Genomic DNA, 56,522 nt, shown 5'->3' with positions numbered 1-56,522 from the left:
ATGAAGTAGCCCAGTTGCAGGAAACCGTGCAACGCCTGTGCTCGGAGTTGGGCGTGTCACCACCTGGACAGACATAATCGAACGATCGTGCTAAAAAGCGAAACGTCTATTTGGAGATTTTTTAATGGATCTGGCATTTACCCCTGAAGAACAGCAATTCCGCGAGGACATCCGCACTTGGGTGGCCTCCAATTTGCCCGCCGACATTGCACACAAGGTGCACAACGCGCTGCAACTAACCCGCGACGATATGCAGGGTTGGGCAAAAATTTTGGGCAAAAAAGGTTGGCTCGGCTATGCCTGGCCCAAGCAGTTTGGTGGCCCCGGATGGAACTCGATTCAAAAGCACCTTTTTGAAGAGGAATGCGCACTCGCCGGTGCTCCGCGTATCGTTCCGTTTGGCCCCGTGATGGTGGCCCCCGTGATCATGGCGTTCGGCAATGCCGAGCAACAACAGCGCTTCTTGCCAGGCATCGGCAGCGGTGAAGTGTGGTGGAGCCAGGGTTACAGCGAACCGGGATCCGGCTCCGACCTCGCGTCAGTCAAAACACGCGCAGAGCGCCAGGGCAACAAATACATCGTTAACGGCCAGAAAACCTGGACCACGCTGGGGCAGTATGGCGAATGGATTTTCTGCCTGGTACGCACCAGCTCCGAAGGCAAGCCACAAACCGGCATCAGCTTCCTGCTGATCGACATGAAGTCTCCCGGCGTCACCGTGCGCCCCATCGTGTTGCTGGATGGCGAGGCCGAAGTCAATGAAGTGTTCTTTGACAACGTCGAAGTACCCGCTGAAAACCTGATCGGCGAAGAAAACAAGGGCTGGACCTACGCCAAGCACCTGCTCGCCCATGAGCGCACCGGCATTGCCGACGTAAACCGGTCCAAGCGCGAACTGGAACGCCTCAAGCGCATCGCCAAGGCGGAAGGCGTTTACAACGACACCCGTTTCCGTGACGAGATTGCCAAGCTGGAAGTGGATGTGGTGGCACTGGAAATGCTGGTGCTGCGGGTGTTGGCCGCCGAAAAATCGGGCAAGCAGTCACTCGACATCGCGGGCCTGCTCAAGATCCGTGGCAGTGAAATCCAGCAACGCTACAGCGAGCTGATGATGCTGGCCGCCGGGCCCTTTGCCCTGCCGCTGATTCGCGAAGCAATGGAAGCCGGCTGGCAGGGAGACGCCGTCGGCGCAGTGCACTGCGCACCCCTGGCATCCACTTACTTCAACATGCGCAAAACCACCATCTACGGTGGCAGCAACGAAGTGCAACGCAACATCGTGTCCCAGGTTGTACTGGGCTAACAGGAATAAATATCATGGATTTTGACTTCTCTGACGATCAGGTACAACTCGGCGACGCCGTACGCAAATGGGTCGACAAAGGCTACACCTTTGACCGCCGCCGTGGCATCGAAAAATCGGGTGGGTTTTCGCGCGACGCCTGGAATGAAGTAGCCGAGCTCGGCCTGTGCGGCCTGTATGTGCCCGAAGCCGATGGTGGCCTGGGCATGGGCCCGGTTGAAGGCATGGTGGTAATGGAAGAGCTGGGGCGCGGCATTGTGCTCGAACCCCTCGCCCAATCGCTCATCGCCGGCGGCGTTCTGGCGGGCTATGCAGACGCTGCGGTCAAAGCAGCCTGGCTACCCAAGATTGCCAGCGGTGAAGCGCTGGTGGTGCTGGCGTACCAGGAACGCGCTGCCCGCTACAAGCTGGATGTTTGTGAAGCAAAAGCCACGCAAGCCCCCGGTGGCTATGTACTCAATGCTACAAAAAGTGTAGTGCCCGTGGGTGACCAGGCCGATGCCTTCATCGTGCCGGCCAAAATCAACAGCCAGCTCGCCTTGTTCCTGGTTGAACGCCAATCCTCCGGTGTGACCACCCGTGGCTACGGTACGCAAGACGGCAGCCGTGCTGCGGAAGTCAGCTTCAAGAATGCACCCGCCACCCTGATCACCTCAGATGGTCAAACCGCACTGGAACATGCGGTGGACATCGGCATTGCAGCCACCTGCGCCGAAGCCGTTGGCGTGATGGACAAGACTCTGGCCATCACCACCGAATACATGAACACGCGCAAGCAATTCGGCGTCGTCATCAGCAGCTTCCAGGCCCTGCGCCACCGTGCTGCCGACATGAAGATGCAACTGGAACTGGCGCGCTCCATGAGCTATTACGCCAGCCTGAAGCTCAACGCACCGGCACCTGAGCGTCGTGCGGCGCTGGCCCGAGCCAAGTACCAGCTGGGCCAGTCCATGCGCTTTGTGAGCCAGCAAGCGGTGCAACTGCACGGTGGCATTGGTGTGACCGAGGAATACATCGTCAGCCATTACTTCAAAAAGCTGACACAGATGGAAATGACGTTTGGCGACACGTTGCACCACCTGGGTGAAGTGTCGGCGCGCATGCAGGATACGGCAGGCGTCTTCGCCTGAGGTCAGTTCCAGCCGATGACGTCCAGACCTTTGTCCCGCAGGCAGCGCTGAACAAAGTGGCGGTAAGTCTGACTGGGCCTGTCATGGAAGGCGCCGGCGGTCGCGCCGGCAGCGCCACCTACTGCTGCGCCGGCAGCACCTGAGCCGACCACATGCTCCATGCTGCGTCCGCGCACTGCAGCACCGACTGCCGCGGCAACCCCGCCCACGGTGGCACCCTTGGCAGCGCCTTGAGCGACTGCGTTGTCTTTCTCGTCGGGCGTCAAACCAGCCGCTAGGGCTTTGGCGGTGCAGGCGTTCACCTCATCGCTGGCACGAAGCTCGCCCATCGCGTTAAACGCACTGTTTGGGTAAAGCACAGGCCTGGCGCGCGGGCTATTAGGACCCGTTGTGGCACAAGCCGACAACAAGACACCCGCAAGAAGCGCGACGATGGTGACTAAACTGGTTTTCTGTTCCATACCCTATTCCCCCTGCGCATCAGGTGGCGTGTCGCTGCGCCAGTTGACCCAACACCAGACGGGCCGTCGACAGATTGGTGGCGCACGGAACATCATGCACATCACACGCACGGACCAGGGCATTGATGTCCGGCTCATGGGGTTGTGGCGTCATGGGGTCCCGCAAAAAAATCACGGCATCCAGTTCGCCCTGCGCCAGCCGAGCGCCAATTTGGAGGTCACCACCCAATGGGCCGCTCAACATGCGCTCAATAGGCAAGCCCACGTCCGCCGCAAGCCGGGCGCCGGTGGTTCCGGTGGCACACAAATCACATCGACTCAGGAAGGGTTCAAATTCCCGAGCCAGCAATATCATGGTGTGCTTTTTGTGGTCATGGGCGATCAGCGCAATGCGAATTGGCATAGTTACAAGTCGATGAGTTTTTAGAATTGTAAGAAAAAGCGTTGCCGCAATGACCGCTCATGCCGCCAGTTCCATTTCCTGCCCAGCCATGATTTGATCCAACGCGCGCGCCACGATCGGGTCCTGATCGAGCACCCGCAACTGGCCCAGACGCAGCATGGCGGCGACCTCACGCTCGGACCGCACAAAGGCATCAAAACCGTCGCGGTTTGTAAATAACAAACGCGTCCGCATGGGGCTGACCCAACTCAGTTTGCATCGCGCCTGTGTGCCCGCATCCACCGTGACGTCGAACCACATGCCGCGCGAGAACGACTGGGCTTGACCGTCAAACTCATCTTCCGATGTGAATTGCCGTGCGGCCAGCCGATCATCGAGCTTTTGCATAGCGACCTGACCCTCGCGCACTTCAAGCTCGGCCATGCCTGTGTCGACCGCAGCGGACTGCGTCATGCGAATGGCAAGCGTGTGCGTAGTAATCAGGCGGCGCGTGAACACCGCGCGCGCGTTGCCATCCCACTCAATCGCGTCCAGCCCCAGGTTCAGTTGCCGCACCAGGTCAGGCAGGATGGAAACCAGCTCGCGCCGCTGATCAGCGGTGGTCTTGGGACGGGTGGACCAGATCAATTGATCCATGGTCTTGAGTGCTTGCTGGCAGGCCGCTGCAGAAGGACTCTCACCCAGCAGCGATCGCGCAACCACATCGCGCCACGGCAGGGTCAAAAAGGGAACGAGAAACGGCGCCAATAGCTGATCTGAAGGAAGTGCACGAATGCGTTCATGAATCAGCTCATCCGCTTGCGAAAGCGCCTGCTCACGGCTTTCGCTCCTGAATTCCTGCTGGGCAGCTGGCTCGACCCGGGCTTGTGCTTGCTGCTCGGACTCGAACAGGAACTCCGTGAAGTCCCGCAGCAAATTGACGAACAGCTCCAGGTCATCCTCGAACTCGGTCAACACACGCTGAACCGTCGTCTCGATGCGCACATAAAGCGGATCGCTCTCGCCTTTCTCCGGGGCCCATGCCACAGAGGCGCCAGCCAGCGTATCGACCAGTCTTCGGGCCGGGTGCTGGTCAGAGAAGAAGAAATCGCGATCGATCATGGCCGCCTTGAGGACCGGAATCTGCAGGCGCCCGATGATCACTTTCATCTGGATTGGGATCGCCTGATCCGCGAAAACAAAATCAAACACTTCCGCCAGAGCATCCACCGTGCCCCGATCAAGTTCAGGTGCCCTGCGGACCTCGTCACTGTCACGCATCTGGCGAAGCACGTTTTGGTCTGCGGGGTCCTGCCCCTCAACCCAACGGGCCGACGCGGCATCACTGGCGCCCGCCTGCAAATCACCCAGGTAGCCCATGAAGACAGGGTCCGCTTGCTCAAACACCGGATGAGCCACACCGGCCCCGACTGGATTGCTGGATGCATGAGTTTCATCCATCCGTGCACCCAGGCCCAATCGATTCAAAAACTGGCGCGCCTGGGCCGCCACACTGCGCCCCGCAGGTGCCAGTGCGGCCCATGCTGAACGCGGCGCCGAGTCCACCGGCATGAACCCTGAGCGCACCGACTCACCCGCCCCCAGGGACCCTCGCATGCTGTCGCCCAATGGGGCGAAATTGCTGGTGCTGCGCTTGATGAGCAACTCGCGCTTCGCAGGGACTCCCGCTTTCTTGAGTGCGTCGTTCAACTCTTCATAGAGCGGCGCCATATCCAGCCAGCACGCAGGTTCCAGAGACTGCAGCAGGTCATCCGTGGCCTTCGGATCAAGACCGCATTTGTCCCATGCAGTCAAGAAGGCGCGCAACAGGACCAATGGCTGAAACGGGTTGTCTTGCGCAGAACTGCTTTCGCGGCCAAACAGGACGCCAAGTCGCTGGGTCAGCGGCTCCAGCACAGCCTCGTAACGGGTGTTAAACCGTTGCGCGACCCGGTCCAGCAACAAAATCCGCTCGACCTCGTCAATGTCAATCAGGCTCAAGCTCATGCCATCCAGTGCATCATCCGACTTGGTCCGGCTTGTTGAAGGCGTGTGGTGTGCCGGCAAGCTCACCGCGAGTTCGGCGACGAGACCATCCGCCAGCGCTTTGTGAAGCGTGCGGTTGAACTCACTGCCATAACGCCCCAACAGGACGTAAGCCGATCGCAGATTCTGACCCTGACCCAATGAGGGTTTGGCATCGAGCAGTTCGAGCAGGTGTGAGCGCACCTGGGTGAGGCTTTTTGCCTCATGCTCTGCAAAATAAGCCAGGGTCCTTGCAATGAGTGTGCGCGCAATGCGCGTGGTCAAGCCATGCTGCGCGAGGCTCGTGTGCCCACCCGTCGTAAACGATTGCTCGCGAATCACCATACAGCCTGTTGGATAGTCCTTGCACCCCCGTGCGGGCGCGTCAAAAAATGAAAAACCTCAGCCCTGATTGTGGTTCATTTCGTCCGGTTGCAAGGCCCTGCACCTCCCCTCGGCCGTGCCAAACTGGCACCCGGAAGGCAACAAAAATGTAAAGAACTGTAAACAGCTCGCTAGGCGTGAACCAGCCCTCAAGTCAACAGACGGGAAGACCTCGGAACGTGGGCCATCAGAAATTCCATCTGGTCAGCCAGTATGCGGCGATTGCGCAAAATGAAGTCTTCCCACAGGCTGGGAACATAGGGTGCGTAAAGCAGCGGCATGTTGGCTTTTTCGGGCGTGCGCGGGCCCTTGCGGTGGTTGCAGGGCCGGCACGCAGTGACCACGTTCATCCAGGTATCCACACCGTGGTTGGCAAATGGAATGATGTGTTCGCGTGTCAGGTCTTCTTCATGAAAATGATCGCCACAGTAGGCACACACATTGCGATCACGGGCAAACAGTTTGCTGTTCGTCAGGCCGGGGCGCAGATTGAAGGGGTTGATATTGGGAACCCCCCGAGTGCCAATAATGCTATTGATCCGGATGATGGATTGCAGACCTGTCACCGCGTTGTGCCCGCCATGGAACACCGCAACCTCGCCGCCAGACTCCCAGCGCACTTCGTCGGACGCGTAGTGAATAACCGCTTGTTCCAGCGATATCCATGATTGCGGCAGCCCTTGGGCCGACAGTTTCAAGACTTTCAAAACACGCCTCCTGTAACGGTTACTTCAACCACCCACCTGGAATGCACATCTCTGCAGCCGTGCGCCGATAAGGACGTGGCGCGCTGCTGCGTCACAATATACCCTGTTTCTGTGACAAATTAGCTTTGGGCGCTGGTACGCCCTGCGCAGCCTGCTATCAAAAAGATAACAAATCCATGAAGGTTTTTCGCGGCTTCAAACATCCCGGCATTGCGCCTGCCTGCGCCTTGACCATCGGCAATTTCGATGGCGTGCACCGGGGGCATCAGGCCATGCTCGCTCTCCTGCGCAGCGAAGCGCAACAGCGCGGCGTACCCAGTTGCGTGCTGACGTTTGAGCCGCATCCGCGCGACTACTTTGCCGCGCTCCACAAGAAGCCGGACCTGGCCCCGGCACGCGTAGGCACCCTGCGTGACAAGCTGGGCGATCTGGCCAGTTGCGGTGTGGACCAAACCGTGGTGCTGCCCTTCGATGCCCGGCTGGCGTCCCAGTCACCTCAAACCTTTATTGAAACGGTGCTGCTGCGTGGCATGGGCGCCCGCTATGTACTGGTGGGAGACGATTTTCGTTTTGGCGCCCAACGCGCCGGTGACTATGCGCTTCTGGACACAGCAGGCGATGCACAGGGCTTTGACGTGGCACGCATGAACAGCTACGAGGTACACGGCCTGCGGGTCTCCAGCTCCGCCGTGCGTGATGCGCTGGGCCAGGGCCGCATGCAGGACGCCGCCCGTTTGCTGGGCCGGCCCTACTGCATCTCGGGCCACGTCGTGCATGGCCGCAAGCTGGGCCGCACACTGGGCTTCAAGACACTGAACCTGCGTTTTGCACACTGGAAACCCGCCGCCAGCGGCATCTTTGCGGTACTGGTGCATGGCTTGGCGGGCGAACCGCTCAAAGGCGTGGCCAACCTGGGTGTGCGCCCGTCGATAGACCCCACTGATGTGAATGGCGGACGGGTCCTGCTCGAAACCCACTGCCTTGACTGGCCCGCTGACCTGGGGCCTGAAGGGGCCTACGGTAAAATCATCCGGGTGGAACTGCTGCACAAACTACACGACGAGCTGAAATACGACGGTCTGGAATCCCTCACACAGGGCATTCACAAGGACTGTGATGACGCGCGTGCCTGGTTCGCCACCCGAATTTGACCGGGCCGACCGTCATGGTCGCTGACGCACCTTGCCCCGCGTCTTGTTCCGTTTGTCCCTCCGCCTGCCACTTCCGGGTAGCAGGCATGGTCCTCCCAGATTTCCGAGATTGATGCTCCCCATGACTGAAAAAGTTGATTACCGTGGCACCCTGAACCTGCCTGACACCCCCTTCCCCATGCGCGGCGATCTGCCCAAGCGCGAGCCGGGCTGGGTCAAGGCCTGGGAAGACAAGGGCATCTACAAAAAACTGCGCGATGCCCGCGTGAATGCGCCCAAATTCGTGTTGCACGATGGCCCCCCCTATGCCAACGGAAAGATCCACATTGGCCACGCTGCCAACAAAATCCTCAAGGACATGATCGTCAAGACGCGTCAGCTCAAGGGCATGGACGCACAGTACATCCCTGGCTGGGATTGCCACGGCCTGCCGATCGAGAACGCGATTGAAAAGCTCTATGGCCGCAACCTGCAACGCGACGAGATGCAGGCCAAAAGCCGCGCCTTTGCCACCGAGCAAATCGACCAGCAGCGCACCGACTTCAAACGCCTGGGCGTACTCGGTGCGTGGGATCGCCCCTACCGCACCATGGATTTCATCAACGAGTCGCTGGAAATCCGCGCCTTCAAGCGCGTGGTGGAGCGTGGCTTTGTCTATCGGGGGTTGAAGCCGGTGTACTGGTGCTTTGACTGCGGCTCCAGCCTGGCCGAGTTTGAAATCGAATACGCTGACAAGAAGTCGCAAACACTGGATGTGGGCTTTCTGTGCTCCGAGCCCGACAAGCTCGCCAGCGCATTTGGCATGTCCGCCTTGCCCCATGGACCCGACGGCAAACCGCAGCGCGCGTTGGCTGTCATCTGGACCACTACCGCGTGGACCATCCCTGCCAACCAGGCACTCAACCTGAACCCGGCACTGACCTACGCACTGGTTGACACGCCCCGCGGCTTGCTGGTGCTGGCGGAGAGCCTGGTCGAAAAGTGTCTGGAACGCTTTGCACTGGAGGGCAAAACAATTGCCACCGCGCTGGGTGAAAAGCTGGGCGGCATCCACTTCCGCCACCCCTTGGCCCATGTGGATGCGGGTTACGACCGCCTGAGCCCGATCTATCTGGCCGACTATGCGACGGCGGACGACGGTACCGGCATCGTGCACTCGGCACCCGCTTACGGTGTCGAGGATTTCAACAGTTGCGTCGCCCACGGCATGGCCTATGACGACATCCTGAACCCGGTGCAGGGCGACGGCCGTTACGCGCCCGAGTTGCCCCTGTTCGGCGGCCTGAACATCTGGAAAGCCTGCCCGCTGATCATCGACAAATTAAGCGAGTCCGACCGCCTTTTTGCCACCAGTACCATCACCCACAGCTACCCGCACTGCTGGCGCCATAAGACGCCGGTGATCTACCGGGCTGCGGCTCAGTGGTTTGTGCGCATGGACGAGGGTGAGGGTGTATTCACCGTGGACAAGGCCCCCAAAAGCCTGCGCCAACTGGCCTTGCACGCCATTGAACAGACCGATTTCTTCCCCGAAAACGGTCGTGGCCGTCTGCGCGACATGATCGCCAACCGGCCTGACTGGTGCATCAGCCGCCAGCGCAGCTGGGGGGTGCCGGTACCCTTCTTCCTGCACAAGGACTCGGGCGAGTTGCACCCGCGTACGCTGGAGATCATGGACATCGCCGCTGACATGGTGCTCGAAGGGGGCATCGAGGCCTGGAGCAAGGCCACAACCGAATCCATTTTGGCCAAAGTGGGCTGCGGTGAGGACGCGGAGCAGTACACCAAGAGCACCGACATTCTGGAGGTCTGGTTTGACTCCGGCACCACGCACACCACGGTGCTCAAGGGCTCCCACGCGGGTGCGGCGCATGAAGAAATCGATCCGCGCACCGGCAAGCCCGGCCCCGAGGCCGACCTGTACCTCGAAGGCCACGACCAGCACCGCGGCTGGTTCCACAGTTCGCTGCTGACGGCCTGCGCCATGTACGACCGCGCGCCCTACCGGGCCCTGCTGACCCACGGCTTCACCGTAGACGGCAAAGGCCGCAAGATGAGCAAGAGCGACGGCAACGTCGTGGCGCCGCAAGAGGTGAGCGACAAGATGGGTGCCGAAATCATCCGCCTGTGGTGTGCCTCCACCGACTATTCGGGCGATCTGGGCATTGACGACAAGATCCTTGCCCGCGTGGTGGACACCTATCGCCGGGTACGCAACACCTTGAAGTTTCTGCTGGCCAACGTGAGCGACTTCAACCCGGCCGTGGACGCCGTACCCATCGACCAGATGCTGGAGATTGACCGCTACGCCCTGAGCCGTGCCGCCCAGTTGCAGGCCGATATTCTGGCGCACTACGAGGTGTTTGAATTCCACCCCGTGGTGTCCAAACTGCAGATTTACTGCAGTGAAGACCTGGGTTCTTTCTATCTTGATGTGCTCAAGGACCGGCTTTACACCACAGCCCCGCAGTCGCTGGCCCGCCGGTCGGCGCAAACTGCGCTGTGGCAGATCACCCAGGCGATGCTGCGCTGGATGGCCCCGTTCCTCAGCTTCACCGCCGAGGAAGCCTGGGCGGTGTTGGCGGCAGAGGGCAAAACCCCGGCAGCCACATCGGAGTCGATTTTTCTGGACACTTTCTGCGCACTGGCCGAGCCCGACGCCGCACTGCTGGCCAAGTGGGGCCGCATCCGCGAGATTCGCGAAGCCGTGAACAAGGATATCGAAACCCTGCGTGCGGCGGGCCAGGTCGGCTCGTCCCTGCAGGCGCAGGTGGCTTTGACCGTGGGGCCACAGGACCACGCCCTGCTGGCCAGTCTGGGCGATGACCTGAAGTTTGTGTTTATCACGTCCGCTATTGAATTGATAGCTGGTGATGCACTGTCTACGGGGGCTAGCGCCTCAAACGGCGTTAAATGCGAGCGCTGCTGGCATTACCGCGATGACATCGGCGTGGACGCCGCACATCCCACCCTGTGCGGCCGATGCACCACCAACCTCTATGGCGCGGGCGAAATCCGCCGCGTGGCCTGATGGCGCGCGCAATCAAATCAGGCGGCGCCAAGTCTGGCGGCGGCATGCTGTACTGGCTGGGCCTGGCCTTCATCCTGCTGCTGGCAGACCAGTTCACCAAAATTCTGATTCTGGGCTACTACCACCTGGGTGACAGCACCACGGTCACGAGCTTTTTCAACATTGTGCGGGTGCACAACAGCGGGGCTGCGTTCTCGTTTCTGGCCGGAGCTTCCGGCTGGCAGCGCTGGTTCTTCACCGTCTTGGGGGTCGTGGCGGCGGCGGTCATCCTGTGGATGCTCAAGTCCCATCCGGGCCAGCGCCTGTTCAGCTTTGCCATGGCCTGCATTCTGGGCGGTGCCATTGGCAACGTCATCGACCGCATGGCACACGGCTATGTAATCGATTTTCTGGACTTTCACTGGCGTGGCATGCACTTCCCCGCCTTCAATGTGGCCGACAGCGCCATCACCATCGGTGCGGTGTGCCTGATACTGGACGAATTACTCCGCGTAAAGCGCAGCTAACGAGGAAGCCAGCGGCCTGGGTGGACAAAATGGCGAGGTAAAGGAGGAGGCCGCAGGCCGGGGGACACGAGCAATTTTGTCCGCCCAGGCCGCTAGCGTCAGAAGCGCATGCCTACAGCGATCAGCAGTTCGTTGTAGGTGAAAAATTGCGAGGCCTTGTCACCCCGCGCGCTGGTCAGCACATCAGGAAGGTTGACGTAGCCGTACTTGTAGGCGGTGCGAAAGAACACATCCTTGTAGACATCGACTTCCAGACCGGCACCCACACCGGCGGAATAGCCCGCCAGGTGGAACTGGTCGTTGCGCACCTGGCCAATCATGTGCATGGTGACATTGGTTTTGGGAAGCACCACGCCCAAACCAGCCAGCACAAATATTTTGGCATGGTGGTTGTCACCAAACCACTCCACCGGACGCTGCTTCTCAACTTCCAGGCTCACGACGTTCAGTCCGTCGGTGTGCTCGTAGTTCAGCCAGTTGTCCGCAATGACCTGCTGGCCCGACTGAGTTGCTCCATTGATCTGACCGGAGATCGGCACGGACTGGTCCTGTGCCACCACGTATTTCATGTGGTCCAGATTCAGGGCAATGGCCGTGTTCGAGTCCCACTGGTACGCAATGCGCACATTGGTTTGCGGGATGGTGATTTCTGCCGGGTTCAGGTAGTACTTGGCAATGCCCTGAATGCCGGCCTCGGACTGCATGTCATTGGCTGCCACATCCTTGAGCATGAAGTCGTGGTCGGAACCCGTAAAGTGGATATCACTGTGGGAGTAGCTTGCGCGATTCCAGCCCCAATACACCGACCAGCGCTTGGAGTTTTCCGCATCTTTCTGGGCCGCAGCCTTGGCAGGAACTGCGGGTGCATCAGACTGGATTGATGCACCCTGGGCCAACGAACCGGTGGGAGTGGATGGGGCAGCAATGGCCGATAAGGCCAGGAGACCGACTGCGCAACCAACGATCGTGCGAGTCAAGCGAGAAATACTTGTATTCATAGGGGATTGATTTTATCAACACCCTAGAAACCCTATCAGTACAAACCCTAAAGCGTCAGAATAGAGCAGCCCGTGGTCAGGCGTGCCTCCAGATCGCGGTGGGCCTGCTGCACGTTCTCCAGCGGATAGCGCTGGTCAATGCGGATCTTGACCTTGCCGCTGAGCACCACCTCGAACAGCTCATCGGCCATGGCCTGGGTGCCTTCGCGCGTAGCGATGTGGGTGAACAGCGTTTGGCGTGTCACATAGATGGAGCCCTTGGGTCCGAGAATGCCCGGCGAGAACGGCGCCACCGGGCCTGAGGCATTACCGAAGCTGGCCATCAAGCCGAAGGGAGCCAGGCAATCCAGAGACTTGTCCCAGGTATCTTTGCCCACCGAGTCATACACCACCTTGACACCCTTGCCACCCGTGATTTCTTTCACCCGGGCCAGGAAGTCTTCCTTGGCGTAGTTGATCACATGGCTGGCACCGTGCTCCAGCGCCAGCGCACACTTGGCATCCGAACCGGCCGTGCCAATCAGCTGCAGCCCCAGGGCACGGGCCCACTGGCACGCGATCAACCCCACGCCGCCGGCCGCCGCATGAAACAAGACAAAGTCACCAGGATTGAGGCCACCCTGCGGCAGCGTTCTCTTGAGCAGGTATTGCGCCGTCAGTCCCTTGAGCATCATGGCGGCACCGGTCTCAAACGCGATCGCATCGGGCAGCTTGCACACACACTTGGCTGGCATCACGCGCACTTCGCAATAGCTGCCTGGGGGCTGACTGGCATAGGCGGCACGGTCGCCGACCTGCAGATGGGTTACACCCGCACCCACCGCCTCCACCACGCCCGCCGCTTCCATGCCGAGCTGAACCGGCAGGCTCATCGGATACAGCCCGCTGCGTTGGTACACATCAATAAAATTCAAACCCACTGCGTGGTGGCGTATGCGAATTTCACCCGGTCCAGTGTCTCCTACGGTAACCTGCACCAGCTTGAGTTGCTCGGGGCCTCCGTGCTGATCGATGTGAATGGCTCTTGACTGAATCTGGGTCATCTGTGTCTCCGTTGTTGTTGTCATTGGAAGTGCGCATTTCGCGCACAACAGTTGCCATCGTGCCATGAAATAGGCCTTGGCGTGCTTGCGCGGCCATTGGCCTTGGTACAGTCAACGCATGACCCAACGCCTCACACCCACAGCCATCGTGCTGCTCATCATCCCGCCTCTGATGTGGTCTGGCAATGCGGTGATCGGGCGCGTCGTCAGTCCGCTCATCTCACCCATGACGCTGAACCTGCTGCGCTGGACGCTGGCCTTTTTGCTGCTGCTTCCACTGGCCGGCCATGTGCTCAAACCGGGCAGCGTGCTGTGGAAGCAATGGCGACGTTTTGCATTGCTGGGCCTGTTCAGCATTGGCGGGTACAACGCATTGCTGTACCTGGCACTCAATACGTCTACACCCATCAACGTCACGCTGGTCGGGGCCAGCACACCGGTGTGGATGTTACTGATCGGTCGCCTCTTCTTCAGGCAAGCCATTTCCGGGCGGCAACTGTTGGGCGCCGTGCTGTCGATAGGCGGCGTGTTGCTCGTACTGTGCCGTGGTCAATGGGCGTTGCTGCAGAACCTGCATCTGGTCACGGGTGACCTGTATGTACTGATAGCCAGTATGGGCTGGGCTTATTACAGCTGGATGCTGGCGCACCCGACGCAGGAGTCAGCGTCGATACGCGCCGATTGGGCGGCATTTTTGCTGGCGCAGATTGTTTTTGGTCTGGTGTGGTCCGCCGCGTTTACCGGCGCAGAGTGGACGCTGACCCGTGCACACATCGATTGGGGCTGGCCGCTGATCGGCGCATTACTTTTCATCGCCGTGGGCCCTGCGGTGATTGCGTACCGGGCCTGGGGTGCCGGAGTTTCCCGCGCCGGGCCTGCCGTGGCGGGCTTCTTCATCAACCTCACGCCCTTGTTCACCGCATTGCTGTCATCGGCCTTTCTGGGCGAAACGCCGCAGCTCTTTCATGCGCTGGCGTTTGTGCTGATTGTCTCTGGCATCGTGCTGTCATCACGCCGCTAGCAGCGCTTCCATCACGGCCACCGGCGCAGGCCGGGCGAACAGGTAACCTTGGTAAAGCTCGCATCCATGCTGGGCCAGTAGCTCTTTCTGCGCAGTGGTTTCCACCCCTTCTGCAATGACCTCCAGCCCCAGATTACGGGCCATGCCGATGATGGTTTGCACAATGACGCTGTCGGTGTGCCGCACCCCCAGATTACGCACAAAGGACTGGTCAATCTTGAGCTGATTCAATGGCAATCGCGTCAGGTAGGCCAAGGAGGAATAGCCGGTTCCGAAATCATCGACCGAGAACTGCACGCCGCGGGTTTTGAGCTGCTCCATCTTGGCAACGCAATCGTCCACGTTATCCAGCACCAAGGATTCGGTCAGCTCCAGCTTGAGCAACCGGGGTCTGATGCCCGTGGCCAGGATCACGTCGGTGACCTGCGCGACGAAGTCAGGCTGGCGAAACTGACGGGCACTCACGTTGACAGACAACTGCAATTCACTGAATCGTTCATCGCCCTGCCAGGCAGCCAACTGCTGACAGGCGGTCCGCAGCACCCACAGGCCCATGGGAATGATCAGTTCTCGCTCTTCCGCCACCGCAATAAATTCTGCGGGCGAAACCAGCCCCCGCTGCGGATGGCGCCACCGCAACAACACTTCAGCGCCGACGATGCGACCCGCAAGCGTGAACTGAGGCTGGTAATGCAGCTCGAATTGACCAAGCGCCAGCGCGGTCTGCAAATCGGCCTCCAGCTGGACGACGTGGCTGATGTCTGCCTGCATTTTCGGATCAAAGAAACACAGGGCATTGCCGCGCTGGGCCTTCACCTGGTACATCGCAATGTCGGCCTGCGTCAGCAACTCTGCCGCGCTCAGCATCGTCTGGTCAACTAGCGTGGCGCCCAGGCTGCAGGTGCTGCGATACGGCTTTGCGTTCAGAGTGTAGGGTTGATTCAAGCTGCGCAATATCTTCTCGCCTATGTGCTGGGCCAATGCAGCGGCGTGCTGGCGCTCGCCGGACAGGTCTTTCAACATGACGACAAACTCATCCCCACCCAGGCGCGCCACCGTGTCGGCATCCCGAACGCAGGTTGTGAGGCGCTCAGCCACCTGTTTCAGGAGCTGATCCCCCACCTCGTGGCCCAGGGTGTCGTTGATGGTCTTGAATTTATCCAGATCCAGAAACAGCAGTGCACCCACACGGCCAGAACGCGCACCCGAAACCATGGCTTGATTGACACGATCCAGAAGCAGGCGGCGATTGGGCAAACCCGTCAGTGGATCGTAAAAGGCCAGACTTTCAATTTCAGCGCTGGCACGGCGGATAGCGGTCACGTCGTGAAAAGTAATCACGCGCCCACCATCGGGTGTGACGCGCTCCGTTATCTGCATGTGGTATCCATCGGGCAACACTTGCTCATGGGCTTTGCCTGCATCCAGCGGCGCCAGCAGCCGACTGTCGACCCAGTGCTGGTGTTCTTCTTCAGTGGCGCCTTGCAGAAGGTGCCTGCCCGTAACCTCCAGAACACGGCGATAGGGCACCATGGGCACCAGCGTCTGTACCAGCCAGGGGAATATCTCCTCAAGCTGGCGATTCCATTGGACCACCCTCTGCTCCGCATCAAGAAGCAGGAATCCGCTGACCATTGATTCCAGCGCCTGATCAAGCGCAGTTTTGGACCGTTGCAGGTCAGCCCGCGCAGTGTTGATACGGTTCAAATAGGTCACGAAAAAACTGCCCGCCAGCAGCACCAAAACCGCAAACACCAGGGTTGCACCCGACACGGCATTGCGTGTGCTGCGCCACCCCTTCAACGCAGATTCACGGGGAATGCTGGCGGAGATCCAGAGATCCTGAAACAAAATAGGCCGACTCACCACCAGGGCGGGAACCTTGCTCAAACGGGCTGTGGCGTTCCACTCTTCATTGGCAGACGCCAGATCGGCCAATGCCGGCGTCAGCATTCCGCCTTCGTGTGACGCACCGGTGGGCATGCCCAACAGCAACTGACCCTTGCCGCGCTCCAGCGTGACTTGCAGTCCGGGAATATCAACGCCCTGCATGACCAGGGAAGTGATCATGTCAACAGGTACCTCTGCAATGGCAAGTAGTTTGGCACCGTCGGCCATCCGGATGTAACGCGCGAAATAGACCACCCGATCGGAACTGGACAAACTGCTGCCTGGTGCGCTGACAATCAGCGTAGACACTGGCTGTGCCAGTGCCTCCTCCATAAATCCCGCGGGCAACACCACATTGGACCGGACATTGGCCGGGTCAGAAGATGCAATCACATGGCCCTGAGAATCCAGCAAGGCGACCAAGCTGACCATTAAATTCAGCCGCTCTGCACTGCGCAGCATTTTGCTGGCTGCATCCACATCAATCCAGTCGATCATGGAACCTGCCAGGGTCAGCGAATCATCTGTTCCAGCGAGCAACACGTCAATCGCCAGCAACGACCGGTTGAGTGCGGACTCGGCACCCGACACAAAGCGCGTCGCCTGGACCCCACTCTCTGCCAGGGCGCTCAACCGGGCATCCCACACCGTATAAGACGCTGCCGCGATGATCGCCGCCAGGAAAGTGCTGACCAGGCCCCAGACCACCCACTTGATGCGAACGCCAGGGGCAAGCTTCATTGGGCGGGCGAAATTGCAATATGGCGGGCCGGGCCGATGGTTTGGCTCCAGACCTCCGCACAGGAGGCGCCACAGCGCTGCAGCCACTTCGGCAATACGGTTGACAGGAATAGTTCCTGGCGCCGACGTTCATCCGAAGGCGGTACCGGGACGATCGCCATCCGGCCCTTGGTCCCGAGTTGGCAATTGGGATATCCACTGTTACAAGCAATTCCCTGCTCCGTGTCGTGGGCGGACTCAGCCCAGATGGACGCTTCCAGCTTGGGCAACTCCCGGCGCAAAAGCGCCCGCAAGTCAGGTGGTACCGCTTCCCATGCGGCCCGATTGGCACCGAAAATGGACAGTCCCCAGGATATGGGCATCGGGTACAGGTGACTGGTCATGGCAGGAAGATCCAGTGTGTTGCCGGACATGGTGCCGGTAATGGCGCACTCAATGTTGCCCTCCCGCAGGCTCGACACGATTTGCGCAAACGGAATATTGATGGGAACACCGCCGAGAGCGCCAACAAAGTCCGCCTGCCCGACAGAGGACACGCGAATGCGACGCCCCGACAGGTCGGCCAGACCGGTGAGCGGTTTTTTGCAAAAAATGACCTGCGCGGGATAGGTGTAGATGGCCAGTACTTCGATTCCGTGCTGGTCTCGCAGGGCCTTCTCCAGATAGGGTCGAAAGGCGGTCAGACTGGTTTTCAAACTCGCCATGTCCGGGTTAAGGCCCGCCAGGTCGGGTGCGGTGTACTGCGGGTACTTGGCCGAGAGGGAACTCATCAGTGTGGTGCCAAAAGGCACCACACCCATCTGCAACAGCCGCAGCATCTCGGGGCCGGGAATACCGGCGCGGTCAAAGGCCACAATATCGGCGCTGAACCGCCCGCCACTGATACGCGCCAGTTCCTTGGACCAGAACGGCTCCTCCCAACGCGTAAATTGGGTCGGTGTTGCAAGCCCACCGACCACCCGCAATTTGTACGGTACTGGCCCGGTTGCCGGCACCGGCACTTGCGCCATCACCGCGCTGGCGTACAGGGCCCAGACCGTGACCGCAAGTGCCGCAAGGCGATAGCGCCGATTTTTCGCCATATGCATGGTGTTCGGGTTGGGGGACCCGTTAATAGGTGCCCGGATAGGCACCGCCATCGGCCAGCACGTTCTGGCCGGTGATATAGCCGGCGTGCACGCTGCACAAAAAGGCGCAGATGGCGCCAAACTCCTGCGGCGTGCCGAAGCGCTTGGCCGGAATGCCCTGGCGACGGGCATCGCGCAGCGCCTCAACCGATTGACCGGTCTTTTGGGAAGTCGTCTGCATCATCGTTTTGATACGGTCGGTGTCAAAAACCCCGGGCAGCAGGTTGTTGATCGTTACGCCCTGGGCCGCGAGCCCACTGCGGGCTAAGCCAGCCACAAAGCCAGTCAGGCCGCTGCGCGCGCCATTGGACAGGCCCAGCACATCAATCGGGGCCTTCACTGAACTGGAGGTGATGTTGACAATGCGCCCAAAGCCACGCGCCGCCATGCCGTCTACCGTGGCCTTGATCAGTTCGATGGGGGTGAGCATGTTCGCATCCACCGCCTTGATCCAGGCTTCGCGATCCCAATCGCGGAAATCTCCAGGAGGGGGGCCGCCTGCGTTGGTGACCACGATGTCAAAGTCGCGGCGCATGGCGAACACCGCTGAGCGCCCTGCCTCGGTGGTGATATCTTGCGCACAAAAAAGGACGCTAGCCCCGATGGAACCTGCGTAGTCCGCTATTAATTGAGTAGCAGAATTCTCCAGCGACTCAGCACCCCGGGCAACGATGAGCACATTGACGCCCTCTTGCACCAGCGCCTGGGCACAGCCCAGGCCCAAACCCCGGCTGGCGCCGCACACCAAAGCCCACTTACCGCGAAGTCCCAAATCCATGTTCTTGCCTCTGTACTGTTGTTGCCGTATCAAACTGTCACAGCGGATGATACGGACTCGCGGTTTTAGCCTGGCCGGTCGCCTGCCTCAGGAACCAGAAACGTCCAGAAAGGACTCTTTGCCCGGAAAGTTCGCCACCATCCACTGGCGGTCCAGCGCAAGCGCAAGAATGACATCCTGCGGCAGTTCATCCACTGCCGCTTGCGGAGCGTGGGGGCTGTCGGCCAGCAGTGCGGCAAGATGAACTGCCGCACCCAGGCCATCAAATGGCGTGGCCACCATGGGATTGCCAGCGCTTTGCAGAGCCTCCACGATGGCCTCCGGAAAATTCCACCGGCGTGCCAGGACCGCGGTAACCTGCCCTTCATCAAAGCCCAGCAGGTGCTGCTCGCGCTCCCAGCGCACATGCGCCCGGTGGGGCAGTGCCTCGATTTCAGCCAACAACTCTGGCGACCGCTGGCCAATCAGCAACTCCCCCAGCCGCAGCATCATGCCAATCAGCCACGCTTGCTGGCCATTCAGCGCCGCACGCTTCGCCAACCATTGGGCGTAGGCGGCGCAGGCCATGCTGGACTTCCAGAACCCGACGCGACTCAATCCCTCGACCACCGGGAAGCTGCCCCGAAAACTGGTGGACAGCGCCAGCGCCCTGACCTGCGACATCCCGAGCACTGCGATCGCCCGATCCAGTGACTCCACTTGGCGGCTGAGACCGAAAGATGCACTGTTGGCCTGACGCAAGAGATTGGCAGTCAGGGCCGGGTCCTGGGCGATGATTTTCTGCACTTCACCAGCGGTAGCGCCTTCTTCGTTCAGCGTGCGAACCAGCGCACGGGCGACCTCGGACATGACGGGAAGGCGTGCAGACTCAAAAAACGCGGCAAGGGTAGGCATCGGTAGATTTTATTTCAGACTCTTGCCCGGCTGCACACAAACACACCAGCAATCACCAGTGCGGTGCCCGCCACCAGCCACGCGGTGAACGGCTCGCCCAGCAACACCACTCCCATGATCATGGTAGACATGGGCCCCACCATGCCGACCTGGGCCGCCAACCCGGAGCCTATGCGCTCAATGGCCATCATCACCATCATTACCGGCACCACGGTGCACAGGGTGGCATTGAGCACCGAGAGCCAGACCACCTCGGGTGCCACCGCCAGCACGGAGTCCAGCGGACGCAGAATCACATACTGCGCAATGCACAGCACGCAGGCCACCGAGGTCGCCAGCCCCACCAGACGCATAGAGCCCAGGCGCTGCACCAGCTCGCCGCTGTAAAACAGGTACAGCGCGTAGCTCACGGCGCTCAGGAACACCAGCACCGCACCCAGCGCCACATGGGCGCCCTGCAGCGTGACCTCATGGCCAAACACCAGCAGTACACCGGCATAGCTGATCGCCATGCCCACGGCCTGGCGCCGCCCGATACGCCGCCTGAACAGCGCCCACCCCAGCATCAGCACCAGCGTGGGGTTGAGATACAGAATCAGCCGCTCCAGCGACGCAGTGATGTACTGCAGCCCGGCAAAGTCCAGAAAGCTCGCCAGGTAATAGCCGGTGACGCCCAGCCAGAGAATGCCCAGCATGTCTTTGCGCGTCAGCGGTGGCGGCTTGCGGCCATTGCGGGTTCGGCTGGCCCACCAGGTCATGCCCAGAAAAAACGGCAGCGCAAACAGCATGCGCAACATGATGAGCGTGACCGCATCCACGCCATGGCGATACGCCAGCTTGACGATGATGGCCTTGCCGCTGAACGCAATGGCACCCAAGGTGGCCAGCAGCAGTCCTGGTGCTATTGATTTGGTAGCTGCTTGCGCAGGTTTTACGGGGGCTAGAGCCACTTTTTACTTAAACTTCCGGTGCAGACATCCCACCCATCAGGAGGTGAGTGTACGGATGTGCGATGACACAATAACCAGCTGAGCCCCATCCATGCGCGCAATGAACTTGCGGCTGACCGAAGCAATGAGTTTCACCGAACCCGACATACCGAGGCGCGCTGACTGCTCAGCCACAAAACCCATTTTGGCCAGCTTGAGCGCCCGCAGGAAGTAGTAGTCCATGCCACTCTCAATGAGCTCTTCCACCAGATCAGCCAGCCGGTCGCGGTGCGCTTCGGGGTTAGAGGCTCCCTCCAGCGCACCCAGTGTTGCGTCGGTTTTGACACGCAGCGCCTCCGAATGGTAGAAGCGCATGAAGGGCTCCGCGGCAACCTTGGCGGGCGACTTGACCGCTGTCTTGGCCGCAGTCTTGGCCGTGGTCTTGGGAGCGGGTTTTGTTGCAGTTTTCGCTGCGGTTTTCGCGGATGAAGCCATTATTTTTCCTCCTGTTTTATGCGTTTGGAAACGCGCTGCACCGCAGTCAAGCCCAGCAACACCAGGGCGCCCGCCACCACGCCCACCAGAGCATTGAGCAACAGGGGCAGCACCGCCTGCACCACGCCGGATGAACCGGCCCTCTCCAGCAGCGCCTGCACCCCGTGGTGCAAAGGCCCCAGCCCGTGCACCAGGATGCCACCGCCCACCAGAAACATGGCGGCCGTACCGACCACCGCCAGGATTCTCATCAACCACGGAGCGGAGTGCACCAAGGCGGTTCCCACAGCTTGCAGCATCCGGGTCCAGAGCCCCGCACCCGGGCGCCGGCTCAGATACAGCCCGGCGTCGTCCAGCTTCACGATACCCGCCACAAAGCCATACACCCCGAACGTCATCACCACCGCAATGCCGCTGAGCACCACCAGCTGGGTGGTCCACGGGCTGTTTTGCACCGTGCCCAGCGTGATGGCAATGATTTCAGCCGACAAAATGAAATCGGTACGAATGGCCCCTTTCACCTTGTCGCGCTCCAGAGCCAACAGGTCCACCGACGGGTCAGCAACCGCCTGCAGCAGGGCCTCTGCATGGGCCTGGTCCTGGTCCTTGCTGTGAAAGAACTTGTGGGCCAGTTTCTCAAAGCCCTCCAGGCAGAGGTAGGCGCCGCCCACCATCAGCAAGGGCGTCACCGCCCAGGGAATGACGATGCTGATCACCAGGGCCGAAGGAACCAGAATGAGCTTGTTCAGCAGCGAGCCCTTGCACACCGCCCACACCACCGGCAGCTCCCGGTCTGCGGTGACACCCGCCACCTGCTGGGCGTTGAGCGCAAGATCGTCTCCCAGCACACCCGCCGTTTTTTGGGCGGCCACTTTGGAGAGAACGGCAACATCGTCCAGAATGGTGGCGATGTCATCTAAAAGGGCGAGTAAGCTGCTTGGCATAAGGTACTAATTTAACAGCCATGCGTATCGACCCTCCGCAAACCTCCCCTGCCCCCACCATGCTGGACGTTGAAGCATCAGGTTTTGGTCGCAATAGTTACCCCATTGAAGTGGGGTTTGTGCTCCCCAATGGCCACGCTTATTGCACCCTGATACGCCCCGAAGCGCACTGGACGCACTGGGATGCACAGGCCGAAGCGACCCACCGCATTCCACGCGCCATTGTTCTGGAGCGCGGCCTCCCGGTGCAGGAAGTGGCCCGCGCGATGAACCTCCAGCTCGGCGGCCAGACGGTGTACTCGGACGGCTGGATCAATGATTACAGCTGGCTGGGGGCCCTTTTTGATGCGGCAGACATGACACCCAGATTCAAGCTGGAGAACCTGCGCGCCTTGCTAAGCGACAGTGAAGCCAACCAGTGGCATGGCATCAAGGCGCAAATTGGCAGTGAGCGTGGCGCGCAACGCCACCGCGCCAGTTCCGACGCCCGTCTGCTGCAACTCACCCTGCAGCGACTGCGGAGTACGATGGTTACCCATCAAAAACCTGATTGAGGAGACCCGCCATGACCATGACCGTTGATGTTGAACTGGGCTATGAGTTTGATGTGAAGGCGCCGGCCAAAGAGGTATTCGAGGTGCTGGCCGATGTGCCCACATCGGCCAGCTTCTACCCGCATGTCGAACAGCTGGTAGATCTGGGCGGCGGAGCCTATCGCTGGGAAATGGAAAAAATCGGCATTGCACAGATCCATCTGCAAACCATCTATGCATCCAAATATGTGTCCAACAAGGCCAAAGGCACTGTCGTCTGGACACCCGTCAAAGGCGAAGGCAACGCGCTGGTGTCAGGCAGCTGGAAGATCACCAGCAACAAAAAGTCCACCAACGTGGTTCTCACGGTGAAAGGTGAACTTACCGTTCCACTGCCTGCCCTGACGAAAATGGTCGTTTCGCCCCTGGTGGAGGCCGAGTTCGAAAGGCTGACCGAGCATTACATCGACAACCTCATCCAGCGCTTTGGTGGCGAGGCTTAAACCACCACTGAGCTGAAATCAGCGTCGAGCACCACCCGGTAGCGGGCTTTGCCTGCGCGCAGGTGGTCCAGCGCATCATTGACCCGGCTCATGGGAAAGTGCTCCACCTGCGGTGCAATACCGTGGCGGGCAGAAAACGCCAGCATTTTGGCCAGTACGGTCGGCGATGGAGTGGGCGAGGCCGAAATACTGCGCTGCCAGGACAGCAAGCCGCCCGTGCGCACCTTCATGGCCTCGGTTACCACGCCCACCATGTGCAACCGGCCCTTGGGAGCCAGTGTGGCCAGCAAGGCATCCCACTCCAGGCTGGCACCGGCTGTCACCAGCAGAAAGTCCAGACTGCCAGCAATGGCCTTGAGCGCATTCACATCCACGCTGGACACCGTGTGGTGCGCGCCCAGCAGCAAGGCCTCTTCGCGTTTGGACGGCGTGGAGGTAAACGCGGTGACCTCGCAGCCCCAGGCCCGGGCAAATTTCACCGCCAGATGCCCCAAACCTCCGATACCGACCACGCCGACCCGGTCGGTGGGCTGGATGCCATGAATCACAAACGGCAAAAAGGCGGTGCCGCCACCACACATCAGCGGCCCGGCGCTCGCCGGGTCCAGGCCCTCTGGCAGGGGCAGACTCCAGCTCCAGTGCGCGCGCACCTTGTCGGCAAAGCCGCCGTGCCGCCCCACGATGGTGGGTTGACGCCGGGCACACAGGTTTTGCTCCCCGCCCATGCAAAAGTTGCAGTGGCAGCAACTGTTGCTGTGCCAGCCCACCCCCACGCGCTGGCCCACGCTGCGACCCTTGGTCTGCGCGCCTACTGCAACAATGGTTCCGATCACCTCATGACCGGGCACCAGCGGATACGCGGCCGGGAACCACTCGCTGTCAACCATGGCCAGGTCGGAGTGGCACACACCGCAGTGTTCCACGGCAATTTCCACGTCCTCTGGGTGCAGGGCACCGGGGTCAAAATCCAGTCGCTCCAAAGCACTGCCCGCCTGTGTAGCTGCCCATCCACGGAAGAGAGTCATGTTGTCCATCCTCAAATAGCGGCGAGGTTACGCCCTTTGGCGCCCCATCGGGGGCGCGGTTGTAACGCCTGCGACTGCGTCAACCCGGCGCATAATCACCGCGGCATTGGACTTGGCCAATGCGCACCTCCCCATTCGCCAGAAAACAAGAGCTATTCACTATGCATCGCGTCGCCATCAGCAGCACCGGCCTATTCACGCCGCCCGAAGTCATTACCAACGAAGAACTGGTAGCCGCATTCAACCAGTACGCAGCGCTGGAAAACGCCCAGTACGCGACCGAGATCGCTGCGGGCACCCATACTGCCCTGACCGACTCCAATGTGGAGTTCATTGAAAAAGCGTCTGGCATCAAGCGCCGCTATGTCATGAACAAGTCCGGCGTGCTGGACCCCCGGCGCATGCGCCCCTCGTTCAAACCGCGCCCGGATACCGAAATTTCCATGATGGCCGAAATCGGCGTCAAAGCCTGCCAGGACGCTCTGGCCGCCGCCGGCAAAACCGCCGCCGATGTAGATGCAGTGATGTGCGCCAGTGCCAACATGCAGCGCGCCTATCCCGCCATGGGCGTGGAGATTCAAACTGCGCTGGGCGTGCAGGGTTATGCGTTTGACATGAACGTGGCCTGCTCATCCGCCACGTTTGCGTTGGAAATGGCGGTAAACGCCGTGCGCACGGGTTCCGCCCGCGCGGTATTGGTAGTTAACCCCGAAATCACGTCCGCTCACCTCGCCTGGAAAGACCGCGACTGCCACTTCATCTTTGGCGACGTATGCACCGCCATCCTGATCGAGCGGCTGGACCTCGCCCCGGCCGGTGCCTTCGAGATCCTGGGCACCCGCCTGCTCAGCACGTTTTCCAACAACATCCGCAACAACGCCGGCTTCATGTCCCGTGCCGAAGACCGCAACCCGGAAGACCGTGATCAACTCTTTCAGCAAGAGGGCCGCAAAGTGTTCAAAGAGGTGTGCCCCATGGCGGCTGAGCATATTTCCGGCCATCTGGCGTCACTGGACCTGGCTCCCGCCGACGTGCGCCGTTTCTGGCTGCACCAGGCCAATCTGTCGATGAACCAGTTTATTGGTCGCAAGCTGCTGGGGCGCGATGCCACGCGGGAAGAAGCACCGGTGATTCTGGATGAGTTCGCCAACACTGCCTCCGCCGGCTCCATCATTGCGTTTCACCGCCACAAGGCCGACTTCCAGCCGGGCGAAGTGGGCGTGATCTGCTCGTTCGGGGCGGGCTACTCCATTGGCAGCGCGGTGGTCAAGAAAATTTGATTACGCTAGGGCGCGTTTCAGGCGAATCTCTTCCACTTTCACATTGCCAATGGGCACCGTCTTGGCGCTGTTCATTTCGCGCTTGAAACCAGCCAGTTCGTGAAAGCGCATCGCACGGTCGTTGGCAATGGGCACCCATACGGTCACGTTGGTGCAACCCTCTTCCAGCAAGCCGTCACGCGCGGCATCCCACAAGGCAAGGCCGGCTCCTAGGCCCCAATAGTCCTGGTCCACGTAAATGTGCCAAATCTCACCCGTGGTGGGGGGCGTGCCTTTGTCGCGCGAACGGTCAAAACCCACAAAGCCGACTATTCTGTCGCCAAGGACCGCCACATGCACCTGGGGCTCTGCGTATTCAATGGCCTCACGCCAGTGGGCCTGGGTCTTTTCCAGGGCGGCGACTGGAACGGGTGCGTCGGGCACGACGGACTTGAAGGCCTCGCACACGGTGGCGTTGTGAAGATCGGCAATGCCTTTGGCATCGCGCAAGGTAGCGGGACGAACCGTAAAAGTAGTCGTGATGGACATGTCTGAGCGTTAACCTGAAGCGAAAATTGGAAAATGGAGTTGGATTGTCGCTGCAAACCGGCCGCAGACCTTTCGCACGGTCAATGCGCACGCTTCTCCGATTCTTCCACCATGCCCCATCACAGCAAGACCTACCGCATCACCGTGGAGCCCGGAAACTGGCAATTCACTGCGAGCGAACCACAGACGGTTCTGCAAGCGGCGCTGCTCGCAGGGCTGAAGTTGCCCAGTTCATGCCGCAATGGCACCTGCCGGACGTGCTTGTGCCGCCTGACGCAGGGGCACATCCGATACCAGATTGAATGGCCGGGCGTGAGCGCAGAAGAGAAGTCGGAAGGGTATTTTTTGCCCTGTGTTTCGCATGCGCAATCGGATCTGGTGATAGAGCAAGCGCTGGCCAAGCCGGGTTCAACTCTTCACGTCACCTAGGGTCAACACTATTGTCTGGCACAGGCATCCCATCAAGAATGGGCACCTCTTTTGACTGGACCCCTCAATGACCGCTCCCATCACCGTATCTCCCGGAGATTTGCCGCTGCAATGCCTGTACCGATGGGAGCGTGAGCGCGGCAACCAGATTTATTTGACCCAGCCGACCGGTGGCGGAGCCGTGAAAGACATCACCTGGAGCGAAGCCGCCGACGAGGTGCGTCGCATGGCGAGCTGGCTGCAGGCGCAAGGATGGCCCGCCGGTAGCCGGGTCGCCATTCTGGGGAAAAACAGTGCCCACTGGATACTGGCTGACCTGGCCATCCTGATGGCGGGCTATGTGTCCATTCCCATCTACCCCACGTTCAATGGCGAAGCGCTGTCCTACATCCTGCAGCACAGCGAGGCGCGCGCCTGCTTTGTCGGCAAAATGGATGACACCAACAATTTGCAGTCGGGTATCCCGTCCGGGGTGCAGCTGATTGCCCTGCCCCTCGCACCCAATATCAATGCGCCACTGTGGAACGATGTGATCGCCAAAAGCGCACCTCTGCAAGGCGCACCTGCGCCGGACATGGATGCGATTTGCACCATCATTTACACCTCCGGCACGACGGGCAAGCCCAAGGGCGTGGTGCATACCTTCCGGTCAATGGCCTGGGGGGTGACCAGCGCCACCAGGCGTGTGCGCATGGATGCCCGCGACCGCTACATTTCCTACCTGCCGCTGGCCCACGTGGCCGAGCGCATGCTCATTGAGCAGGCGTCCCTGCGCTATGGGGGTCATGTTTTTTTTGCAGAAGCACTGGATACTTTCCTACAGGATTTGCAGCGGGCACGCCCCACCATCTTTTTCTCGGTACCCCGTTTGTGGGTCAAGTTTCAGCAGGGTGTTCACGCCAAAATGCCCGCTGAGAAGCTGAAAAAATTGCTCGGCATACCGGGAGTTGGCTGGCTGGTGCGCCGCAAGATTCTCAAGGGCCTTGGGCTCGACAAATGCCGCCTGGCCGCTGGCGGTGCCGCGCCGATGCCGGCGGATGTACTGCAGTGGTATCGCAACCTGGGGCTGGATCTGATTGAGGTCTATGGCATGACGGAGAACTGCGGCGTTTCGCACTCCACACTGCCGGGCTCACGCCAAGTCGGCTCGGTCGGCCTGCCGTACGACGAAGTCGAAAGCCGCATCGCGCCTGCAACCGGCGAAATACAGGTGCGCTGCAAGGCGATGATGCAGGGCTATTACAAAGAGCCCGAGCAAACAGCCGAGGCGATCACAGCCGACGGCTGGTTACGCACCGGTGACAAAGGCAGGATCGACGCAGCCGGTTTTCTCAGCATCACCGGTCGTGTCAAGGACATTTTCAAAACCAGCAAGGGCAAGTACATTGCCCCAGCGCCGATTGAAGACCTGCTGGTGCTGCACCCGGACATCGAAGCGTGTGCCGTCACCGGTGCCAACTTTGTGCAACCCTTTGCATTGGTGATGCTCTCCCAGGATGCGGTAGTGCGATCGGCGACTGCGCAAAGCAAGCGTGAACTGACCGATTCCATTGAGCGCCACCTCAAGGCGGTGAACGGGCGACTCGATTCCCATGAAAAGCTGGACTGCCTGGCCGTCGTCACAACCACCTGGACCCCGGAGAACGGCTTCGTCACCCCTACGCTCAAAGTTAAACGCTCCCGTCTGGAAGAGGCCTATGCCGGCCAGTACGAAACCTGGTTGAGTCAGGGCAAACCGGTGGTGTGGGTTAACCCGTGAGCGGTATGCTTGCGGCATGTCCGCATTGCACCGACGATTTTTCCTCGCCACACTCCTGACCCTGACGCTAGCCGCACCGGATAGCAAGGCGGCCAGTTTTGAAGACACCATGGCACAGCGCACGCTGGCCTGCACCGCCTGCCACGGCGATCAGGGCCGTGCCGGACCGGATGGCTATTACCCCCGGTTGGCTGGCAAGCCAGCGGGCTATCTGTACAACCAATTAGTCAACTTCCGGGACGGCAGGCGCCACTACGCGCTCATGACCGGGCTGATTGACCCGCTCAATGACGCCTATCTGAGAGAGATTGCGGACTATTTCTCTTCGCTTGACTTGCCCTACCCCCAGCCCAAGCCAACCTCCGCGAGCGCAGCAGTATTGGCCCGCGGCGAAGTGCTGGCAAAAAAAGGGGATGCAGCTTCACGGATTCCGGCCTGCGCGCAATGCCATGGCACAGCACTTACGGGCGTGGCACCCAACGTGCCAGGCCTGCTGGGGCTGCCGCGTGACTACCTCAACGCCCAGCTGGGTGGATGGCAAACCGGGCAGCGCCACGCCAGCGCGCCGGACTGCATGGCGCAGGTAGCGAAAAAATTGAGTGATACCGATGTCAATGCCCTCGCGCACTGGTTATCGTCACAGCCGGTGCCGTCCCGCTCCCGCGCGGCGGACAAGCCCCCCCCTAAGGCGGCAGGTGCGCCGGCCCTTGCCTGTGGCAGCGCTGCAGCGCAAGTGCTAAAAGAGGTACAAGCACCAGCTGCAGCCGCCAGTGTGACGATCGCCCGCGGTACCTACCTTGCACGCCTTGGCAATTGCGCTTTGTGTCACACCGAGCGGGGTGGTGCGCCCTATGCCGGTGGAAAGCGAATCGACACGCCTTTTGGCGCGGTATTTTCCAGCAACCTGACGCCCCATCCGGCAACAGGCATAGGCTCGTGGTCTGCCCAGGACTTCTGGCGGGCCCTGCACTATGGCGAGTCCAAAGGCGGGCGCCTGCTCTACCCGGCGTTTCCTTACACCAACTACACCCAGGTCACCCGGGAAGACTCGGACGCCCTTTACGCCTATCTGCAAAGCCTGCCCCCCGTGAACAAACCCAACATGGCACATGCCCTGCGCTGGCCGTACAGCACCCAGTTGGCACTCACCGCGTGGCGGGCGCTGAGCTTTTCTGCGGCACCTGAAGCGGTCTCGTCTTCGATCGACGCGGGCAAGACGGCCGAGTGGAATCGTGGTGCTTACCTGGTGCGGGGTCTTGGCCATTGCAGTGCATGCCATTCAAGCCGCAATGCGTTGGGCGCAATCAATGAGAGCAAGGCGCTGGCCGGCGGAACAGTGCCTGCAAGCAACTGGTATGCCCCCTCGCTGCTCGACCAGCATGAAGCCGGCGTTTCTGGCTGGAGCACCGGCGATATCGCAGCACTGCTGAAAATCGGCACCACGGGCGGTGGCCGTGCCAGCGGCCCCATGGCAGAAGTCGTGCTCAACAGCACGCAATACCTGTCGGATGCCGATGCCAACGCCGTGGCCGTGTATTTGAAGGCTTTGCCATCCCTTCGCTCGGCCACCCCTGCGGCCGCCCTCCCCCAGGCAGGCCGCGCAGATTCCGCCGGCCTGGGCGCAAAGAGCTACGAGAAGTACTGTGCCGAGTGCCACGGAAAGCAGGGCCAGGGAGAGCCTGGGGCCTACCCCGCTTTGGCCGGCAACCGTGCCGTCAATCTGGTCAATCCCACCAACCTGGTCCAGATTGTGTTGAATGGCGGCTTTGCGCCTGCCACTGCGGGCAATCCACGACCCTTTGGCATGCCGCCGTTCCAGTTGCGGCTCAGTGATCCGGAACTGGCAGCGGTATTGACATACATCCGCACTGCGTGGGGTAACACGGGCGGCGCGGTCAGCGAGTTTGATATAAACAGACTCCGCCCCGCCCCAACCCGTTAAGGTATGCCCATGCACTCTGCAAAGACCATTTTTGGTGCGTTGGTCCTATTCGTGTTGGCTGGTTGTACCAGCCTGGTAGCCACCGCGCCGGAAAAAGACAAAACCTACGGCATCACCGTGCTGCACACGAATGACCACCATGGCCGTTTTTGGCAAAACGACGATGGTGAATACGGCATGTCGGCTCGCAAGACCGTGATCGACGCCATCCGTCGCGAAGTGTCGGCGTCAGGGGGCTACAGCCTGCTTCTCGACGGCGGTGATGTCAACACCGGCGTACCGGAATCAGACCTGCAAGACGCGGTTCCCGACTTCCAGGGCATGAACCTGCTGGGCTATGACGCCATGGCGGTAGGCAACCACGAGTTCGACAAAAGTCCAGCGGTATTGAAAATGCAGCGGTCTCTGGCCAGGTTTCCCATGCTGTCGGCCAACATCTATTCACAGGGAACGCGTTTATTTGATGCTTATAAGGTGTTCAACCTTGGCGGGGTCCGTGTTGCCGTGATCGGCTTAACCACTGACGACACCCGAAAAATGGCAAATCCGGACAACATCCGCGCCATTGAGTTCAGAAACGCCATCCAGGAAGCGACCCAATTGGTACCCGGGGTGCGCAGCAAGGCAGACGTGGTGATTGCTGCCACCCACATGGGCCACTACGAGAACGGAAACCACGGGACCCAGGCCCCCGGCGACGTGGAGATGGCCCGCGCGGTCACGGGCATTGACCTGATAGTGGGCGGGCACACGCAAAACCCCGCCTGCATGAAGGCTGAAAACAACCTCGACAGAGCCTACGTTCCCGGGGCACCTTGCACGCCCGATCGCCAGAACGGCACCTGGATCGTGCAAGCCCATGAATGGGGCAAGTACGTAGGGCGTGCTGATTTTCAGTACCGCAACGGCGAATTCAGGCTTGTCAAATATTCGCTTATTCCCATCAACCTCAAAAGGCCGGTCAAGGGCGCTGATGGGACTGCAGCCTTGGTGAACTACACGCCCGAAATCGCAGAAGACCAGGACATGCTGGCGCTGCTGCGGCCTTACCGCGCGTTCGGTCAGCAAAAATTACTGGTTGATGTGGGCAACAGTGACGCGCGCCTGGAAGGTGACCGTGCCTTGGTACGCAGCCAACCAACCACGTTGGGCGTACTGGTCGCACAAGCGATGATGGCCAGGACCGGGGCCGATCTTGCTATCGTGAATGCGGGTGGCGTGCGCGACTCATTGCCGGGAGGGCGGATCAACTACAAGGATGTGCTGAAAGTCCATCCGTTTGGCAATACAGTGGTCACGCTGGACTTGAGCGGCGCAGAACTGCTGGACTACCTCGCTACTGCAGCAAAAATGAGCGCTGGCTCTGGTGCATTTCCCCAGTTTTCCGGTGTTGCGTTGACGATCACATCGGGTGGCATCCGGGATGCCCGCATTCAAGGCAACGCTATCGACCCTGCCAGGGTTTACCGCCTGGCTATCAACAGCTTCATGGCGGTGGGAGGTGATGGCTACCCCCGAATGGACGCGCATAAAAGTTTTGTGAACACCGGCTTTGTTGATGCAGATGTATTGCGAAGCTTTATTGCGTCCAACAGCCCCTTGAGGGCAGCCGCCTTTGAGCCAGGCAACAGCGTGACCCGCACTGACCGATGAACAACCCCGCACGCCGTAAAAAATTCCGTGTGATTCCACGACCAGCTCACCTGTCTGGCAAAGCGGGACGCGCAGCGCAGGCATTGCTCGTTGACGGCTATGCCCCGGGGCAGATGATTGAAGACCTGCGCAAGTACCAGTCCGAACTGGAAGTACAGAACAAGGCCCTGCGGTACAGCCAGCAGGAAGCAGAAGGCGCATCAGAGCGATTTGCCACGCTTTTTTCCAACGTACCGCTGGCACTTATGGTGGTTGACGAAGAAGGTCTTGTCTTGGCGAGCAATGCGATGGCTCTGCAGCTGCTGCAGCCACTGGAGAACGATCCGCCGCTGAATTTTTTGTTGCCTTTTGTTGCAGAAGGACATGCCGACGAAGTGGCTGTGGCGTTTCTGAGCGCAAAAGCGGAGCGAACCAGTGAAGTCAACGAAGTGGTATTTCTCGCAGGCTCCAACGGCACATTCACGGGCGATTTGCATATCGCCCGTATTGAAAACCCGCTGGATGAGTTGGCCCATTTCATCTGCGCCATCATTGATCAGCGACCTTTGCTTGCACAACGGCATGCACTACAGGAGAGCGCAGTGGTGCTGCGCCAACGCAACGAAGACTTGCTGCTGAGCGAAAAACGCATGGCGGCGATCATCAACTCCTCACTGGACGCTATTTTGTGCGTGGATGAAAATCAGTGCATTACCGTATTCAATCCCGCAGCCACCACCTTATTCGAGTGTCCTGCGGAAATGGCCTTTGGGAGCAAGCTCGGGCGGTTTTTGCCGCACGTAGAAAACGCGCTGCTCGCCGGAATTTCGTCGTCGCAGACGACCCTCGGTGAGTTCCAGGCGACCACGCTGCTGGGCAAGGACATATTTGTTGAAATCAGCGTGTCGCTTGAAAGGCGATTGCGCGCCCGGTCGCCCTTGATTCAGCCGTCGATGACAACTGCAGAGCTGCGCAGCGAATACAGTCCCCCGGGCGCGGTCACCACCATTTTTGCCCGCGATCTGACTGCCAAAAAGCTGGCTGAGGCCCGCCGGGTGACCCTGGAAACCCAACTGCGGGAATCGCAAAAGATGCAGGCCATGGGCACTATGGCCGGTGGAATTGCCCACGATTTCAACAATATTTTGAGCGCCATTCTCGGCAACGTCGACCTGGCGAAACAGGACACTCCCCAAGGTGCCCCGGCACGGACCAGTTTGCAGGAAATTGAAAAGGCTGGAAGACGCGCCCGCGATCTGGTGCGGCAAATTCTCACATTCAGCCGCAATGAGGCGCCCAAACGCATACCGATCCAGTTGGCCGAGGTTGTGCAGGAGACGGCACGACTGGTCAGGGTCACCCTTCCTCCTTTGGTGGATTTGAAAGTCGTCCTTGACGAAGTCAGCTTCCCGGTGCTGGCCGACGCCACCCAGGTGGAACAGGCACTTCTGAACCTGTGTACCAACGCTATTCTTGCCATCGGCAGTGCCAAGGGTGCAGTCACTATCGATTTGGCGAGTTGCGAATTGGGTCAGCCCCTGAGTGGCCGCGTCGGATTGCCTACCGCCCGCTACGTCACCCTTCGAGTCACGGACACCGGTCGGGGAATGTCTTCTGAGACCATGGGGCGCATTTTCGAACCCTTTTTCACCACCCGCGTGGTCGGGCAGGGAACAGGCCTCGGGCTGTCCGTCGTACACGGCATCATGCAAACGCACCAAGGCGCTGTCGACGTACAAAGTGCGCCGGGCCACGGCAGTGTTTTCACACTGTATTTTCCGACCACCGAAGAACAACCCCAAGCCCCCGTCATGGAACCCCTTCACACAGAACCGGTGCAGGGCAATGGGCGTCACGTGATGTATGTCGATGACGATCAAGCGCTGGTATTCTTGATTGCTCGGGTGCTCACGCGAAAGGGCTTCAAAGTAACCACGTTCAGCGACCCTCTGGAAGCCAAGGCGGCATTGCAGGACCACCCGGAGGCCTTTGACTTGCTCGTAAGCGACTACAACATGCCTGGCTACAGCGGAATCGACCTGTTGCGTGACGCCAAACGGATTCGCCCGGATTTGCCCGTGGCACTTGCCTCCGGGTATGTCACCCCGGAGCTGGAGCAAAGCGCCATACAAGAGGGCGCCAGCGCGCTGATCTACAAACCCAACGACGTCAACGAGTTCTGTGAAACCGTGCAGCGCTTGGTAACCGGTAGCGATGCAGCCTGATGTGATGCAGGATGGCGACCCTGTCAGGTACGTTCATGTGGACGACGCCGTCCTGGTGCTGGACAAACCGGCTGGGCTTCTTTCGGTGCCCGGTCGCGGCCCCGACAAGCAAGACTGTCTGAGTGCCCGGGTTCAGGCGCAGTACGCGGATGCGCTGGTGGTTCACCGACTGGATATGGCCACCTCGGGCCTGATTGTCATGGGGCGCAGTGCCACGATGCAGCGAGCCCTCAGCAGTGCTTTTGAGCACCGTCTGGTGCGCAAGCGTTACGTGGCGGTGGTCAGCGGGCACCTGGACGCAGCCGATGGCGAATGGCAGGTGATCAACCTGCCCATTGGGGTCGACTGGCCCAATCGCCCGCGCCGGGTCATCGATCCGCAAAACGGGCAACCGAGCACGACCCGTTTTCGGGTGATGCACGCAGACCCTTTGAACAACACCACCCGTATCGAGCTTGAACCGGTGACCGGTCGTACCCACCAGCTGCGCGTTCACCTGCTGGCCATCGGGCACCCCATTTTGGGGGATATGCTGTACGGGCCGGCTGAGGCAGCCGATAGGTCACCTCGTCTGCTGTTGCATGCCTGTGCACTGGCGTTCGCACACCCCCACGATGGAAAAATGCTGCAACTCGCAAGCCCGGCCGATTTTTGAGGCCAACAGTTCCACAAGACCACGAAGCGGCACGCCCGCTTCCCTGCGCCTAAAATGCCAAAGTGACCACCATACTCAACGCCGACCTCCATTGCCACTCCATCGTCTCAGACGGCACGCTCACACCAGAAGCCCTGGCCGCGCGTGCCAGCGCAAATGGCGTTGAATTGTGGGCGTTGACCGACCACGACGAAGTCGGCGGACAACACCGTGCGGCGGCCGCAGCCAAAGCCGAAGGCATGCGTTACCTGACAGGGACTGAAATCTCGGTCACCTTCGTGGGCCAGACTGTGCACATCGTCGGTTTGGGATTTGATCCCGATGACGCGGACCTTCTGCAGGGGCTGCGTCAGACACGGGGCGGGCGCGAGCAACGGGCCATGGAAATGTCAGATGGCCTGGCCAAAGTGGGAATCAACGGAGCTTATGAAGGCGCACTCAAGTTTGTGGGCAATCCGGAACTCATCTCCCGCACCCACTTTGCACGTTTTCTGGTCGAAAGTGGTGTGTGCAAGGAAACCAATGAAGTGTTTCGCAAGTTCCTGACTGAAGGCAAGCCGGGGTTTGTTCCGCACCGCTGGGCGTCGCTCAAGGATGCCGTCACCTGGATTGCCGGGGCTGGCGGCATGGCCGTCATTGCACACCCGGCACGGTACAAATTCACGCCGAACGAGGAGTTCGCCCTCTTCACCGAGTTCAAGGCGCATGGCGGCCAGGGTGTTGAAGTGGTGACGGGTAGCCACAGTGCGGCCGAGTACCTCATTTACGCCGATGCGGCACGCGAGTACGGATTGGCTGCCTCCAGAGGCAGCGACTTCCACAGCCCGGACGAGAGCCACACGGAACTGGGCACCCTGCCCTACCTGCCAGGCAACCTGACTCCGGTGTGGGAAGCGCTGGCTTCGCGCATTCAATAAGCCCCTCCCATAAACTCTTTTCCCGACTACCGAGACCCTTTCAACGGCATGGCCCAATATTTCGAAGTACACCCAGAAAATCCCCAGCCACGGCTACTGAAACAAGCGGTGGCCCTTTTGGAGAAGGGCGGCATTCTGGCCGTACCCACCGACTCCAGCTACGCCCTGGTTTGCCATCTGGACGACAAAACGGCGGTTGACAATATGCGCCGCATCCGGGGCGTTGACGACAAACACCACCTCACGCTGCTGTGCCGCGATCTGAGCGAATTGGCCAGCTACGCCAAGGTCGACAACACGCAATTTCGCTTGCTCAAGTCGGCCACTCCGGGTCCGTTCACTTTCATTCTGGAGGCCAGCAAGGAAGTTCCACGGCGCGTCAGTCATCCGTCACGCAAGACCATCGGGCTGCGCGTTCCCGAGCATGCAGCACTCCAGGCCCTGCTAGCCCTCCACAATGGGGCGTTGCTAGCTACCACTTTGATAGCACCCGGTGAAACCGAACCGATGAACGACGCGCAGGAAATCCGTGAGCGGTTTGAGAACGTGATTGCCGGCGTGGTCGACGCAGGCGCCTGCCCGCTGGAGCCCACCACAGTGGTCGACTTGACCACCGGCGAGCCGCAGATTATTCGGCAGGGCCGCGGCGACATGGCCAAGCTGGGACTTTAAAACACATGAACTTTGCACACCTCATCCAAACCGTAGCGCTTTACGCGCTGCCGGTGCTCTTTGCCATCACCATTCATGAAGCAGCCCACGGGTATGCGGCGCGGCATTTCGGTGACAACACCGCCTGGAAGCTGGGCCGAGTCACCCTGAACCCCATGCGCCACATCGATCCGGTGGGCACCGTTTTGATGCCATTGCTGCTCTACTTCGCAACATCGGGCGCATTTTTGTTTGGCTATGCCAAACCTGTGCCCGTCCGTTTTGGCAATTTGCGCAACCCCAAGCGCGACATGATCTGGGTGGCGCTGGCAGGACCTGGGGCCAACTTTGTGCAGGCTTTGCTGTGGGGTATTCTGCTATTCGTCCTGCAAGGCTCTGGAGTTTCCGAGCCCTTTTTTCTCAAAATGTGCCAGGGCGGAGTATTGGTGAACGTTGTCATGTTTGCGTTCAACCTGTTTCCTCTGCCCCCGTTGGACGGTGGACGCATCCTGGTGGGTCTGCTGCCGCACCGCCAGGCGGAGTGGGTGTCACGTGTTGAGCCATGGGGCTTTTTCATTGTCATGGCGCTGGTGATCGCCGGTGTGGTCAGCAGCCTGTGGATGCAGCCCGTCATGGCGCTGACTTTTGGCTTGCTGGACATTCTGCTCACACCTTTTTCCGCCCTGATTCGCTAGTTCACACGCTGTCCACTCCATGAGTTCTACCCGCTTTCTCACCGGCATCACAACCTCCGGAACCCCCCACTTGGGCAACTATGTTGGCTCCATCCGGCCGGCCGTGCAGGCCAGCCTGACAGCCGGCGTAGAGAGCTTTTATTTTCTGGCCGACTACCACGCACTCATCAAAATCGATGAACCCGCGCGCATTCAACGCTCGACCCTGGAAATCGCCGCCAGTTGGCTGGCCGCAGGGTTGAACCCCGAGCGCGTCACCTTCTACCGGCAGTCGGATGTTCCGGAAATTCCCGAACTCACGTGGCTACTGACCTGCGTAACGGGCAAGGGTGTACTCAACCGTGCACATGCCTACAAGGCGGCAGTGGATAAAAACACGGCCACAGGCCAGGACCCCGACACCGACGTCAACGCCGGGCTCTTCATGTACCCCGTTTTAATGGGCGCGGACATTCTCATGTTCAACGCCCATAAAGTGCCTGTGGGGCGCGACCAAATTCAACATATCGAGATGGCGCGTGACATGGCGCACAGCTTCAACCACCGGTATGGCGAGCACTTCGTGCCACCGCAAGCCGTCATCGAAGAATCTGTGGCCACATTGCCGGGGCTCGATGGACGCAAAATGAGCAAGAGCTACGACAACACGATTCCGTTGTTTGCACCACGCGAACAGCTCAAGAAACTCATCGCAGGCATCGTTACCGATTCCCGCGCGCCGGGTGAACCCAAGGACACGGAAGGCTCTGCCCTTTTTCAGATCTACCAGGCCTTCGCCAGCGAACAAGAAACCCAAGCGCTGCGCCAGGCCTACGCCAGCGGCATAACCTGGGGCGATGCCAAGCAGGTGCTGTTCGAGCGCATCGACCGCGAGATTGCACCCATGCGTGAATCCTATGAAGCACTGATCAACGACCCCAACAAAATTGAAGCGATTTTGTTGGCTGGTGCAGCCAAGGCACGCCAAGTCGCTACACCTTTCATGGGTGCGCTGCGCCACGCCGTGGGCCTGCGCAAGCTCGGCGACCAGCCTGTTGGAGGGCCCAAAAAAGCGGCTAAGACGGCCTTGCCCAGCTTCAAGCAATACCGCGAGGCAGATGGCCAGTTTCGCTTCAAGCTGGTTGATGCACAAGGCCACTTGTTGCTGCAAAGCCTTGGATTTGAATCGCCCAAACTGGCGGCGCAGACCATTGCCCTATTGCAGCGTGACGGGGTCGCTGCCCTGGCCGGGCTGACGGATCAACTGCAACCACTCCCGGTTGACGCGAGTAAGGTGGGAGCCGCCCTGGCCTTGCTGACCGCAGGCGCCTAATGCAGCAATACGCTGGCGTATCCACAGACCCTCTCTGGCTCCCTGTGCAGCGAATCTACCGCCTCACACCAATAGCGTCTGCATTCAAATTGACTGACAAACCATCTAGACTCCACTGAGCAATACCGCTGTATCCAACCCGATTGTCATGACCCCTTTTTCAAAAGCCATTCCTCTCTTCCTCGCGTTGACCGCCTTTGGACCGCAAACTTTTGCAGCCGAGACGGAGACGCTGCCCTCTGGCGTGAAGATCTTGCACACCGTGCAAGGCACAGGCGCATTCCCAAAAGCCAGTGATACGGTGAAAGTTCATTACCGCGGCACTCTGGCGGACGGTAAAGAATTTGACAGCTCGTACAAGCGCAATGCACCGGCCTCGTTTCCCCTAAACCGTGTCGTGCCCTGCTGGACCGAAGGCATGCAGAAAATCAAGGTGGGCGGCAAAGCGACGCTGACCTGCCCGCCGGCTACCGCTTATGGGGACCGTGGAGCCGGCGGCGTGGTGCCACCTAACGCAACCCTGACGTTTGAAGTGGAACTGCTGGCTATCGAAAAGTAGAAATTACCGCCAGTTGGGGCGGGCACTTACAAAGAGCCAAATCGCGAGGGCTTCGCGCTGGGGTGGTGCCCTTTGAACAGAAGTGTTATTTTGTCCAGCGCTTCCCGCGCTGCGGCCTCATCCCGGCAGGCCGAGATCGCATGCATCAGATCGGGCCGTAGGTACCAGAGCTCCGAAACATCCCGCGCTGCGCTGATTCTTGAATCCAGCCAGTCGTACAGGCTATCGTGGCAATGCGCGTCAAGTGCCTTCAGCATGCCGCTACGAATCCGCTCGACAACAAACTCGCGAGTATCGGAAATATCGTGACCCAGCAAGGCCCAAAAACTGTCTCTTAAACGCATGCCACCATTTCCCCGATCTTTGTACACCCCCCAAGAGAGATGGGGGTCACTTTACAGCATGGCCTGCGATACTGCTGTGACAAATTGTTAATGCGACAGCGAATGCCATAGAAAAAGCCCCGTGCTACAAAATTAGTAGCTACGGGGCCTTTATTCATGGAGGAGAAGGTGGGATTCGAACCCACGGTACCTTACGGTACGCCTGATTTCGAGTCAGGTACATTCGGCCACTCTGCCACTTCTCCAGAATCGAGCCGTGATTCTATCAGGCCTCAGACGTACTTATCGCACGACGGCAACCATCGTCACCATTCCGCCCAGGTAAGGACGAAGCGCCTCTGGCACGGTGACACTGCCATCCGCATTTTGGTAATTTTCCAGCACAGCCACCAGCGTGCGGCCAACAGCCAGACCAGAGCCATTGAGTGTGTGTACTAACTCATTCTTACCCTGTGCATTCTTGAATCGGGCCTGCAAGCGGCGTGACTGAAAGGCCTCGCAATTGGAGATCGAACTAATTTCCCGAAAAGTGTTTTGCGCAGGCAGCCAGACCTCCAGGTCATAGGTCTTGGTAGCGCCAAAACCCATGTCACCCGTACACAGACTCATCACCCGATAGGGCAAACCCAGCTTCTGCAAAATAGCTTCGGCATGTCCTGTCATCTCTTCCAGCACGGCGTAGCTGGTGTCCGGGTGCACAATTTGCACCATCTCCACCTTGTCGAACTGGTGCTGGCGAATCAGGCCACGCGTGTCACGCCCGGCGCTGCCCGCCTCCGATCGAAAGCACGGGGTGTGCGCAGTCAGCTTGATTGGAAGGTCAGCCTCGGCAAGGACCTCATCCCGCACAAAGTTGGTCAATGGCACCTCGCTGGTGGGTATCAGGTACAGCGCGGTATTGTCGGGCTGGGCTTCGCCCTCTTGCCCGCCTTTCCTGGCTGCAAACAGATCGCCCTCAAACTTGGGCAACTGACCCGTACCTCGAAGTGACTCCCCGTTCACGGCGTATGGAACATAACACTCGGTGTATCCGTGCTCCTGGGTTTGCACATCCAGCATGAACTGGCTGAGCGCACGGTGCATACGCGCTACCGGCCCCTTCATCACGGTAAAACGCGACCCGGAAAGCTTGACGCCCATCTCGAAATCCAGACCCAGCGGCGTGCCGACATCCACATGGTCTTTGGCTTCAAAGTCCATTTGGCGCGGGGCGCCCCAGCGGCGTACTTCAACGTTGCCCGACTCGTCCACACCGCGCGGAACGCTTTCGTGCGGCAAATTCGGCACAGCCAGCAGCAGGGTTTGCAGTTCTGCCTGAATAGCATCGAGACGCAAGGCGGATGCATCGAGTTCGCCCTTGATGGAGCCTACTTCTGCCATTACCGCGTCGGTGGACTCCCCCTTGGATTTGAGCTGCCCGATCAGCTTGCTCGATGCATTGCGTTTGGCCTGCAACTCCTCGGTGCGTATCTGTATGGTTTTACGCTCGGATTCCAGCAGCTTGAACGCTGTCACGTCAAGAAAAGTCTGCGGCTGCTTGCGTGTTTCCAGGTGTGTGATGACTGAATCGAGGTCTTTGCGGAGGGTGGTGATGTCTAGCATGGGTGGAATTGTAGGGGGAGCAGCCAGGCTTGCCGGAAGTTGTTGATGAAAACCAACTGGTACACGCGCAGTCTGATCCCAGACTTTTCTGAGGCCTGCAAACTGCTGCTGGCGTGCCGCTGCGGTGCGACGAGCCAGCTGACTTCATGACATTCGGCGTGAACCTGTTTGGCCTAGGAAAATGGCACAGCGTGGACCGCACCGTCGGGCAGCTGGCCTTACTCCGGCGTTGTCTCAGGCGCGGACAACAGCGGGTGTGCCGTCCGTTGGGAGCTGGTTCTTGCTCATCATGGCCTCGAACGCAGTGGCTACGATCGGGTGGCTGAAATAATAACCCTGCGCCTCGTTGCAGCCCCATGTGCGCAGCAGAGTCGCCTGCGCCAGCGTCTCCACGCCCTCGGCCACAACGGACTTTTGCAGCGCGTGCGCCATAGCGATGATGGCTTGCACAACCGTGCCGGCGCCCTCATCGTGAGCCAGATCACGGACGAAGGATTGATCAATTTTCAGCACGTCGATCGGCAACTTCCTGAGATAAGCCATTGAGGAATATCCGGTACCGAAATCGTCGAGTGCCACCGACACGCCAAGCTGCCTGAGCTGGCCCAGCACTTCAATCACAGCATCGACGTCGTCGATCAGAATGCCTTCCGTCACTTCAAGCTCCAGCGTGTGCGGTGCAATACCGGAGGAGTCGAGTGCCTGCTGCACCAGCGCGACCAAGTTATTGGTCTTGAACTGTCGCCCCGAAACGTTGACCGCCACGGTGCCGATAGCGAAGCCGGCAGCTTGCCACACCGCAAGCTGCTCGCAGACATGGCGCAGGACCCAGGGACCGATTTCGTCGATCAGGCCAACCTCCTCGGCCAATGGGATGAAAGTGGCAGGCGACACCCGACCCAACTCCGGGTGGTGCCAGCGCAACAGCGCTTCGGCACCAAGCAAACGGCCATCGTGCAGGTCGATGCGCGGCTGGTAGTGCATGGACAGCTGCTTGCGCGCGATGGCCAGGCGCAACTCGTGCTCCATCCAGGCACGCTCGCGCTGCTCGACGTTCATGCTGTCCTCAAAGAAAACCAAGCGGCCCCGACCGGCGGCCTTGGCCCGGTACATGGCAATGTCGGCATGCTTGAGCAATTCTTCTGCCGTCGTGCCATCGGCCGGAAACACCGATATACCGATGCTGGCGCCGATGAAACATTCGGTACCGTCGATCTGGAACGGTTGGGCCAGCGAAGCCAGGATTTGCCCAGCCAGCTTGGCAGCCTGCTGGGGGCTTGGCAGACCGGTCAGCAGCACGACAAACTCATCGCCACCGAGTCGCGCCACCGTGTCACATTCCCGCACGCAAGCGCGCAACCGGCTGGCGGTCACACGCAGAAGCCGATCGCCGCCGTCATGACCCAGGGTGTCATTGACGCTCTTGAAACGGTCGAGGTCAAGAAACAACAGCGCCAGTTGGCTGCCATCTCGGCGCGCGTGCGCCAATTCCTGCTGCAGACGCTCACGCAGAAGCGCCCTGTTGGGCAGACCGGTCAGATCGTCGTGGTGCGCACGGAATACCAACTGCGCCTCGCGTGCCTGCGCCGCAAGGGCAACACCGACCCGGTTGCCCAGATCACGGGCCTGTTCGATCAACTCGTCACTGATAGCCTGCTGATTGCCCACGCCGATCACCAGCGTACCGAGGACTTCGCTGCGCCAGAAAATGGGAAGCACAAAACAGCGTGTTGCGCCAAAGCTAGCCTGCATGGAAATAAAGCCCGGAACCTCCGACCCATGGACATCAAGCCACGTACCATCGCGGTAGCGGGCAAAGTCCACCACGCTCGGTGATTCGAGAGGTACCTGAGCCTGAACCGTCTGCAGGTCGGCGTTGTGCCGCAGATACGCCGTTCCAAAGTGGGCGCCAACCTGATCGAACACGATCACACCAATCACGGCCGTGGGCAGAATTTCCAGCAGACGCGCCTGCACCCGCGCAATGATTTGCTCAATGTCGAGGTGTGACAGGATCTCCTGATCAATCCCGGACAGAGCGCGCATCGCACCCATCTGGCGTCCGAGACGGTTGGCCATACTATTGAGCGACTGCGCCAGCTGGCCAAACTCGTCATCCCGCTCGACAGGCACCGGCTTGTCAAATTCCTCCCGGGCGATGCGCTGGGTACCTTCAATCAGACGTTCAAGTGGTACCAGGGTGCGACGAATTTGCACCACGCTCAACAGCGCAACGAGCAGAAGAATCAGCAGCGTGACGCCGAGAAATGTTTGGGTCAGCTGGGTGAGCGACGCAACGGCCAGCCCCCCGGGGCGCAGCGCAACAATAGTCCAGTCCGCAGCGCCGAATTCGGCCTTGAGAAACAGCCCGCTGGTGGCGGACAACCAGCCATCGGCACTGCCGGGATTGCGATCGGCGCCGTGCAAAGCGACCTCGGCAGCAGTTAACCTGACCTTGTCGTTCGAGCAGTACAGCGGCACCGCGCCTTCAGCGAGGACACAGATGTCTGTCGAGTAGGACATTTCCTCGCGATCACCCCACAGATACGCGGGGTCGAGTTCCGCCACCAGGACGCCCCGTTTCGCCTGGGTCTGATCAATCGCGACCGCCAGCCAGGGGGAGGCCCCGGCAGGCCCAGGCAGCAGCAGGGCTACCTCACCCTTGGCCAGATGCGCTGCCGCACGGGGATCGATCCGCGGCGGGCGGTCGCCCAAGGGTTGACCAAAATGCAGCGAGACATCGTCATTGGCGATGAGATAAGTGCGCCGGAACGCCCGCTGCAGCGCAAGCTGGTTCGCGTCGGCTTCCTTGTGGCCGGCACGGATTTGATCCAGGATGAAACGCGCACCAAGCAGGCGATCGTAGAGCGCTCTGGCGTGCGCGCTACCGGCCTGAGCCAGTTGGCGTTGCGCATATTCGGTGACGACGCCACGGACGTGGCTGTAAGACAGCGCCGCCATTATTGCCGCCGGGACAACGGCCGACAGCATGAACATGAAGAACACGCGACGAGCGACGGCACTGCGCAGAAACGTTCCCCGAATGCGCATTCTCATGGCCACCGCCAACCGGCGTCAGGGCTGGTCGTCATTACGGCGAGAAGTCCGAAGCCAGCCCGACGAATGCACCATCGCGCGCACGCACGATATCGTCAAGACTGTCCTTTTGCGTTAGCTGTGTCTTCGATACCCCGTCCTTGCCCATGCTGTAGAGATCGAAGTCGGAATTGATCGGGTTGAGCTTGTGATCCTTTCGTGCACGTCCATGCCCGTTGACGGCGGTCAAATCGACGTACTGATAAACATGACCCCAAGGATCGAGCTTGCCGCCATTGCCGATATCCGCCAGCGAGGCCGGAAACGATCCACCACTAGCAGCATAGTCCGTGATCAGCAGTTGAATGACCCTGATGTCCAGAATCGCCGAGGATCGGTTGATCCGTTCACGGTAGTTGGTGTACATCGGCATCGCGATTGCCGCGAGCACGCCGACCAGCATCACCACGAGCAGGAGTTCAACGAGTGTCAGGCCAGCCTTTTGAATACGTGTCAGATGAAGGCGTTTTGAGCGCATGTTTGAGATTTATGTGCAAATATAAATTGGGTTCTTCTATCGACAAGATAAGGCGTTGGTTATACACGATACGTCGCTATATCCATTTGTTTCAGGTGCACGGTCGTCGGTGCAGAGGGCAAATGTGATCTGTCCGGTTGTGTAAGGTGCCTTTGCAAACGCCAAACCGGCGCCGGGCGCAAGCGCAGGCTCCGCCACCCGCGGCCTCGCGGCCGTTGCACAGGTTGTCGGCACCATCGAGGACACCCTGGAGCAGAGCTCTGGCGTGGGTAAGGTGGGCGCGGTGGTCCATACGCTGGACCAGGGAGCCCAGCCGTTAGCAGACCAAGTGAGCTTCTTCAAACTCAAGTAAGCCAGCGGCCCTGCCTGCGCTAAGCGGGCGAGTCCAGCTTCAGACCTTTGGGCAGCGGGAACTTGACGGTTTCCTCAATACCGTCCATCTTGCGCACCGAAATGGCACCCAGCGCACGGATGCGATCAATCACCTGGCGCACCAGTATTTCGGGAGCGGAAGCCCCGGCCGTCAGCCCGACCCGGCTCTTGCCTTCAAACCACTCGGTCTGCAGTTCGTTGGCACTGTCCACCATGTAGCTGGTGACGCCCAGTTTGCGCGCCAGTTCGGCCAGCCGATTGCTGTTGGAACTGGTAGGGCTGCCCACCACGATCATGATGTCCACCTGCGGCGACATGATCTTGACGGCATCCTGGCGGTTTTGCGTGGCATAGCAAATGTCTTGCTGTTTGGGTGCGCGCACATTCGGAAAACGCGCCTTCACGGCGGCGGCGATGTCCGCGGCATCGTCCACGCTCAGCGTGGTCTGGGTCACCAGGGCGAGTTTGTCGGTCTGGCCTGGTTGGATGCGGGCAACATCGGCCACGTCTTCCACCAGATGAATGCCGCTTTCCAGCTGGCCCATGGTGCCTTCCACCTCCGGGTGCCCCTTGTGGCCGATCATGATGAACTCGTAGCCCTCTTTGTGCAGCTTGGCGACTTCCACATGCACTTTGGTGACCAGTGGGCAGGTTGCGTCAAACACATTGAAGCCGCGCTCCTGCGCCTCGCGCTCAACCGACTTGGGCACACCATGTGCAGAGAAAACCAGTGTAGCCCCCGCTGGTACTGAGTCGAGTGCTTCTATAAAGATAGCACCTTTGGCCTTGAGGTCGTTCACCACATAGGTGTTGTGAACTATTTCATGGCGCACATAGATGGGCGCGCCAAATTTGCTGATGGCGCGCTCGACGATCTCAATGGCGCGGTCCACGCCAGCGCAAAAGCCTCGCGGCTCGGCCAGCAAAATTTCCTGAGGGGGATTCATAGGACACCAATCACTTGCACTTCAAACGTCACGGGCTGGCCTGCCAGCGGATGGTTGAAGTCGAACAGGACAGCCTTGTCGTCGCGCAACTGGAGTACCACGCCAGCGAACTGTCCCTTGTCGTCCGGTGTAGGAAACTGCACTACATCGCCAATGGCATAGTGTTCGCTGGCATCACCCATGCGGGTCAGCACCTTGCGATCCAGCCACTGCTGCATGGCGGGGTTGCGCTCACCAAAGGCGGCGCCTGCGGGCAACTCAAAAGTAGCACGCGCACCCTCCTCCAGGCCCAGTAGCTGTTCTTCGACTGCCGGCGACAACTCTCCGGTGCCCAGAGTCAGCGTGGCGGGTTTGCCATCGAAGGTGTTGATCACATCACCTGCCGGCCCGCTCAGGCGGTAATGCAGGGTCAAAAAAGAGCCGGGCTGAACACGGGGAAGCGCTGAGATCATAAAAGTCCCTATAAACTGGCCTCTATTGTAGAAACCTGGGCACCCGGCCTTCGTGTCTGCGCTGCTTACCCCTCCCATCATGACCCTTAAAGACTTGCCTCCAGACGCGCGCCCGCGTGAAAAGCTGCTGGCACGCGGTGCAGCGGCCCTGAGCGATGTTGAGCTGCTGGCGCTGCTGCTGCGCACGGGCATCAAGGGCAAGGGCGTGCTGCAGATGGCCGACGAATTGCTCCACCTCAAAAATGATAGCACCTCAGCCAGCATGGACGGGGGCTTTGACGGTATTTCAGGCCTATTGCACGCCACCGCAGACGATTTGAAGCGCGTCAAGGGACTGGGCCCCGCCAAGCGGGCCGAGCTGGTAGCGGTACTGGAACTGGCGCGCCGGGCGATGGCGCAGCAGCTGCAAGAACGCACAGTGTTCGCCGACCCCGACACCATCAAACACTACCTGAAACTCCATCTGGCAGCCCGTGGCCATGAAGTATTTGCCGTGATTTTTCTGGATGTACAAAACCGGCTTTTGGCAATGGAGGAACTATTTCGCGGTACCCTGACGCAAACCAGCGTCTACCCCCGTGAAGTGGTGCTGCGCGCCCTGCACCACCAGGCCGCGGCCGTGGTGCTGGCCCACAACCATCCCAGTGGCACCGTAGAGCCGTCACGGGCAGATGAAGCCCTTACGCAAACCCTGAAAGCGGCGCTGGCGCTGATTGATGTGCGGGTTCTGGACCACATCATCGTAGGGCCGGGGCAGGCATTATCCATGGCCGAGAAGGGTTTGTTGTGACCCGCGTCAAATCCATCAAGGTGGACACGCTGGCGGGCCTCAAACAGGTCCGACAGGAAATTGCAGCACAAGCCGAGCGCGAAGTGCAGGCGGCAGCCCTGCGCGCACTGGAGACCAAACGGCTGGCCGCCTCCCGCAACCTGTTTCAAGCCGCCGTGGGCGTGGTCAAACGCTTGCCTGATACCCGCATTGCCGATCTCAAACCCGCTCCACCGGAACCCACACCCAAACAACATCTGGCAGATGAGGCCGCCGCCCTGCGCGAAGCCCTGAGTGACGAGATGGATGTCAGCAACCTGCTTGAAACCGACGAACACCTGAGCTTTCGCCGGCCCGGTGTTGGACCGGATGTCGCCCAGAATCTGCGCCGTGGCAAATGGTCCATCCAGCGACAGATTGACCTGCACGGCCTGCGCAGCGATGAGGCCCGCGAAACCCTGAGCGACTTCATTCGTGATGCCCACAAACACGGCATTCGTTGCGTGCGCGTGGTGCACGGCAAGGGCTTGGGCTCGGTGGGGAAAGCCCCAGTTCTCAAGGACAAGGTCCACCGCTGGCTGGTGCAAAAATCGGAAGTGGTGGCGTTTGTGCAAGCCCGCCCGGTGCACGGTGGAGCTGGGGCTTTGGTGGTGCTGTTGCAGCCTTTGCGGACCAGCTGAGCAGCACACCAGCTAAGACAAACCCGCCGATTTCGCACCTTCGGACTCAATCGGGCCACCGATAAGGCTGGAGAAAGCGTGAAAAAGTCACGCATTTCAACTGTTTGTTTTTTGTTTATGCCATCTAGACTGAACGCCTCTATCAATTTGGGAGGTGCACCGTGAATGCTTTGAACAACACAGATCAGATGACCATGGTGTCCGAGAGTTTGCCCTTTCGGGTGGAAATTGCCTCCCGGCAGAATTTGATGGAGGTGGCGAGCCTCCGTTCGGCGACCTATGGAAAGCACCTTCCAGCGCTGGCAACCAAGCTGCAACAGCCAGAACCTGCAGATTTTGAGCGGGGTTGTGAGGTTTTTGTGGCGAAATCAAAGCTGGATGGGAGTTTGCTGGGGACGCTTCGGACCCATGCCAATGTGTCGAACGTCATACCATTGCAGGCATCGCTAAAACTGCCGCAGCGTTTCGGGGGGAGCCGCATGGTCGAGACAACCCGCCTCTGCGTCAAGGGTAACCCTGGCGCATCAGTCGTGCGCAGCGCGCTGTTCAAAGCGCTTCATCAGTATTGCGTCATGCAAGATGTTGACTGGATGATGGCTGCAGGGCGACGGCCGGTAGACCGAATCTATGACAGCCTGCTTTTTAATGATGTGGACCAGCCAGGTGAGTTCTACCCTATGGCGCACGCCGGTGGCATACCTCACCGCGTCATGTGTTTTTCACCGACTGCTGCCCGATCATTGTGGGGAGCCTGCCAGCATCCGCTGTATAAGTTTGTCTTTGAAACGAGCCACCCTGACATCGACCTCTCTGGGGCCCACAGTCTGATTCACGAGTGGGATTGCCCAGATACCGGGTCGGTTGTGACTTACTTGCCTGAACGCCGACGCACCCCCAGAACCTCTGGTCATTGGGCCTCCACCCCATTCAGCTTAGCTGCGTGAATCAGGAACCCTCTATTGCGTCAATGAAGTGTATTTTCTGGAGGCATATCAAAGGGCGGCATGGCGTTGTCAGTTTGTTGTTGCAGTTGCTGGACAAAGATCAGGACCTCCGGGTCTTCAATAAAGTCCGCGCTTGAACGAGCCGTCAAAATGCGTTCAGGTAACACCGGCTTGCTGATCCCATAACCTTGCGCGTAGTCAACCCCGGCTGAAGCCAGCGCCTTGATGGTGTCAAGGTTCTCAGCAAATTCACCAATCGACTTCATCCCGAGGTTGTTCACAAGGCTTGCTATGGCCAGAATGATGGCCATTCCAGCAGGATTGTTCGGCGCATCCCTGACCAACGAGCCGTCTAGCTTAAGGGCATCCACTGACAGGCCCTTCAGGTAGCCAAAAGACGAGTAGCCCGCGCCAAAGTCGTCCAGCCCAACCTTCGCGCCCATGGAACGAACCCGGTCAATAAAACGCTGCATGTTTCGCATATCCGTTAAGGCCACGGTTTCCGTAATTTCGATGCAGATCATGGACAAGGCGACCGGGTGCTGCTCGAACAGCCTGAACAATTCTTCAGTAAACGTTTCATCATTCAAGGAACCGCCCGAGAGATTGACGCCCACGAACTGAGTGTTGCGCAGTGAGTCCACATTGACCTCCAGCCAAGTGATGGCGGTGGTTACAACCCAGCGGTCAATGATGGCAGTTTTGCCATGGGCCTCCGCCGCCTCTATGATGACACCGGCCGGAATCACCTGCCCGTCTGGCTTGCGCAAACGCAGCAAAACTTCAAAATTCAGCGACCCAAACGGATCAGTCAATGAAATCTCGGGCTGCATGACCAGGAAAAGCCCCTTGGGGGTCTCGCCTCGCTCCAGCGATGCGATCAGATCAAGCTCCTCCTTGTGGTACTGAAAGAATTTGTCGTCCGACTCCATCACAATAAGTCGTTCGTTCGCGCGTTTTTTGGCCATGCGACACAACGTATCGGCTGCCGAGACAATCTCCTTCAGAGGCGCTTGCGCAAATCGTTCGGTTCCCACTAGCCCACCCGAGACGCTCAGCGCAAAACTCTGACTTTCTATCTGGTAAGGCTCCGCCGAGATCAAATCCACGATCGCTCTGCACCGCTCTGCCGCCTGGCTCACCGTTGCCTTTGGGAATGCGATCACAAACTCATCACCACCTACCCGCGCGAGCAAATCGTCGGCAGACAACGGAGTTTTTAAGCGCTCGCAAACCTGCTTCAAAACATTGTCACCAGCGGTGTGACCATAAAGATCGTTGATTAGCTTGAACCGGTCCAGATCAAAATATGCGAGCGCAGTCGGATGCTGGGAAAGTCGATCAAATTTGCGCGCAAGACCCCGCAAATTCAGGCATTCCGTCAAGGGGTCGTGATTGGCAAGAAACTCCAAGCGTTCGGTTGCCCGCACCTTGACCGTAATGTCTTGCAACGAGCCTTCGACTATTGCGCCGTCAACTGAGGAAACCCTGATGGAAAACCAGTGAGCAACACCTGAATCATTTTTTTGCCCTTTCGCCTGCAGCTCAATGGACGTGCGCGATCTGGCGACCTGTATCGCAGCAATACTATCGCGCACACTGGTATCAACTATTTGGGAAAGATGGGTCGCTTTGGCGGGACCAATGCCATCGACCATGACCCAAAAGGCTGGATTAGCTTTAATGATCCGATCCCCATCAGTCACGGTAAAAAGCCCTATGGGTGAGTCTTGGTAAGCAGCTTTGAGTGTGCGCTGGGCTTCATTTTTCTCAAGTCGATCCGACCGCATGTGTTCAGCAACCGCCGCTGATGCAAGCAGCGCCGATGAGATAGCTGCGGTAACGCTATTCAATCCACCCAATAGATTTCGTTGTCCCGTCGCAGCGGCGATGACCTCGTTCATGCTTGCAACCAAAGCAACTACGATAGATGCTGAGTACCACAATGCAGTCCGCGACCTGGTTCGTCGAACAATTTTGTACAGGTAAAAGAGAATAATAAATACACCCGATGTCGTTCCAAGCCAGAGCCCAACCAACACATTTTCGAATGAGAGAAACGGACAAGCTACGATGCTGAAAACCGCGGCAAACTGCAACGTGGTGAGCGTCAGACCGGTCCGGATCTGCGCAAGCTCTCTTTTAAACAGAATACTGAAGAGCGCAATCGTCATGGCGAAATATATGCACACCGTCCATTGCCGCGAGACGATCAATATCGAGGGATCCAGAGCCAGCCCAAAAAGCTCAAAATCAGTACCCGCCGATACCGCGGCCATACGCATATTCAGCAAGAGCCAGCCCGCGAATGTCCAATAGAGTCCGCTGCGGTTTACGATGGCAGTAAGCAACATAAAGACGGCCAGAACACCAATACCCGCCTCAATCATTGCGCCTGTTTTTTGATGAAGCGCTTGAGCGACATCCAACGCTTCGTTTGTCCAGACTGTGGCGGAAATCTTGGCTGGACCTCTAAATGCCGCTTTGCAAAGAACCTCTGAGGCACCCAGCTTGTAAGGTAGCGGTATTGCAAATCCGGCACGGCTGCGGGATACCTTACCGTCAGTGGTCCAGCGATTGCCATTCCCCAAGAGCGTATCGTTTTGCGAATCCCAGCACGTCAGGCTGTTGGCATGACGCGAAGGAAAATCAATAACCAGCGGATTTCCTGGACTGGGTGTTTTTGCCTCGAATGAAATCCAATACTGGTTAGTGGAAAGATGAGTATCAAAAAACAACACAGAACGCAGCGATGCAAGCTCCGCCAACACTTCGGTATGACTGGGACTGGCGTCAGCACCCGTTTGCTCCCAAACTTTTATTGGAATGCTTAAGCCATCTGGCGAAGCAGTTTGAATCAATTGCCAAACGAGCACAAGACCCGCAATGACCACCAAAATACCTGGGAACACCAGCGCAGCCAATCGGCCCAGCAAGGTCTCAATGACTCCCCGCAACAACATAAATCTATCAGCCCGAAACATGAACGTCCCACACTGGAACATAGCGTGCGATCCTACGCCTTATGCTCCACTGCGCAGCCCTGCTTGAACTAACGGCAAGGTACTGTCCCCCGGTCAGTCGGCTTGAGCCCAGGCCACTGTGCTCGCGGGGAAACGTCCTGAGCGAAACAAAAGCAGGGGACATCATGGTGAAGTCAAACAAAGTAAGTGCGTTTTAGTTATTGCCTTGCATCGTATCGCAAAGCAAGGGGATTGCTTGCCTGCTGCCACACGTCAACCCCGCGCCAGCACCACCGCATTTTCCTCAATATGCGCAGCGGCCAGACTGCCTACACGCAATCGGTTGGGCTGCCTTGCGAAACCCACCAACTGCAGGCCACTGGTCAAGGTCAGTACCGCCTCGTCCTGCAACTTGCCGCGGGACAGTGTCTGTACACGGCCAAGCAGTTGATTTACCAGCTGTTCATTGGGTGCATCACCTGGCGGCCGTGCGGCGGTCTTTGCTACGGCATCCACCTTGACAGCAGTGGCCTTGCACAGTGCCAACACGGGCAGCCCGGGTCGCAAAGCCAGCAACTCGGCACTTTCGCGGGTGATGGTCGACGCGATTTCTGCCCCAAGCGGCAGTTGCATAACCACACGCACCATCGGGTCGCCCGGCTCCAGCACCTGAATCTGCGTCACCACGCACGGCAGGTTGTTGCGCATGCTGGTGCGCAGGCCAGCGCCAGCCAGTGCGTGTGCCGCTCCACCGGTGAAGCGTGCCAACACCGCCCCCCGGGCGGCATCCATCTGCGCAGCGGCATCCAGCAACTGCTCGCCTGCCGGTGTCAACAGCGCACCGCCACCACCCGCCCCGCCCACTGCACGATCCACTAGCGCTACACCAGCCAGATTGGTCAGGGTGTGAATGGCTTGCCAGGCGGCTTTGTAGCTGATGCCCGCCTGACGCGCCGCCTCTGAAATGGAGCCGGTTACACCGATCAGGCGCAAGATATCCATGCGCTTGTCGGCCGTGTCATGGCCCAGGGCATCCAGGAAAAGGGGTTGGGGATTCATGGAGGCCATTGTGCAGTTACCGTTTTGATCGCGCTATACTTTCGCTATTCTAAAATGGAATAGCGATTTTCAGTACAAGGGGTGCTCCCATGACGTTGTTTGCCAGGAATGTTGCTCTCGCTGCGGTGGCCTTGTTCTTTTGCACATCCTGCCTCGCGGACGAGGCTCAGGTAGCGGTGGCAGCTAACTTTGCAGAGCCCATCAAGGCTATTGCCGCGGTATTGAAAAAGACCACCGGGCACACCCTTCAGATCACTGGGGGTGCCACCGGCAAGCTCTATGCGCAAATTGCCAATGGCGCTCCGTTTGACGTGCTGCTGGCAGCCAATAGCGACACACCCACTCAACTGGAGAAAGACGGGCTGGCACAGCCCGGGAGCCGCTTCACCTATGCCACGGGCAAACTGGTGCTGTGGTCGGCTGACACGGCAAAAGTGGATGGTAAAGGAGAGGTGCTGAGAACCACGGGCCTGCGCAAGGTGGCGTATGCCAACCCCAAGGTGGCCCCCTATGGTGCTGCTGCCGTGGAGGTCATCGACAAACTGGGGCTGACAGCCACCCTGGCGCCCAAGCTGGTGCAGGGGGAAAGCATCGGGCAAGCCTTTACCTTTGCCTACACTGGCAATGCCGACGCTGGATTTGTGGCCCTGTCACAGGTACTCGAAGGCGGCAAGCTGAAAAGCGGCTCCATGTGGGTCATTCCGCAAAATCTGTATACCCCCATCCAGCAGGATGCCGTGGTGCTTCAGCGCGGGGCCAACAACCCGGCGGCCCAGGCGCTGGTCAAGCTGCTGAAGAGCCCTAACATCAAGGATCTGATTCGCTCCTACGGATACGGGATTTAACCTTGCCTCTGCTCACCGCGTCCGACCTGCAAGCCATTGGCCTGACACTGCAGGTGGCTGCGCTCACCACGTTCACCCTGTTGCTGGTGGGTACGCCACTGGCGTGGTGGCTGGCACGCACGCAATCCTGGCTGAAGAAACCCATCAGCGCACTCGTCGCCATGCCACTAGTGCTTCCGCCCACGGTGCTGGGGTTTTACCTGCTGGTGCTGATGGGGCCACACGGCCCCGTGGGTCAGTGGACGCAGTCCCTTGGGTTGGGCCCGTTGCCGTTTACGTTTGGTGGATTGGTAGTGGCCTCTGCTTTTTACTCGCTGCCCTTTATGGTGCAGCCCCTGCAAAATGCCATGGAAGCAATGGGGCCACGCCCTCTGGAGGTTGCCTCCAGTCTGCGCGCCAGTCCGATTGACACCTTTTTTAGTGTGGTGATCCCGTTGTGCAAACCGGGCTTTGTCACCGGGGCTGTGATGTGCTTTGCCCACACGGTGGGCGAATTTGGCGTGGTGTTGATGGTCGGCGGCAACATTCCCGGTGTAACGCGGGTGATCTCGGTGCAAATTTACGACCATGTTGAGGCGATGGAGTACGCCGATGCGCACCGCCTGGCCGCCATGATGCTGGGGTTCTCGTTTGTAGTGCTGTTGACGCTCTACAGCTACAACGGCAGCCGCAACAAAGGCGCCACCGCATGAAAGGCCTGCAATGCCAGGTCATCCTTCAGCGACCCGGCTTCACGCTGGATGTCGACCTGCAATTGCCCGGTCAAGGCATCACGGCACTGTTTGGATCTTCCGGCTCAGGCAAAACCACGGTATTGCGTGTGCTGGCGGGGCTGGAGCCCCAGGCCCGTGGCTGCATTGCCGTGCGCGATGCGGTATGGCAAGACAGCGCACGGGGCGTCTGTCGCCCGGTGCACCGGCGGGCCCTGGGCTACGTGTTTCAGGAAGCCAGTCTGTTTGAGCACCTGAACGTGGAAGGCAACCTGAAATTCGGCTTCAACCGCACCCCGGTTTCAGAGCGGCGCTACGGATGGGACCACGCGCTGAACCTGCTGGGTATTGACCACCTGCTGGCACGCTGGCCCCACGAGTTATCCGGCGGCGAGCGCCAGCGCGTGGCCATAGCCCGTGCACTGGCCGCCAGTCCGCAATTGCTGTTGATGGACGAGCCGCTGGCCTCGCTGGACATGGCGCGCAAAGCAGAAATATTGCCTTATCTGGAACTGCTGCAAAAGAAATTGGACATTCCGGTGCTGTATGTCACCCACGCCATCGACGAGGTTGCCCGTCTGGCCGACCACTTGGTGCTGCTCGATGCGGGTCGCGTCACAGCCCATGGCCCGACCACTGAACTGCTAACCCGGCTGGACCTGCCACTGGCCCACGGTGACACCGCCGGTGCGGTGCTGACCTGCACGGTGCAGGCACATGACGATGCAGATCACCTGACCTCCACCACCTTTGCCGGCGGCACCCTCCTGGTGCCCCGCCAGGCGGTGGAAATAGGACGCACCTTGCGCATCCGGGTGCAGGCGCGCGATGTGAGCCTGACGCTGCAGCACCAGACCGGCACCAGTATCCTGAACATATTGCCCGGCACCGTCGCCGCACTGGCCGCCAATAGCCCCGGTCAGCTCATGGTGGCGGTGGCTGTGGGTGGAAGCACCCTGCTGGCCCGCGTCACCACCCGATCAGCCGCCGCGCTGCGACTGGCACCCGGCATGCCGGTGTTCGCGCAGGTCAAGGGTGCGGCAATACTGGGGTGAAGGGAAAAAAACCACCTGCACAGGCTCACTTGGCCGCGTTGGGGAAGAACAATTGCTCACCGCCAATTTTGTAACTGGCAATCGCCGCCTGCCCGGGGGCTGAAACGACCCAGTCCACAAACTTCTGGCCATCGGCCGCTTTGACGTGCGGATGTTTGGCGGGGTTGACCAGCATCACTCCGTATTGGTTGAAGAGTTTGGTGTCGCCTTCGACCAGCACCGCCAGGTCACCCCGGTTTTTGAAGCTGAGCCAGGTGCCACGGTCGGCCAGCACATAGGCGCCGGTGCTCGACGCCATGTTGAGCGCCGGGCCCATGCCACAGCCGCACTCTTTGTAGCCCGTGCCTTTGGCTCCTGCTGGTTCACTCAGGCCCGCCATTTTCCAGAAACGCAACTCGGCGGCGTGGGTGCCACTTTTGTCCCCGCGCGAGATGAAATCACCATTGGCCGTAGCCAGCTTCTTGAGCGCTTCCACAATATCCTTGCCACGGGTTTTTGCCGGATCGGCTTGGGGGCCAATCAACACAAAGTCGTTGTACATCACCTCAAAGCGCTTCACGGCAAAGCCTTCGGCCACCACTTTCTCTTCGGCCACCTTGTCGTGCACAAACAGCACATCGGCATCACCGCGGCGGCCCATGTCGATGGCCTGACCGGTGCCCAGAGCGACCACCTTCACATCGATCCCGGTTGACTTCTTGAACTCGGGCAGCAGGACCGAAAACAAGCCCGACTGCTCGGTGGACGTGGTGGACGCCACCACGATCGATTGCGCGCAAACGGACGCCGCCGCCACAGACGCTACAAAAATAATAGCTGCTTGCGCATATTTCACGGGGGCTAGGGGCCGAAATGGCTTAAGAAATTTCACTGGCTTCATGCAAGTTCTCCTTTTAAAAACAAATGGGCGGCCGGGTACTGCGCTTGCAGCAAGGGTCCGCCAAAGAATTCCTGAACCGGTAAATCGGCCAGCACGCGGCCGTGCTCCAGATAGATGACCCGGCTCGCCAGGCGCTTGACCTGACCCAGGTTGTGACTGGAAAAAAGCAGCGTCATGTCGGCACTTTGAAAGGCGAATTCGTGAATCAGCGCCTCGACCTCGCGCTTGGCATGGGGATCCAGGCTGGCAGTGGGCTCATCAAGCAACAGCACCTGTGGATTCAGCGACCAGGCCTGCGCCAAGGCCACGCGCTGCTGTTGCCCGCCCGATAGCGTGCGGGCGTTGCGCGGGGCCAGGTCGGCCAGGCCCACGCGCACCAGTGCGGCGTGTGCCTGCACCCGGGCATCGCGCCAGCGGGTACCACGCAACCACAGGCCCATCGCAATATTGCTTTGCACCGGCATGCGCATCAAATGCGGGCGCTGGAACAGCATGGCCTGGCGCAGGTGGGGGTCGCACACCACCTGCCCGGCGGTCGGCTTTGCCAAACCGTGCAGCAGGCGCAGCAGCGTACTCTTGCCGCTGCCATTGGCCCCCACCAAAGCCACACGCTCGCCAGGATGCACACTGAGCGTCACGTTGCTCAGCGCGCTCACGCCGCGCTGCACCGGGCCAAAATGTACGCTGGCATTCGTCAAACCAAATACGGCCTTCATGGTGCCGCCGCCACGACCAGCGCAG

Annotated in this window: 53 protein-coding genes, 1 tRNA gene and 2 pseudogenes (2 of these 56 cut by a window edge); 29 read left to right on the top strand and 27 right to left on the bottom strand. The window is 59.7% G+C overall.

Annotated features, from left to right (window positions below; translation table 11 throughout):
- The 3 genes in view from AC097W_RS00830 to AC097W_RS00820 are tightly spaced (at most 47 nt apart) and all read left to right on the top strand, a layout consistent with a single transcriptional unit that may run on beyond the window.
- Positions 1-77, top strand: the 3' end of a protein-coding gene (locus AC097W_RS00830; RefSeq protein ID WP_479601273.1) for a YceH family protein. It extends 613 nt beyond the left edge of the window; only the last 77 of its 690 coding nucleotides appear in the window; its start codon lies off the left edge, out of view; it ends in the stop codon at positions 75-77.
- A gap of 47 nt (positions 78-124) precedes the next feature.
- A complete protein-coding gene (locus AC097W_RS00825; protein WP_479600353.1) occupies positions 125-1,303 on the top strand; it encodes an acyl-CoA dehydrogenase family protein in 1,179 nt (392 codons plus the stop codon).
- 14 nt (positions 1,304-1,317) lie between these two features.
- On the top strand, positions 1,318-2,433 hold the full coding sequence (locus AC097W_RS00820) for an acyl-CoA dehydrogenase family protein (RefSeq protein WP_479600352.1): 1,116 nt from the start codon (positions 1,318-1,320) through the stop codon (positions 2,431-2,433).
- A 2-nt stretch (positions 2,434-2,435) separates the two neighbouring features.
- Here the strand turns inward: AC097W_RS00820 and AC097W_RS00815 are convergent, their stop codons facing one another.
- The 4 genes from AC097W_RS00815 to AC097W_RS00800 all read right to left on the bottom strand — a co-directional run bounded on the left by AC097W_RS00815 (position 2,436) and on the right by AC097W_RS00800 (position 6,392).
- On the bottom strand, positions 2,436-2,894 hold the full coding sequence (locus AC097W_RS00815; RefSeq protein ID WP_479600351.1) for a glycine zipper family protein: 459 nt from the start codon (positions 2,892-2,894) through the stop codon (positions 2,436-2,438).
- 19 nt (positions 2,895-2,913) lie between these two features.
- Positions 2,914-3,297 (bottom strand): methylglyoxal synthase, encoded by a 384-nt coding sequence (locus AC097W_RS00810; protein WP_479600350.1) that lies wholly within the window; start codon positions 3,295-3,297, stop codon positions 2,914-2,916.
- Between the two features lie 57 nt (positions 3,298-3,354).
- A complete protein-coding gene (locus tag AC097W_RS00805) occupies positions 3,355-5,586 on the bottom strand; it encodes a DUF1631 domain-containing protein (RefSeq protein WP_479600349.1) in 2,232 nt (743 codons plus the stop codon).
- A 248-nt stretch (positions 5,587-5,834) separates the two neighbouring features.
- Positions 5,835-6,392 carry an HNH endonuclease gene (locus tag AC097W_RS00800; RefSeq protein ID WP_479600348.1) on the bottom strand — a complete coding sequence of 186 codons (558 nt, stop codon included), beginning with the start codon at positions 6,390-6,392 and terminating at the stop codon, positions 5,835-5,837.
- 176 nt (positions 6,393-6,568) lie between these two features.
- On the opposite strand from AC097W_RS00800, the gene AC097W_RS00795 reads away from it, so the two are divergent.
- The 3 genes from AC097W_RS00795 to lspA all read left to right on the top strand — a co-directional run bounded on the left by AC097W_RS00795 (position 6,569) and on the right by lspA (position 11,080).
- Positions 6,569-7,543 (top strand): bifunctional riboflavin kinase/FAD synthetase, encoded by a 975-nt coding sequence (locus AC097W_RS00795; RefSeq protein ID WP_479600347.1) that lies wholly within the window; start codon positions 6,569-6,571, stop codon positions 7,541-7,543.
- 121 nt (positions 7,544-7,664) lie between these two features.
- Positions 7,665-10,574, top strand: a complete 2,910-nt coding sequence (gene ileS / locus AC097W_RS00790) for an isoleucine--tRNA ligase (RefSeq protein WP_479600346.1) — start codon at positions 7,665-7,667, stop codon at positions 10,572-10,574.
- On the top strand, positions 10,574-11,080 hold the full coding sequence (gene lspA, locus AC097W_RS00785; protein ID WP_479600345.1) for a signal peptidase II: 507 nt from the start codon (positions 10,574-10,576) through the stop codon (positions 11,078-11,080). Before ileS ends, lspA begins: the two co-directional genes overlap by 1 nt.
- Positions 11,081-11,178: 98 nt before the next feature.
- Here lspA and AC097W_RS00780 read toward each other — a convergent pair whose 3' ends face one another.
- Together AC097W_RS00780 and AC097W_RS00775 are read right to left on the bottom strand one after the other, a co-directional pair.
- Complete coding sequence (locus AC097W_RS00780; protein WP_479600344.1) at positions 11,179-12,078, bottom strand: hypothetical protein; 900 nt, start codon at positions 12,076-12,078, stop codon at positions 11,179-11,181.
- Positions 12,079-12,125: 47 nt separating this feature from the next.
- A complete protein-coding gene (locus tag AC097W_RS00775; RefSeq protein WP_479600343.1) occupies positions 12,126-13,121 on the bottom strand; it encodes a quinone oxidoreductase family protein in 996 nt (331 codons plus the stop codon).
- Positions 13,122-13,239: 118 nt separating this feature from the next.
- Here AC097W_RS00775 and AC097W_RS00770 point away from each other — a divergent pair, with 118 nt between their 5' ends.
- Positions 13,240-14,142 (top strand): DMT family transporter, encoded by a 903-nt coding sequence (locus tag AC097W_RS00770; RefSeq protein ID WP_479600342.1) that lies wholly within the window; start codon positions 13,240-13,242, stop codon positions 14,140-14,142.
- On the opposite strand, the gene AC097W_RS00765 is transcribed toward AC097W_RS00770, so the two are convergent.
- From AC097W_RS00765 to AC097W_RS00735, 7 genes are all read right to left on the bottom strand, one after another.
- The gene (locus AC097W_RS00765; protein WP_479600341.1) at positions 14,131-16,773 is read right to left on the bottom strand and encodes a bifunctional diguanylate cyclase/phosphodiesterase; all 2,643 of its coding nucleotides are present in this window, start codon (positions 16,771-16,773) and stop codon (positions 14,131-14,133) included. The two genes, AC097W_RS00770 and AC097W_RS00765, sit on opposite strands and share 12 nt — an antisense overlap.
- Complete coding sequence (locus AC097W_RS00760; protein WP_479600340.1) at positions 16,770-17,855, bottom strand: TRAP transporter substrate-binding protein; 1,086 nt, start codon at positions 17,853-17,855, stop codon at positions 16,770-16,772. Before AC097W_RS00760 ends, AC097W_RS00765 begins: the two co-directional genes overlap by 4 nt.
- A gap of 28 nt (positions 17,856-17,883) precedes the next feature.
- Positions 17,884-18,678 carry an SDR family oxidoreductase gene (locus tag AC097W_RS00755; RefSeq protein WP_479600339.1) on the bottom strand — a complete coding sequence of 265 codons (795 nt, stop codon included), beginning with the start codon at positions 18,676-18,678 and terminating at the stop codon, positions 17,884-17,886.
- Positions 18,679-18,765: 87 nt separating this feature from the next.
- Positions 18,766-19,572 (bottom strand): HDOD domain-containing protein, encoded by an 807-nt coding sequence (locus AC097W_RS00750; protein ID WP_479600338.1) that lies wholly within the window; start codon positions 19,570-19,572, stop codon positions 18,766-18,768.
- Positions 19,573-19,586: 14 nt separating this feature from the next.
- Positions 19,587-20,522: a DMT family transporter gene (locus AC097W_RS00745; protein WP_479600337.1), complete on the bottom strand. Its 936-nt coding sequence runs from the start codon at positions 20,520-20,522 to the stop codon at positions 19,587-19,589.
- A 36-nt stretch (positions 20,523-20,558) separates the two neighbouring features.
- On the bottom strand, positions 20,559-20,996 hold the full coding sequence (locus tag AC097W_RS00740) for a hypothetical protein (protein WP_479600336.1): 438 nt from the start codon (positions 20,994-20,996) through the stop codon (positions 20,559-20,561).
- Entirely contained in the window at positions 20,996-21,940 is a 945-nt protein-coding gene (locus AC097W_RS00735) for a DUF808 domain-containing protein (protein WP_479600335.1), read from the bottom strand. The genes AC097W_RS00740 and AC097W_RS00735 overlap by 1 nt, the downstream gene beginning before the upstream one ends.
- Positions 21,941-21,960: 20 nt before the next feature.
- On the opposite strand from AC097W_RS00735, the gene AC097W_RS00730 reads away from it, so the two are divergent.
- Positions 21,961-22,494, top strand: coding sequence for a hypothetical protein (locus AC097W_RS00730; protein WP_479600334.1), 534 nt, complete (start codon positions 21,961-21,963; stop codon positions 22,492-22,494).
- Between the two features lie 11 nt (positions 22,495-22,505).
- Entirely contained in the window at positions 22,506-22,976 is a 471-nt protein-coding gene (locus tag AC097W_RS00725) for an SRPBCC family protein (protein WP_479600333.1), read from the top strand.
- Here the strand turns inward: AC097W_RS00725 and ahr are convergent.
- Entirely contained in the window at positions 22,973-24,001 is a 1,029-nt protein-coding gene (gene ahr, locus AC097W_RS00720) for an NADPH-dependent aldehyde reductase Ahr (protein ID WP_479600332.1), read from the bottom strand. The genes AC097W_RS00725 and ahr overlap by 4 nt on opposite strands.
- A 161-nt stretch (positions 24,002-24,162) precedes the next feature.
- Between ahr and AC097W_RS00715 the strand changes: the two genes are divergently transcribed.
- A complete protein-coding gene (locus AC097W_RS00715; protein ID WP_479600331.1) occupies positions 24,163-25,281 on the top strand; it encodes a beta-ketoacyl-ACP synthase III in 1,119 nt (372 codons plus the stop codon).
- On the opposite strand, the gene AC097W_RS00710 is transcribed toward AC097W_RS00715, so the two are convergent.
- Entirely contained in the window at positions 25,282-25,809 is a 528-nt protein-coding gene (locus tag AC097W_RS00710) for an N-acetyltransferase family protein (RefSeq protein ID WP_479600330.1), read from the bottom strand. It abuts the gene before it with no gap.
- A 111-nt stretch (positions 25,810-25,920) separates the two neighbouring features.
- Here AC097W_RS00710 and AC097W_RS00705 point away from each other — a divergent pair, with 111 nt between their 5' ends.
- From AC097W_RS00705 to AC097W_RS00650, 12 genes and pseudogenes are all read left to right on the top strand, one after another.
- On the top strand, positions 25,921-26,238 hold the full coding sequence (locus AC097W_RS00705; protein ID WP_479600329.1) for a 2Fe-2S iron-sulfur cluster-binding protein: 318 nt from the start codon (positions 25,921-25,923) through the stop codon (positions 26,236-26,238).
- Between the two features lie 67 nt (positions 26,239-26,305).
- Entirely contained in the window at positions 26,306-27,997 is a 1,692-nt protein-coding gene (locus tag AC097W_RS00700) for an AMP-binding protein (RefSeq protein WP_479600328.1), read from the top strand.
- A gap of 16 nt (positions 27,998-28,013) precedes the next feature.
- Positions 28,014-28,625: pseudogene (locus AC097W_RS00695) on the top strand (c-type cytochrome); the annotation flags it as partial.
- Positions 28,626-28,643: 18 nt separating this feature from the next.
- Positions 28,644-29,939, top strand: coding sequence for a c-type cytochrome (locus AC097W_RS00690; RefSeq protein WP_479601272.1), 1,296 nt, complete (start codon positions 28,644-28,646; stop codon positions 29,937-29,939).
- Between the two features lie 9 nt (positions 29,940-29,948).
- Positions 29,949-31,592, top strand: a complete 1,644-nt coding sequence (ushA, locus tag AC097W_RS00685; RefSeq protein WP_479600327.1) for a bifunctional UDP-sugar hydrolase/5'-nucleotidase UshA — start codon at positions 29,949-29,951, stop codon at positions 31,590-31,592.
- Positions 31,589-33,796, top strand: a complete 2,208-nt coding sequence (locus tag AC097W_RS00680) for a hybrid sensor histidine kinase/response regulator (protein WP_479600326.1) — start codon at positions 31,589-31,591, stop codon at positions 33,794-33,796. Before ushA ends, AC097W_RS00680 begins: the two co-directional genes overlap by 4 nt.
- Positions 33,786-34,451 carry an RluA family pseudouridine synthase gene (locus tag AC097W_RS00675; RefSeq protein ID WP_479600325.1) on the top strand — a complete coding sequence of 222 codons (666 nt, stop codon included), beginning with the start codon at positions 33,786-33,788 and terminating at the stop codon, positions 34,449-34,451. Before AC097W_RS00680 ends, AC097W_RS00675 begins: the two co-directional genes overlap by 11 nt.
- A gap of 62 nt (positions 34,452-34,513) precedes the next feature.
- Entirely contained in the window at positions 34,514-35,368 is an 855-nt protein-coding gene (locus AC097W_RS00670; RefSeq protein ID WP_479600324.1) for a 3',5'-nucleoside bisphosphate phosphatase, read from the top strand.
- Positions 35,369-35,416: 48 nt separating this feature from the next.
- Positions 35,417-36,040: an L-threonylcarbamoyladenylate synthase gene (locus tag AC097W_RS00665; RefSeq protein ID WP_479600323.1), complete on the top strand. Its 624-nt coding sequence runs from the start codon at positions 35,417-35,419 to the stop codon at positions 36,038-36,040.
- A 5-nt stretch (positions 36,041-36,045) separates the two neighbouring features.
- A complete protein-coding gene (locus AC097W_RS00660; RefSeq protein ID WP_479600322.1) occupies positions 36,046-36,714 on the top strand; it encodes a site-2 protease family protein in 669 nt (222 codons plus the stop codon).
- A gap of 19 nt (positions 36,715-36,733) precedes the next feature.
- A complete protein-coding gene (locus tag AC097W_RS00655) occupies positions 36,734-38,026 on the top strand; it encodes a tryptophan--tRNA ligase (protein ID WP_479600321.1) in 1,293 nt (430 codons plus the stop codon).
- Between the two features lie 148 nt (positions 38,027-38,174).
- The gene (locus tag AC097W_RS00650) at positions 38,175-38,585 is read left to right on the top strand and encodes an FKBP-type peptidyl-prolyl cis-trans isomerase (protein WP_479600320.1); all 411 of its coding nucleotides are present in this window, start codon (positions 38,175-38,177) and stop codon (positions 38,583-38,585) included.
- A 26-nt stretch (positions 38,586-38,611) separates the two neighbouring features.
- Here the strand turns inward: AC097W_RS00650 and AC097W_RS00645 are convergent, their stop codons facing one another.
- The 3 genes from AC097W_RS00645 to serS all read right to left on the bottom strand — a co-directional run bounded on the left by AC097W_RS00645 (position 38,612) and on the right by serS (position 40,531).
- A complete protein-coding gene (locus tag AC097W_RS00645) occupies positions 38,612-38,929 on the bottom strand; it encodes a hypothetical protein (protein WP_479600319.1) in 318 nt (105 codons plus the stop codon).
- A 157-nt stretch (positions 38,930-39,086) separates the two neighbouring features.
- Positions 39,087-39,174, bottom strand: a tRNA-Ser gene (locus AC097W_RS00640).
- A 37-nt stretch (positions 39,175-39,211) separates the two neighbouring features.
- A complete protein-coding gene (gene serS, locus AC097W_RS00635) occupies positions 39,212-40,531 on the bottom strand; it encodes a serine--tRNA ligase (RefSeq protein WP_479600318.1) in 1,320 nt (439 codons plus the stop codon).
- Positions 40,532-40,623: 92 nt separating this feature from the next.
- Here serS and AC097W_RS00630 point away from each other — a divergent pair.
- Positions 40,624-40,857 (top strand): annotated as a pseudogene (locus AC097W_RS00630) (hypothetical protein); the annotation flags it as partial.
- Here AC097W_RS00630 and AC097W_RS00625 read toward each other — a convergent pair.
- The 4 genes from AC097W_RS00625 to AC097W_RS00610 all read right to left on the bottom strand — a co-directional run bounded on the left by AC097W_RS00625 (position 40,766) and on the right by AC097W_RS00610 (position 45,876).
- Positions 40,766-43,588, bottom strand: a complete 2,823-nt coding sequence (locus AC097W_RS00625) for a putative bifunctional diguanylate cyclase/phosphodiesterase (protein WP_479600317.1) — start codon at positions 43,586-43,588, stop codon at positions 40,766-40,768. The pseudogene AC097W_RS00630 and the gene AC097W_RS00625 overlap by 92 nt on opposite strands.
- A 34-nt stretch (positions 43,589-43,622) precedes the next feature.
- Entirely contained in the window at positions 43,623-44,105 is a 483-nt protein-coding gene (locus AC097W_RS00620; protein ID WP_479600316.1) for a type IV pilin protein, read from the bottom strand.
- 371 nt (positions 44,106-44,476) lie between these two features.
- A complete protein-coding gene (ispH, locus tag AC097W_RS00615) occupies positions 44,477-45,424 on the bottom strand; it encodes a 4-hydroxy-3-methylbut-2-enyl diphosphate reductase (RefSeq protein WP_479600315.1) in 948 nt (315 codons plus the stop codon).
- Complete coding sequence (locus AC097W_RS00610) at positions 45,421-45,876, bottom strand: FKBP-type peptidyl-prolyl cis-trans isomerase (protein ID WP_479600314.1); 456 nt, start codon at positions 45,874-45,876, stop codon at positions 45,421-45,423. Before AC097W_RS00610 ends, ispH begins: the two co-directional genes overlap by 4 nt.
- Positions 45,877-45,955: 79 nt before the next feature.
- Here AC097W_RS00610 and radC point away from each other — a divergent pair, with 79 nt between their 5' ends.
- The 3 genes from radC (at position 45,956) to AC097W_RS00595 (ending at position 48,269) form a co-directional block, all read left to right on the top strand.
- The gene (radC, locus tag AC097W_RS00605) at positions 45,956-46,666 is read left to right on the top strand and encodes a RadC family protein (protein ID WP_479600313.1); all 711 of its coding nucleotides are present in this window, start codon (positions 45,956-45,958) and stop codon (positions 46,664-46,666) included.
- Complete coding sequence (locus tag AC097W_RS00600) at positions 46,663-47,325, top strand: Smr/MutS family protein (RefSeq protein ID WP_479600312.1); 663 nt, start codon at positions 46,663-46,665, stop codon at positions 47,323-47,325. The genes radC and AC097W_RS00600 overlap by 4 nt, the downstream gene beginning before the upstream one ends.
- A gap of 161 nt (positions 47,326-47,486) precedes the next feature.
- Positions 47,487-48,269, top strand: coding sequence for an N-acyl amino acid synthase FeeM domain-containing protein (locus AC097W_RS00595; protein ID WP_479600311.1), 783 nt, complete (start codon positions 47,487-47,489; stop codon positions 48,267-48,269).
- A gap of 20 nt (positions 48,270-48,289) precedes the next feature.
- Here the strand turns inward: AC097W_RS00595 and AC097W_RS00590 are convergent, their stop codons facing one another.
- Both AC097W_RS00590 and AC097W_RS00585 read right to left on the bottom strand, forming a co-directional pair.
- Positions 48,290-51,232 carry a putative bifunctional diguanylate cyclase/phosphodiesterase gene (locus tag AC097W_RS00590; RefSeq protein WP_479600310.1) on the bottom strand — a complete coding sequence of 981 codons (2,943 nt, stop codon included), beginning with the start codon at positions 51,230-51,232 and terminating at the stop codon, positions 48,290-48,292.
- A 273-nt stretch (positions 51,233-51,505) separates the two neighbouring features.
- Positions 51,506-52,291 carry a TOBE domain-containing protein gene (locus AC097W_RS00585; protein ID WP_479600309.1) on the bottom strand — a complete coding sequence of 262 codons (786 nt, stop codon included), beginning with the start codon at positions 52,289-52,291 and terminating at the stop codon, positions 51,506-51,508.
- A gap of 89 nt (positions 52,292-52,380) precedes the next feature.
- Here AC097W_RS00585 and modA point away from each other — a divergent pair, with 89 nt between their 5' ends.
- The 3 genes from modA to modC are packed head-to-tail and all read left to right on the top strand — an operon-like array spanning position 52,381 to position 54,901.
- A complete protein-coding gene (gene modA / locus AC097W_RS00580) occupies positions 52,381-53,136 on the top strand; it encodes a molybdate ABC transporter substrate-binding protein (RefSeq protein ID WP_479600308.1) in 756 nt (251 codons plus the stop codon).
- A gap of 8 nt (positions 53,137-53,144) precedes the next feature.
- The gene (modB, locus tag AC097W_RS00575; protein ID WP_479601271.1) at positions 53,145-53,828 is read left to right on the top strand and encodes a molybdate ABC transporter permease subunit; all 684 of its coding nucleotides are present in this window, start codon (positions 53,145-53,147) and stop codon (positions 53,826-53,828) included.
- Complete coding sequence (modC, locus tag AC097W_RS00570) at positions 53,825-54,901, top strand: molybdenum ABC transporter ATP-binding protein (protein WP_479600307.1); 1,077 nt, start codon at positions 53,825-53,827, stop codon at positions 54,899-54,901. Before modB ends, modC begins: the two co-directional genes overlap by 4 nt.
- A 25-nt stretch (positions 54,902-54,926) precedes the next feature.
- Here modC and AC097W_RS00565 read toward each other — a convergent pair whose 3' ends face one another.
- The 3 genes in view from AC097W_RS00565 to AC097W_RS00555 are tightly spaced (each overlapping or abutting the next) and all read right to left on the bottom strand, a layout consistent with a single transcriptional unit that may run on beyond the window.
- Complete coding sequence (locus AC097W_RS00565) at positions 54,927-55,781, bottom strand: ABC transporter substrate-binding protein (protein WP_479600306.1); 855 nt, start codon at positions 55,779-55,781, stop codon at positions 54,927-54,929.
- A complete protein-coding gene (locus AC097W_RS00560; protein WP_479600305.1) occupies positions 55,778-56,497 on the bottom strand; it encodes an ABC transporter ATP-binding protein in 720 nt (239 codons plus the stop codon). The genes AC097W_RS00565 and AC097W_RS00560 overlap by 4 nt, the downstream gene beginning before the upstream one ends.
- On the bottom strand, positions 56,494-56,522 hold the final stretch of the coding sequence (locus AC097W_RS00555; RefSeq protein ID WP_479600304.1) for an ABC transporter permease. The gene runs 712 nt beyond the window's last position; the window shows 29 of its 741 coding nt (coding positions 713-741); the start codon falls outside the window, past its right edge — the gene reads right to left on this strand; the stop codon is at positions 56,494-56,496. Before AC097W_RS00555 ends, AC097W_RS00560 begins: the two co-directional genes overlap by 4 nt.

This window comes from Rhodoferax sp. GT1R46 (assembly GCF_056521285.1).
Note: the sequence above shows the minus strand (reverse complement) of the source record. Positions and strands in the feature narration are given on the sequence as shown.

What these genes read in the sequence shown, in the direction of transcription:
- AC097W_RS00735 (WP_479600335.1), bottom strand. Translation starts at nt 21,940, where the DNA reads ATGCCAAGCAGCTTACTCGCCCTTTTAGATGACATCGCCACCATTCTG.
- AC097W_RS00760 (WP_479600340.1), bottom strand. Translation starts at nt 17,855, where the DNA reads ATGGCGAAAAATCGGCGCTATCGCCTTGCGGCACTTGCGGTCACGGTC.
- AC097W_RS00775 (WP_479600343.1), bottom strand. Translation starts at nt 13,121, where the DNA reads ATGACCCAGATTCAGTCAAGAGCCATTCACATCGATCAGCACGGAGGC.
- AC097W_RS00780 (WP_479600344.1), bottom strand. Translation starts at nt 12,078, where the DNA reads ATGAATACAAGTATTTCTCGCTTGACTCGCACGATCGTTGGTTGCGCA.
- AC097W_RS00585 (WP_479600309.1), bottom strand. Translation starts at nt 52,291, where the DNA reads ATGAATCCCCAACCCCTTTTCCTGGATGCCCTGGGCCATGACACGGCC.
- AC097W_RS00795 (WP_479600347.1), top strand. Translation starts at nt 6,569, where the DNA reads ATGAAGGTTTTTCGCGGCTTCAAACATCCCGGCATTGCGCCTGCCTGC.
- ispH (WP_479600315.1), bottom strand. Translation starts at nt 45,424, where the DNA reads ATGAATCCCCCTCAGGAAATTTTGCTGGCCGAGCCGCGAGGCTTTTGC.
- AC097W_RS00820 (WP_479600352.1), top strand. Translation starts at nt 1,318, where the DNA reads ATGGATTTTGACTTCTCTGACGATCAGGTACAACTCGGCGACGCCGTA.
- radC (WP_479600313.1), top strand. Translation starts at nt 45,956, where the DNA reads ATGACCCTTAAAGACTTGCCTCCAGACGCGCGCCCGCGTGAAAAGCTG.
- AC097W_RS00715 (WP_479600331.1), top strand. Translation starts at nt 24,163, where the DNA reads ATGCATCGCGTCGCCATCAGCAGCACCGGCCTATTCACGCCGCCCGAA.
- AC097W_RS00650 (WP_479600320.1), top strand. Translation starts at nt 38,175, where the DNA reads ATGACCCCTTTTTCAAAAGCCATTCCTCTCTTCCTCGCGTTGACCGCC.
- ileS (WP_479600346.1), top strand. Translation starts at nt 7,665, where the DNA reads ATGACTGAAAAAGTTGATTACCGTGGCACCCTGAACCTGCCTGACACC.
- AC097W_RS00655 (WP_479600321.1), top strand. Translation starts at nt 36,734, where the DNA reads ATGAGTTCTACCCGCTTTCTCACCGGCATCACAACCTCCGGAACCCCC.
- AC097W_RS00660 (WP_479600322.1), top strand. Translation starts at nt 36,046, where the DNA reads ATGAACTTTGCACACCTCATCCAAACCGTAGCGCTTTACGCGCTGCCG.
- AC097W_RS00755 (WP_479600339.1), bottom strand. Translation starts at nt 18,678, where the DNA reads ATGGATTTGGGACTTCGCGGTAAGTGGGCTTTGGTGTGCGGCGCCAGC.
- modC (WP_479600307.1), top strand. Translation starts at nt 53,825, where the DNA reads ATGAAAGGCCTGCAATGCCAGGTCATCCTTCAGCGACCCGGCTTCACG.
- AC097W_RS00810 (WP_479600350.1), bottom strand. Translation starts at nt 3,297, where the DNA reads ATGCCAATTCGCATTGCGCTGATCGCCCATGACCACAAAAAGCACACC.
- AC097W_RS00625 (WP_479600317.1), bottom strand. Translation starts at nt 43,588, where the DNA reads ATGAGAATGCGCATTCGGGGAACGTTTCTGCGCAGTGCCGTCGCTCGT.
- AC097W_RS00675 (WP_479600325.1), top strand. Translation starts at nt 33,786, where the DNA reads ATGCAGCCTGATGTGATGCAGGATGGCGACCCTGTCAGGTACGTTCAT.
- AC097W_RS00665 (WP_479600323.1), top strand. Translation starts at nt 35,417, where the DNA reads ATGGCCCAATATTTCGAAGTACACCCAGAAAATCCCCAGCCACGGCTA.
- AC097W_RS00815 (WP_479600351.1), bottom strand. Translation starts at nt 2,894, where the DNA reads ATGGAACAGAAAACCAGTTTAGTCACCATCGTCGCGCTTCTTGCGGGT.
- AC097W_RS00620 (WP_479600316.1), bottom strand. Translation starts at nt 44,105, where the DNA reads ATGCGCTCAAAACGCCTTCATCTGACACGTATTCAAAAGGCTGGCCTG.
- serS (WP_479600318.1), bottom strand. Translation starts at nt 40,531, where the DNA reads ATGCTAGACATCACCACCCTCCGCAAAGACCTCGATTCAGTCATCACA.
- AC097W_RS00730 (WP_479600334.1), top strand. Translation starts at nt 21,961, where the DNA reads ATGCGTATCGACCCTCCGCAAACCTCCCCTGCCCCCACCATGCTGGAC.
- AC097W_RS00725 (WP_479600333.1), top strand. Translation starts at nt 22,506, where the DNA reads ATGACCATGACCGTTGATGTTGAACTGGGCTATGAGTTTGATGTGAAG.
- ushA (WP_479600327.1), top strand. Translation starts at nt 29,949, where the DNA reads ATGCACTCTGCAAAGACCATTTTTGGTGCGTTGGTCCTATTCGTGTTG.
- AC097W_RS00700 (WP_479600328.1), top strand. Translation starts at nt 26,306, where the DNA reads ATGACCGCTCCCATCACCGTATCTCCCGGAGATTTGCCGCTGCAATGC.
- AC097W_RS00680 (WP_479600326.1), top strand. Translation starts at nt 31,589, where the DNA reads ATGAACAACCCCGCACGCCGTAAAAAATTCCGTGTGATTCCACGACCA.
- AC097W_RS00710 (WP_479600330.1), bottom strand. Translation starts at nt 25,809, where the DNA reads ATGTCCATCACGACTACTTTTACGGTTCGTCCCGCTACCTTGCGCGAT.
- AC097W_RS00645 (WP_479600319.1), bottom strand. Translation starts at nt 38,929, where the DNA reads ATGCGTTTAAGAGACAGTTTTTGGGCCTTGCTGGGTCACGATATTTCC.
- AC097W_RS00740 (WP_479600336.1), bottom strand. Translation starts at nt 20,996, where the DNA reads ATGGCTTCATCCGCGAAAACCGCAGCGAAAACTGCAACAAAACCCGCT.
- AC097W_RS00770 (WP_479600342.1), top strand. Translation starts at nt 13,240, where the DNA reads ATGACCCAACGCCTCACACCCACAGCCATCGTGCTGCTCATCATCCCG.
- AC097W_RS00750 (WP_479600338.1), bottom strand. Translation starts at nt 19,572, where the DNA reads ATGCCTACCCTTGCCGCGTTTTTTGAGTCTGCACGCCTTCCCGTCATG.
- AC097W_RS00705 (WP_479600329.1), top strand. Translation starts at nt 25,921, where the DNA reads ATGCCCCATCACAGCAAGACCTACCGCATCACCGTGGAGCCCGGAAAC.
- ahr (WP_479600332.1), bottom strand. Translation starts at nt 24,001, where the DNA reads ATGACTCTCTTCCGTGGATGGGCAGCTACACAGGCGGGCAGTGCTTTG.
- AC097W_RS00590 (WP_479600310.1), bottom strand. Translation starts at nt 51,232, where the DNA reads ATGTTGTTGCGGGGAGTCATTGAGACCTTGCTGGGCCGATTGGCTGCG.
- AC097W_RS00825 (WP_479600353.1), top strand. Translation starts at nt 125, where the DNA reads ATGGATCTGGCATTTACCCCTGAAGAACAGCAATTCCGCGAGGACATC.
- lspA (WP_479600345.1), top strand. Translation starts at nt 10,574, where the DNA reads ATGGCGCGCGCAATCAAATCAGGCGGCGCCAAGTCTGGCGGCGGCATG.
- AC097W_RS00565 (WP_479600306.1), bottom strand. Translation starts at nt 55,781, where the DNA reads ATGAAGCCAGTGAAATTTCTTAAGCCATTTCGGCCCCTAGCCCCCGTG.
- modA (WP_479600308.1), top strand. Translation starts at nt 52,381, where the DNA reads ATGACGTTGTTTGCCAGGAATGTTGCTCTCGCTGCGGTGGCCTTGTTC.
- AC097W_RS00610 (WP_479600314.1), bottom strand. Translation starts at nt 45,876, where the DNA reads ATGATCTCAGCGCTTCCCCGTGTTCAGCCCGGCTCTTTTTTGACCCTG.
- AC097W_RS00765 (WP_479600341.1), bottom strand. Translation starts at nt 16,773, where the DNA reads ATGAAGCTTGCCCCTGGCGTTCGCATCAAGTGGGTGGTCTGGGGCCTG.
- AC097W_RS00560 (WP_479600305.1), bottom strand. Translation starts at nt 56,497, where the DNA reads ATGAAGGCCGTATTTGGTTTGACGAATGCCAGCGTACATTTTGGCCCG.